This window comes from Paenibacillus sp. NPDC055715 (assembly GCF_053617595.1).
This window is the reverse complement of sequence record NZ_JBSHGA010000020.1, coordinates 1-56,034: the sequence shown is the minus strand read 5'-3', so window position 1 is coordinate 56,034 and position 56,034 is coordinate 1. Positions and strand designations below refer to the sequence as shown.

Annotated in this window: 69 protein-coding genes, 1 rRNA gene, 1 pseudogene and 1 other annotated feature (1 of these 72 only partly in view); of the genes and pseudogenes, 1 reads left to right on the top strand and 70 read right to left on the bottom strand. The window is 46.2% G+C overall.

Annotation, left to right across the window (positions count from 1 at the left end):
• Together sat and ACWGOO_RS21245 are read right to left on the bottom strand one after the other, a co-directional pair.
• Positions 1-274, bottom strand: partial view of a sulfate adenylyltransferase gene (sat, locus tag ACWGOO_RS21250; RefSeq protein WP_452486617.1) — the beginning only. Its footprint begins 896 nt before the window's first position; the window shows 274 of its 1,170 coding nt (coding positions 1-274); its start codon is at positions 272-274; the stop codon falls past the left edge of the window.
• Positions 275-325: 51 nt separating this feature from the next.
• Positions 326-1,018, bottom strand: a complete 693-nt coding sequence (locus ACWGOO_RS21245; RefSeq protein ID WP_452486616.1) for a phosphoadenylyl-sulfate reductase — start codon at positions 1,016-1,018, stop codon at positions 326-328.
• Positions 1,019-1,231: 213 nt separating this feature from the next.
• Here ACWGOO_RS21245 and ACWGOO_RS21240 point away from each other — a divergent pair.
• A pseudogene (locus ACWGOO_RS21240) lies at positions 1,232-1,620 on the top strand (malic enzyme-like NAD(P)-binding protein).
• Positions 1,621-2,045: 425 nt separating this feature from the next.
• Here the strand turns inward: ACWGOO_RS21240 and rpsI are convergent.
• The 68 genes from rpsI to rrf form a co-directional block, all read right to left on the bottom strand.
• Positions 2,046-2,438 carry a 30S ribosomal protein S9 gene (gene rpsI / locus ACWGOO_RS21235; RefSeq protein ID WP_013312140.1) on the bottom strand — a complete coding sequence of 131 codons (393 nt, stop codon included), beginning with the start codon at positions 2,436-2,438 and terminating at the stop codon, positions 2,046-2,048.
• A gap of 20 nt (positions 2,439-2,458) precedes the next feature.
• The gene (gene rplM / locus ACWGOO_RS21230; RefSeq protein WP_452486614.1) at positions 2,459-2,896 is read right to left on the bottom strand and encodes a 50S ribosomal protein L13; all 438 of its coding nucleotides are present in this window, start codon (positions 2,894-2,896) and stop codon (positions 2,459-2,461) included.
• Positions 2,897-3,079: 183 nt separating this feature from the next.
• Positions 3,080-3,865 carry a tRNA pseudouridine(38-40) synthase TruA gene (truA, locus tag ACWGOO_RS21225; RefSeq protein ID WP_452486612.1) on the bottom strand — a complete coding sequence of 262 codons (786 nt, stop codon included), beginning with the start codon at positions 3,863-3,865 and terminating at the stop codon, positions 3,080-3,082.
• A 150-nt stretch (positions 3,866-4,015) separates the two neighbouring features.
• Entirely contained in the window at positions 4,016-4,381 is a 366-nt protein-coding gene (rplQ, locus tag ACWGOO_RS21220) for a 50S ribosomal protein L17 (protein ID WP_013312143.1), read from the bottom strand.
• A gap of 34 nt (positions 4,382-4,415) precedes the next feature.
• Positions 4,416-5,360 carry a DNA-directed RNA polymerase subunit alpha gene (locus ACWGOO_RS21215; protein WP_014278300.1) on the bottom strand — a complete coding sequence of 315 codons (945 nt, stop codon included), beginning with the start codon at positions 5,358-5,360 and terminating at the stop codon, positions 4,416-4,418.
• A gap of 135 nt (positions 5,361-5,495) precedes the next feature.
• Positions 5,496-5,891, bottom strand: coding sequence for a 30S ribosomal protein S11 (gene rpsK, locus ACWGOO_RS21210; RefSeq protein ID WP_013312144.1), 396 nt, complete (start codon positions 5,889-5,891; stop codon positions 5,496-5,498).
• Positions 5,892-5,910: 19 nt separating this feature from the next.
• The gene (rpsM, locus tag ACWGOO_RS21205) at positions 5,911-6,279 is read right to left on the bottom strand and encodes a 30S ribosomal protein S13 (protein ID WP_007432560.1); all 369 of its coding nucleotides are present in this window, start codon (positions 6,277-6,279) and stop codon (positions 5,911-5,913) included.
• A 21-nt stretch (positions 6,280-6,300) separates the two neighbouring features.
• Positions 6,301-6,414 carry a 50S ribosomal protein L36 gene (gene rpmJ, locus ACWGOO_RS21200; protein ID WP_003333770.1) on the bottom strand — a complete coding sequence of 38 codons (114 nt, stop codon included), beginning with the start codon at positions 6,412-6,414 and terminating at the stop codon, positions 6,301-6,303.
• A 122-nt stretch (positions 6,415-6,536) separates the two neighbouring features.
• On the bottom strand, positions 6,537-6,752 hold the full coding sequence (gene infA, locus ACWGOO_RS21195; RefSeq protein WP_006212898.1) for a translation initiation factor IF-1: 216 nt from the start codon (positions 6,750-6,752) through the stop codon (positions 6,537-6,539).
• Positions 6,753-6,754: 2 nt separating this feature from the next.
• The gene (locus ACWGOO_RS21190; protein WP_452486609.1) at positions 6,755-7,063 is read right to left on the bottom strand and encodes a hypothetical protein; all 309 of its coding nucleotides are present in this window, start codon (positions 7,061-7,063) and stop codon (positions 6,755-6,757) included.
• Between the two features lie 9 nt (positions 7,064-7,072).
• Entirely contained in the window at positions 7,073-7,612 is a 540-nt protein-coding gene (locus tag ACWGOO_RS21185) for a M24 family metallopeptidase (RefSeq protein ID WP_452486607.1), read from the bottom strand.
• A gap of 5 nt (positions 7,613-7,617) precedes the next feature.
• The gene (locus tag ACWGOO_RS21180; protein ID WP_452486605.1) at positions 7,618-8,262 is read right to left on the bottom strand and encodes an adenylate kinase; all 645 of its coding nucleotides are present in this window, start codon (positions 8,260-8,262) and stop codon (positions 7,618-7,620) included.
• A 90-nt stretch (positions 8,263-8,352) separates the two neighbouring features.
• Complete coding sequence (gene secY / locus ACWGOO_RS21175; RefSeq protein ID WP_452486603.1) at positions 8,353-9,651, bottom strand: preprotein translocase subunit SecY; 1,299 nt, start codon at positions 9,649-9,651, stop codon at positions 8,353-8,355.
• Entirely contained in the window at positions 9,651-10,091 is a 441-nt protein-coding gene (rplO, locus tag ACWGOO_RS21170) for a 50S ribosomal protein L15 (protein WP_013312149.1), read from the bottom strand. The genes secY and rplO overlap by 1 nt, the downstream gene beginning before the upstream one ends.
• 43 nt (positions 10,092-10,134) lie before the next feature.
• A complete protein-coding gene (gene rpmD, locus ACWGOO_RS21165) occupies positions 10,135-10,320 on the bottom strand; it encodes a 50S ribosomal protein L30 (protein WP_014278305.1) in 186 nt (61 codons plus the stop codon).
• Positions 10,321-10,332: 12 nt separating this feature from the next.
• Positions 10,333-10,830, bottom strand: coding sequence for a 30S ribosomal protein S5 (gene rpsE / locus ACWGOO_RS21160; protein ID WP_013312151.1), 498 nt, complete (start codon positions 10,828-10,830; stop codon positions 10,333-10,335).
• Positions 10,831-10,857: 27 nt separating this feature from the next.
• Positions 10,858-11,226, bottom strand: coding sequence for a 50S ribosomal protein L18 (rplR, locus tag ACWGOO_RS21155; RefSeq protein WP_007432568.1), 369 nt, complete (start codon positions 11,224-11,226; stop codon positions 10,858-10,860).
• Between the two features lie 115 nt (positions 11,227-11,341).
• Entirely contained in the window at positions 11,342-11,884 is a 543-nt protein-coding gene (rplF, locus tag ACWGOO_RS21150; protein WP_014278307.1) for a 50S ribosomal protein L6, read from the bottom strand.
• 33 nt (positions 11,885-11,917) lie between these two features.
• A complete protein-coding gene (gene rpsH / locus ACWGOO_RS21145; RefSeq protein WP_014278308.1) occupies positions 11,918-12,316 on the bottom strand; it encodes a 30S ribosomal protein S8 in 399 nt (132 codons plus the stop codon).
• A gap of 32 nt (positions 12,317-12,348) precedes the next feature.
• Positions 12,349-12,534, bottom strand: a complete 186-nt coding sequence (locus tag ACWGOO_RS21140; RefSeq protein WP_013312154.1) for a type Z 30S ribosomal protein S14 — start codon at positions 12,532-12,534, stop codon at positions 12,349-12,351.
• 76 nt (positions 12,535-12,610) lie between these two features.
• Positions 12,611-13,156: a 50S ribosomal protein L5 gene (gene rplE / locus ACWGOO_RS21135; protein WP_452486599.1), complete on the bottom strand. Its 546-nt coding sequence runs from the start codon at positions 13,154-13,156 to the stop codon at positions 12,611-12,613.
• A gap of 31 nt (positions 13,157-13,187) precedes the next feature.
• On the bottom strand, positions 13,188-13,541 hold the full coding sequence (gene rplX / locus ACWGOO_RS21130; protein WP_013312155.1) for a 50S ribosomal protein L24: 354 nt from the start codon (positions 13,539-13,541) through the stop codon (positions 13,188-13,190).
• A 36-nt stretch (positions 13,542-13,577) separates the two neighbouring features.
• Entirely contained in the window at positions 13,578-13,946 is a 369-nt protein-coding gene (gene rplN, locus ACWGOO_RS21125; protein WP_007432573.1) for a 50S ribosomal protein L14, read from the bottom strand.
• A 34-nt stretch (positions 13,947-13,980) separates the two neighbouring features.
• A complete protein-coding gene (gene rpsQ, locus ACWGOO_RS21120; RefSeq protein ID WP_330721634.1) occupies positions 13,981-14,244 on the bottom strand; it encodes a 30S ribosomal protein S17 in 264 nt (87 codons plus the stop codon).
• A 50-nt stretch (positions 14,245-14,294) separates the two neighbouring features.
• On the bottom strand, positions 14,295-14,492 hold the full coding sequence (rpmC, locus tag ACWGOO_RS21115) for a 50S ribosomal protein L29 (protein ID WP_014278310.1): 198 nt from the start codon (positions 14,490-14,492) through the stop codon (positions 14,295-14,297).
• Complete coding sequence (rplP, locus tag ACWGOO_RS21110; RefSeq protein WP_007432576.1) at positions 14,482-14,916, bottom strand: 50S ribosomal protein L16; 435 nt, start codon at positions 14,914-14,916, stop codon at positions 14,482-14,484. Before rplP ends, rpmC begins: the two co-directional genes overlap by 11 nt.
• Positions 14,917-14,918: 2 nt before the next feature.
• The gene (rpsC, locus tag ACWGOO_RS21105) at positions 14,919-15,584 is read right to left on the bottom strand and encodes a 30S ribosomal protein S3 (RefSeq protein WP_044647211.1); all 666 of its coding nucleotides are present in this window, start codon (positions 15,582-15,584) and stop codon (positions 14,919-14,921) included.
• Between the two features lie 13 nt (positions 15,585-15,597).
• Positions 15,598-15,930 carry a 50S ribosomal protein L22 gene (gene rplV, locus ACWGOO_RS21100; RefSeq protein WP_354455247.1) on the bottom strand — a complete coding sequence of 111 codons (333 nt, stop codon included), beginning with the start codon at positions 15,928-15,930 and terminating at the stop codon, positions 15,598-15,600.
• Between the two features lie 36 nt (positions 15,931-15,966).
• On the bottom strand, positions 15,967-16,245 hold the full coding sequence (gene rpsS, locus ACWGOO_RS21095; RefSeq protein ID WP_025685935.1) for a 30S ribosomal protein S19: 279 nt from the start codon (positions 16,243-16,245) through the stop codon (positions 15,967-15,969).
• Positions 16,246-16,317: 72 nt separating this feature from the next.
• Entirely contained in the window at positions 16,318-17,148 is an 831-nt protein-coding gene (gene rplB, locus ACWGOO_RS21090; protein WP_025685936.1) for a 50S ribosomal protein L2, read from the bottom strand.
• A gap of 30 nt (positions 17,149-17,178) precedes the next feature.
• A complete protein-coding gene (gene rplW / locus ACWGOO_RS21085) occupies positions 17,179-17,469 on the bottom strand; it encodes a 50S ribosomal protein L23 (protein WP_013312159.1) in 291 nt (96 codons plus the stop codon).
• The gene (gene rplD / locus ACWGOO_RS21080) at positions 17,469-18,092 is read right to left on the bottom strand and encodes a 50S ribosomal protein L4 (protein ID WP_452486594.1); all 624 of its coding nucleotides are present in this window, start codon (positions 18,090-18,092) and stop codon (positions 17,469-17,471) included. The genes rplW and rplD overlap by 1 nt, the downstream gene beginning before the upstream one ends.
• Before the next feature lie 26 nt (positions 18,093-18,118).
• Positions 18,119-18,742, bottom strand: coding sequence for a 50S ribosomal protein L3 (gene rplC / locus ACWGOO_RS21075; protein ID WP_452486592.1), 624 nt, complete (start codon positions 18,740-18,742; stop codon positions 18,119-18,121).
• A gap of 32 nt (positions 18,743-18,774) precedes the next feature.
• Positions 18,775-19,083, bottom strand: coding sequence for a 30S ribosomal protein S10 (gene rpsJ / locus ACWGOO_RS21070; RefSeq protein WP_005544556.1), 309 nt, complete (start codon positions 19,081-19,083; stop codon positions 18,775-18,777).
• Between the two features lie 338 nt (positions 19,084-19,421).
• On the bottom strand, positions 19,422-20,612 hold the full coding sequence (gene tuf / locus ACWGOO_RS21065; RefSeq protein ID WP_354455244.1) for an elongation factor Tu: 1,191 nt from the start codon (positions 20,610-20,612) through the stop codon (positions 19,422-19,424).
• Positions 20,613-20,706: 94 nt separating this feature from the next.
• On the bottom strand, positions 20,707-22,785 hold the full coding sequence (gene fusA / locus ACWGOO_RS21060; protein WP_452486590.1) for an elongation factor G: 2,079 nt from the start codon (positions 22,783-22,785) through the stop codon (positions 20,707-20,709).
• 47 nt (positions 22,786-22,832) lie between these two features.
• Positions 22,833-23,303 (bottom strand): 30S ribosomal protein S7, encoded by a 471-nt coding sequence (gene rpsG / locus ACWGOO_RS21055; RefSeq protein ID WP_007432586.1) that lies wholly within the window; start codon positions 23,301-23,303, stop codon positions 22,833-22,835.
• A gap of 50 nt (positions 23,304-23,353) precedes the next feature.
• Positions 23,354-23,776 carry a 30S ribosomal protein S12 gene (gene rpsL / locus ACWGOO_RS21050; protein ID WP_007432587.1) on the bottom strand — a complete coding sequence of 141 codons (423 nt, stop codon included), beginning with the start codon at positions 23,774-23,776 and terminating at the stop codon, positions 23,354-23,356.
• Positions 23,777-23,919: 143 nt separating this feature from the next.
• Complete coding sequence (locus tag ACWGOO_RS21045) at positions 23,920-24,171, bottom strand: ribosomal L7Ae/L30e/S12e/Gadd45 family protein (RefSeq protein WP_014278316.1); 252 nt, start codon at positions 24,169-24,171, stop codon at positions 23,920-23,922.
• A 231-nt stretch (positions 24,172-24,402) separates the two neighbouring features.
• Positions 24,403-28,017: a DNA-directed RNA polymerase subunit beta' gene (gene rpoC, locus ACWGOO_RS21040; protein ID WP_452486588.1), complete on the bottom strand. Its 3,615-nt coding sequence runs from the start codon at positions 28,015-28,017 to the stop codon at positions 24,403-24,405.
• Between the two features lie 144 nt (positions 28,018-28,161).
• Positions 28,162-31,707, bottom strand: coding sequence for a DNA-directed RNA polymerase subunit beta (gene rpoB, locus ACWGOO_RS21035; RefSeq protein WP_452486586.1), 3,546 nt, complete (start codon positions 31,705-31,707; stop codon positions 28,162-28,164).
• A 342-nt stretch (positions 31,708-32,049) separates the two neighbouring features.
• Positions 32,050-32,664 carry a class I SAM-dependent methyltransferase gene (locus ACWGOO_RS21030; RefSeq protein ID WP_452486584.1) on the bottom strand — a complete coding sequence of 205 codons (615 nt, stop codon included), beginning with the start codon at positions 32,662-32,664 and terminating at the stop codon, positions 32,050-32,052.
• A gap of 149 nt (positions 32,665-32,813) precedes the next feature.
• The gene (gene rplL / locus ACWGOO_RS21025; RefSeq protein ID WP_025685943.1) at positions 32,814-33,179 is read right to left on the bottom strand and encodes a 50S ribosomal protein L7/L12; all 366 of its coding nucleotides are present in this window, start codon (positions 33,177-33,179) and stop codon (positions 32,814-32,816) included.
• Between the two features lie 68 nt (positions 33,180-33,247).
• Positions 33,248-33,751, bottom strand: a complete 504-nt coding sequence (gene rplJ / locus ACWGOO_RS21020) for a 50S ribosomal protein L10 (protein ID WP_452486582.1) — start codon at positions 33,749-33,751, stop codon at positions 33,248-33,250.
• 72 nt (positions 33,752-33,823) lie between these two features.
• Positions 33,824-33,975 (bottom strand) — a sequence feature (ribosomal protein L10 leader region).
• Between the two features lie 68 nt (positions 33,976-34,043).
• Entirely contained in the window at positions 34,044-34,736 is a 693-nt protein-coding gene (rplA, locus tag ACWGOO_RS21015; RefSeq protein ID WP_025685945.1) for a 50S ribosomal protein L1, read from the bottom strand.
• 88 nt (positions 34,737-34,824) lie between these two features.
• Positions 34,825-35,250, bottom strand: coding sequence for a 50S ribosomal protein L11 (gene rplK / locus ACWGOO_RS21010; RefSeq protein WP_007432595.1), 426 nt, complete (start codon positions 35,248-35,250; stop codon positions 34,825-34,827).
• A 73-nt stretch (positions 35,251-35,323) separates the two neighbouring features.
• Entirely contained in the window at positions 35,324-35,857 is a 534-nt protein-coding gene (gene nusG / locus ACWGOO_RS21005; RefSeq protein WP_014278324.1) for a transcription termination/antitermination protein NusG, read from the bottom strand.
• Positions 35,858-35,879: 22 nt separating this feature from the next.
• Positions 35,880-36,071: a preprotein translocase subunit SecE gene (gene secE, locus ACWGOO_RS21000; RefSeq protein WP_044647199.1), complete on the bottom strand. Its 192-nt coding sequence runs from the start codon at positions 36,069-36,071 to the stop codon at positions 35,880-35,882.
• Positions 36,072-36,092: 21 nt separating this feature from the next.
• Positions 36,093-36,242, bottom strand: a complete 150-nt coding sequence (rpmG, locus tag ACWGOO_RS20995) for a 50S ribosomal protein L33 (protein WP_452486579.1) — start codon at positions 36,240-36,242, stop codon at positions 36,093-36,095.
• 330 nt (positions 36,243-36,572) lie between these two features.
• Positions 36,573-37,217, bottom strand: coding sequence for an RNA polymerase sporulation sigma factor SigH (gene sigH / locus ACWGOO_RS20990; RefSeq protein WP_016324748.1), 645 nt, complete (start codon positions 37,215-37,217; stop codon positions 36,573-36,575).
• Between the two features lie 177 nt (positions 37,218-37,394).
• Positions 37,395-37,916, bottom strand: a complete 522-nt coding sequence (locus ACWGOO_RS20985) for an NYN domain-containing protein (protein ID WP_452486577.1) — start codon at positions 37,914-37,916, stop codon at positions 37,395-37,397.
• Between the two features lie 4 nt (positions 37,917-37,920).
• Positions 37,921-38,667: a 23S rRNA (guanosine(2251)-2'-O)-methyltransferase RlmB gene (rlmB, locus tag ACWGOO_RS20980; protein WP_452486576.1), complete on the bottom strand. Its 747-nt coding sequence runs from the start codon at positions 38,665-38,667 to the stop codon at positions 37,921-37,923.
• 59 nt (positions 38,668-38,726) lie between these two features.
• Positions 38,727-39,185: a Mini-ribonuclease 3 gene (locus tag ACWGOO_RS20975; protein WP_452486574.1), complete on the bottom strand. Its 459-nt coding sequence runs from the start codon at positions 39,183-39,185 to the stop codon at positions 38,727-38,729.
• Complete coding sequence (gene cysS, locus ACWGOO_RS20970; RefSeq protein WP_452486572.1) at positions 39,182-40,585, bottom strand: cysteine--tRNA ligase; 1,404 nt, start codon at positions 40,583-40,585, stop codon at positions 39,182-39,184. Before cysS ends, ACWGOO_RS20975 begins: the two co-directional genes overlap by 4 nt.
• A gap of 24 nt (positions 40,586-40,609) precedes the next feature.
• On the bottom strand, positions 40,610-41,290 hold the full coding sequence (cysE, locus tag ACWGOO_RS20965; protein ID WP_452486629.1) for a serine O-acetyltransferase: 681 nt from the start codon (positions 41,288-41,290) through the stop codon (positions 40,610-40,612).
• A gap of 486 nt (positions 41,291-41,776) precedes the next feature.
• Positions 41,777-43,237 (bottom strand): glutamate--tRNA ligase, encoded by a 1,461-nt coding sequence (gltX, locus tag ACWGOO_RS20960; RefSeq protein WP_452486571.1) that lies wholly within the window; start codon positions 43,235-43,237, stop codon positions 41,777-41,779.
• Positions 43,238-43,261: 24 nt separating this feature from the next.
• Positions 43,262-43,753, bottom strand: coding sequence for a 2-C-methyl-D-erythritol 2,4-cyclodiphosphate synthase (gene ispF, locus ACWGOO_RS20955; RefSeq protein ID WP_452486569.1), 492 nt, complete (start codon positions 43,751-43,753; stop codon positions 43,262-43,264).
• Positions 43,750-44,448, bottom strand: coding sequence for a 2-C-methyl-D-erythritol 4-phosphate cytidylyltransferase (gene ispD / locus ACWGOO_RS20950; RefSeq protein ID WP_452486627.1), 699 nt, complete (start codon positions 44,446-44,448; stop codon positions 43,750-43,752). Before ispD ends, ispF begins: the two co-directional genes overlap by 4 nt.
• A 70-nt stretch (positions 44,449-44,518) precedes the next feature.
• Entirely contained in the window at positions 44,519-45,604 is a 1,086-nt protein-coding gene (locus tag ACWGOO_RS20945) for a PIN domain-containing protein (protein WP_452486567.1), read from the bottom strand.
• A 189-nt stretch (positions 45,605-45,793) separates the two neighbouring features.
• Positions 45,794-46,534 carry a CDP-diacylglycerol--serine O-phosphatidyltransferase gene (gene pssA / locus ACWGOO_RS20940; protein ID WP_452486565.1) on the bottom strand — a complete coding sequence of 247 codons (741 nt, stop codon included), beginning with the start codon at positions 46,532-46,534 and terminating at the stop codon, positions 45,794-45,796.
• A 54-nt stretch (positions 46,535-46,588) separates the two neighbouring features.
• On the bottom strand, positions 46,589-47,665 hold the full coding sequence (gene disA / locus ACWGOO_RS20935) for a DNA integrity scanning diadenylate cyclase DisA (RefSeq protein ID WP_452486563.1): 1,077 nt from the start codon (positions 47,663-47,665) through the stop codon (positions 46,589-46,591).
• 12 nt (positions 47,666-47,677) lie between these two features.
• Positions 47,678-49,051, bottom strand: a complete 1,374-nt coding sequence (gene radA / locus ACWGOO_RS20930; RefSeq protein WP_452486561.1) for a DNA repair protein RadA — start codon at positions 49,049-49,051, stop codon at positions 47,678-47,680.
• A 314-nt stretch (positions 49,052-49,365) separates the two neighbouring features.
• Complete coding sequence (clpC, locus tag ACWGOO_RS20925) at positions 49,366-51,810, bottom strand: ATP-dependent protease ATP-binding subunit ClpC (RefSeq protein ID WP_452486559.1); 2,445 nt, start codon at positions 51,808-51,810, stop codon at positions 49,366-49,368.
• 44 nt (positions 51,811-51,854) lie between these two features.
• Positions 51,855-52,919, bottom strand: a complete 1,065-nt coding sequence (locus ACWGOO_RS20920; RefSeq protein WP_452486557.1) for a protein arginine kinase — start codon at positions 52,917-52,919, stop codon at positions 51,855-51,857.
• A 30-nt stretch (positions 52,920-52,949) separates the two neighbouring features.
• Entirely contained in the window at positions 52,950-53,474 is a 525-nt protein-coding gene (locus tag ACWGOO_RS20915) for a UvrB/UvrC motif-containing protein (RefSeq protein WP_452486555.1), read from the bottom strand.
• 70 nt (positions 53,475-53,544) lie between these two features.
• Positions 53,545-54,009, bottom strand: coding sequence for a CtsR family transcriptional regulator (locus ACWGOO_RS20910; RefSeq protein ID WP_137060441.1), 465 nt, complete (start codon positions 54,007-54,009; stop codon positions 53,545-53,547).
• 569 nt (positions 54,010-54,578) lie between these two features.
• Entirely contained in the window at positions 54,579-55,766 is a 1,188-nt protein-coding gene (locus tag ACWGOO_RS20905; protein ID WP_452486553.1) for a GNAT family N-acetyltransferase, read from the bottom strand.
• Between the two features lie 164 nt (positions 55,767-55,930).
• Positions 55,931-56,034 (bottom strand): 5S ribosomal RNA (gene rrf / locus ACWGOO_RS20900); the annotation flags it as partial.

Below are 56,034 nucleotides of genomic sequence, written 5' to 3'. Positions count from 1 at the left end.
CTATGCTCTCCGTAACCGCAAGCGTAATGGGGATACTCCAGACTGTGTCATCTGCAAGACGCATATCCGCTACCACCGACCGATAGTCAGCTTCGTTCATAAACCCTGTCAGCGGAGAAAACGCCCCCACTCCAATCAAGTCTAGATCGGAAATAGTCCATGAATTTACACGGATAGGAAACAATTCACGTGCGGCCTGCAAAAGTGTTTTTTGCTCTGAACCTGTAATGATTCTATCGACAAGCGTTCCACCATGCGGAAGAATTACAGTCATAATGCACTTCCTTTCTGTTCATTAATGCCCTTCACAGCTACTTGTGTATCGTTATTGATGGAGTCCACACTCCGTTTTCTCATTGCCTGACCAGCGTCCAGCACGAGGATCTTCGCCCGGAAGGACTTTACGCGTGCATTGCTCACAACCGATGCTGGGATAGTTACGATCATGTAGCGGATTATACAGCACTTCATGCGTATGAATATAGTTCCACACGTCCTCTGATGTCCAGTTTGCCAACGGGTTGAATTTAACGAGACCGAACTTTTCGTCATACTCAATCTTTTTTGCATTTGCACGGGTAGGAGCCTGATCTCGGCGAATGCCGGTAATCCATGCATCGTATTGCGATAAAATACGTGTCAGCGGCTCTACTTTACGTATACCACAGCATGTGTTGGGATCTGATTTCCAAAGCTCTTCTCCATGCTTAGCCGCTTGCTCTTCCGGAGTAATTAAGGGAGATACCCGCACAAAATCCATGTTGTATTTTTCCTTCATCTGATCACGCGTATCGTAAGTTTCTTGAAAATGAAAGTCAGTGTCCAAATAAAAAACATCACTGGAGGGACTAATTTTTTGCAGCATATCTACAAGCACTACATCCTCCGCCCCAAAGCTGCAAGCAAAAGTAAGATTCGGAAACGTATGAACAGCATACTGAATAATTTCCTCAGGCGTAGCCTCTTCCAGCTCAATTGCCTTGATCCTGATCAACTCTTCTTTCTCCAACAAGTTCATTATCAATACGCCTCCATATGAAGATTCATAAATAAATTCCAGCATTCCAATACCGACTAAACTAATAAGAATAAATATAGTATAAAACTTTTATATTTATTGTCAATCCAGAGGAATGTGTCTTTTTATATATAATCTTTTGCCCTAAAAATGCAGAATCATTGTCCTGCAAGCATTCTATAATCCACTCCTCCGTATCTGAATAGGTTCATTATGCCTATATCTAACCTTACAGCGTTCGCAGAGGCGATTTCTGAGGATCTGATTCGCTGGACACAAGGTAGGGCGCTTATCGCTACCGGGAGCCCCTTTGAGCCTGTCACCTATGAAGGTATAGTTTATGAGATCGGACAATCGAACAATGCATTTGTGTTCCCTGGATTCGGGCGGGCGCGATTGCAGTACAGGTCAAGAAGATCACCGGAGGTATGTTTATTGCCGCTGAAAATGCTGTGGCTGAGATGGTGGACAGCACTAAGCCGGGAAGAGCCCTTCTACCCAGTGTATACAAGCTGAAAGAGGTAACCTTTGCTGTAAGCCTTAGCCGTGGCCAAAGCAGCTATACAGGACGGCACAGCCAGTGTCAAACCAGATCATATTGAGCAGTCGCTTCGTGAACTCATGTGGAAACCGAACTATCGACGTGTAACTGCGCTAAGCTAAGGCGAATGTACGGAGATATGTTGAGTATTCACTTCGTATCATATTTAGTCACAGGTTATGAACACAACGGGATAAACTGAATTGAAATAAACAAATACGATTGTGCATAACATAACTGCCTTTGATTACAAAGTGGACAACTTCGAGTGTTCCTTGCACAATCAAGGCGGTTATTTTGTGTCCATACGGTTTTATAATTCACTCCTTCACTTTACTACTGTTTACTCTCTGGAGCGGGAAGGAGTCAATGTTCTTAGTTAGAATAACTGTAGCACTTATCCACATGTGGATATTTTCAAAAAAAGATTTATAGCATAAAAAAGAACCCTTTCCATAAGGAAAAGGTTCTTCTGTATTCGAAATATTAACGTTTCGAGAACTGTGGTGCGCGACGAGCGGCTTTGAGGCCGTATTTTTTACGTTCTTTCATACGTGGATCACGAGTCAGGAAGCCTGCTTTTTTCAAAGCTGGACGGAATTCCGGATCTGCTTTCAGCAAAGCACGGGAAATACCGTGTCGAATTGCGCCTGCTTGACCAGAGATACCACCACCATGAGCAATAACGAGTACGTCATAGCTACCTACTGTTTCAGTCAGGTTCAATGGTTGTTTTACGATCAGTTTGAGTGTTTCCAAACCGAAATATTCATTAATATCACGCTTGTTGATGACAATGCGTCCTTCACCCGGTACGAGACGAACACGAGCTACCGAATGTTTACGACGACCTGTCCCATAGTATTGTACTTGTGCCATGAAACTGTCCTCCCTTTTAATTATCCGCGAAGTTCGTAAACTTCAGGTTTTTGTGCTGCATGTGGATGCTCTACGCCTTTGTAAGCTTTAAGTCTCAGCTTCATTTTCTCGCCTTGACGAGTTTTAGGAAGCATACCGTGAACAGCCAATTCCAGCATACGCTCAGGCTTGTTCTTAACCATGTCTTGTGCAACCGTTACTTTCAGACCACCCGGGTGCAGGGAGTGACGATAGTATTTTTTGTTCTCCATTTTCTTACCAGTCAATACGATTTTCTCCGCATTGATTACAACAACAAAATCACCTGTGTCCACATGTGGTGTAAACTGTGGCTTGTGTTTGCCGCGAATCAACGCAGCCGCTTCGCTTGCCAGACGGCCGAGCGTTTTGCCTTCGGCATCAATGATGTGCCAGTTGCGCTCAACTTCATTTGGCTTCGCCATATACGTAGTACGCATGAAAAGTTTCCTCCTTAAGTTCGTTAACAGAAATCATCATTTATCTTCGTTCGTTAAGTTGCTGCATTATTGATGGATTAGATGTTACTTGAAAGTGATCGTCTTAATTGGGGCTGTGGGAAAGCCATTAAGAAAACACAACTTTTATATTACAGGATAACCACCAATTCTGCAAGGGTAAAATCAATGTTTTTTGATGTTATCGTCGTACTCCACATTCCAGAGGGTCAAAGCATGTCCAACAGCCGTAGGACCGGCCTTTGAGCGATTCTTGGCTTCTAAAATGGAAGGAATATCATCCGGCGATTTTTTGCCTTCTCCCACTTCCAGCAAAGTTCCCATAATGATCCGAACCATGTGCTGTAAAAATCCACTGCCTGTAATATACGTATGAATAATTCCCTGATCATCCGAACCCGGACGTGAAAAGGAATGGTCTACTGTCATAAAGGCTTCGTAAATTGTGCGGACATGATTCGTTTTCTGGGAACGTCGGGATGCGAACGATGTATAGTCAAAAGTGCCAATTAAATGGCTCAGCCCTTCCTCCATCGCTCGTATATCCAAACTCGTCGGGTGATGTGCCTGTGTACGACGGTGAAAGATGTCCGGAAACCGGTTCGCATTAATGCTGTACCGATACGTCTTCCGCTTCGCCATACGGCGTGCATGAAAGGACAACGGCACCTCTCTCGCATCTGTAACGATGATATCACGAGGCAGCCAGGCATTGAGAGCCAGACACCAGCGCTGTATCGGGATCGGCGATTCAGTATGAAAATTGAATACCTGCCCATATGCATGTACACCTGCGTCTGTACGGCCTGACCCTGTAATTTTAAGACGTTCGCCCGTCAATGAGTAAATAGCATTTTCAAGATAATCCTGAATGGTATTACCACTGGGCTGCGTCTGAAAGCCATCATAGCGGGTTCCGTCATAGTTCACCTTCATGCACAAGTTCCGCATGTTTCTCACACCTTTGCAGGGGTATTCACTGGCCTTATAAGGAATAACCGAACATAATAAAGGAGAAGCCCTTCAGGACTCCTCCAAGAGAAAAAAAGGGCTGTTCAGAATCAAGCTGATTCTGTCCACCCTTCCCTCATCTTCGCCTGTTTACGCGCGGTCAACCAGTTCCAGATATACCATTGGAGCGGCATCGCCACGACGAGGTCCTAATTTCAGGATACGAGTGTATCCACCTGGACGCTCAGTGTAACGTGTAGCCAATTCGCTAAACAGCTTTTGGATTGCATCCTGCTCACCATCCAAAGTTTCACGGCGAACGAACGCAGCCACTTGACGGCGTGCGTGCAGATCTCCTTTTTTCGCTTTAGTGATCAGTTTTTCAGCAATAGAACGAACTTCTTTCGCTTTAGCCTCAGTAGTTTGGATACGCTCGTACAAGAACAAATCGGTTACCAAATCACGAAACAAAGCTTTACGGGCACTGGAGTTACGGCCCAATTTTTGGTATGCCATGTAGTTTCCCCTCCTTCACAAAAACGTTGCTGTACTATTCTTCCGTACGAAGTCCTAAACCAAGTTCCTCAAGCTTCTCTTGTACTTCTTCCAAAGATTTGCGACCCAAGTTGCGGACCTTCATCATATCTTCTTCGGACTTAGTAGTGAGTTCTTGTACCGTATTGATACCAGCGCGCTTAAGGCAGTTATAGGAACGGACGGAGAGATCCAGCTCTTCGATCGTCATTTCAAGAACTTTTTCTTTCTTGTCTTCTTCTTTTTCGACCATAATTTCTGCATCTTTTGCTTCGTCGGTGAGACCCACGAACAACATCACATGCTCGGTCAAAATTTTTGCTCCAAGGCTTACTGCTTCCTCAGGGCGAATACTTCCGTCAGTCCAAACCTCGAGTGTCAGCTTGTCATAATTCGTAACCTGGCCGACACGCGTATTTTCTATGCCGTAGTTCACGCGTGAAATCGGAGTGTAGATGGAGTCGACGGGAATGACGCCGATCGGCTGGTCATCACGTTTATTCCGATCCTGCTTAACGTAACCGCGACCGCGATTGGCGAAAATACGCATGTGAAGTCTCGAACCCGGTCCGAGAGTAGCAATGTGAAGATCCGGATTAAGAATTTCCACATCACTGTCCGCACGGATATCTCCTGCCGTTACAACTCCTTCGCCTTCCGCATCGATTTCGAGTACCTTCTCTTCATCTGAGTGGATTTTAAGCGATAAAGCTTTCAGGTTCAGTATGATCTCCGTTACGTCTTCCTTCACACCGGGAACCGTTGCAAATTCGTGCAAAACTCCATCGATCTGAACCGATGTGACTGCTGCCCCCGGTAACGAGGATAACAGAATACGGCGAAGCGAGTTTCCCAGCGTTGTACCGTACCCGCGTTCCAGCGGTTCTACCACGAATTTTCCATAGGTGCCATCATCATTGACGTCTACCGTCTCAATTTTCGGCTTTTCGATTTCTATCACTGCAATATCCCTCCTTCAAAACGTCGCTCCTATATGAAACATTCACCTTATCCATAGTCTATCATGCAGTATGTCTAAACATCCATTCTTGGCAGATTGTGCCGGAATTATACTACACGCAGAGGAGAAATCTCATTAGACGCGACGACGTTTTGGAGGACGGCATCCGTTATGAGGTACCGGAGTTACGTCTTTAATCAGGTTAACTTCCAGTCCAGCTGCTTGCAAAGAGCGGATTGCTGCTTCGCGCCCTGCGCCTGGTCCTTTAACCATGACTTCGACAGTTTTCATGCCGTGTTCCATTGCAGCTTTAGCAGCAGTTTCTGCGGCCATTTGGGCTGCGAATGGAGTAGATTTACGGGAACCACGGAATCCCATGCCGCCTGAGCTGGCCCAAGAGATTGCGTTACCGTGTGGATCTGTGATCGTAACGATCGTGTTGTTGAACGTGGAACGGATGTGTGCCACGCCAGTCTCGATATTTTTACGGTCACGGCGTTTTGTACGTACAACTTTTTTCGGTTTAGCCATTGAATGTTATCCTCCCTTCTTATTTCTTTTTGTTCGCTACAGTCCGACGAGGACCTTTACGAGTACGAGCATTAGTTTTGGTACGTTGTCCGCGAACAGGCAAACCACGACGGTGACGAACACCACGGTAGCAGCCAATCTCAGTCAGACGTTTAATATTCAAGGAAATTTCACGACGCAGATCGCCTTCTACTTTAACTTCTTTGTCGATCGTTTCACGTAATTTGCTCACTTCATCTTCAGTCAAATCACGAACACGCGTGTTTGCACTGATGCCTGTTTCCTTCAAAATTTTCTGAGAAGTCGTTTTACCGATTCCGAAAATGTAAGTCAAGGCGATCTCAACGCGTTTGTCACGTGGCAAATCCACACCAGCTATACGAGCCATTTTACGCTACACCCCCTTCTATTAACCTTGTTTTTGTTTGTGTTTCGGATTTTCGCAAATAACCATTACATTCCCTTTACGGCGAATGACTTTGCATTTTTCGCAAATAGGTTTTACAGAAGGTCTTACCTTCATGTTGATTACCTCCTCCAAGCTTTACCCTGGTAAAACTCGCTTCGTGAACATTCACATCGTTTTGCCGAGCAAAACAAGTTTTTTCAAAAAAAATGACGTACGTTTAATTAAACCTGCATGAATTACTTGCGGTACGTAATACGGCCTTTAGTTAAATCGTAAGGCGATAACTGTACAACCACCTTATCGCCTGTCAAAATACGGATAAAGTGCATCCGCAGTTTTCCGGAAACATGAGCAAGAATTTGATGACCGTTCTCCAGCTCTACCTTGAACGTAGCGTTCGGCAGTGGCTCGATTACCGTACCTTCAACCTCAATGACATCTTCTTTGGCCAAAGTCAGTCTCCTTTCTCTTCAGCTTGGTATTCGGACGACTCCAGGAAAGATTTCACTGCATGACGCAGCTTTCCATTTGTCACTCGACCGCTTTCGTTTAAACTGTTTACAACCTCGCTACTAATCTTGGGCTGAGGCATCAGATGAAGAACGTTTTTCTTCTTCGCCTGATTAAACTTTCGTTTGTCCCCGTCCGCAATATATACAAACCTGCTTCCCGCTATAGAAACGACAACCGCAATCTGTCCGACATCTCTGCCTTTCAGAATCTTCACCAGCTGACCGATTTGCAGGTTTCCTTGCTGAATCATTCAAATCACCTACGCACTCAGTTTCGTGAAAATGTCCATGCCGTCCGTTGTGACCGTCACCGCTTGCTCGTTACGAGCATGAGAGGCCACGTTCATCGTTACGACCGTCCAGTTGTCTTCCAGCGCCCCCACATGGCGAGAACCTATATGAACCATGAGTTCAATAGCCAGCACCATGCTGGTTTTCAACCTCGGCCCCTGTTCGGGAATGCCACGGTTTGGATTCTCAATATATTGCCGAATGGCATGCGACATTGTAAACTGGCGAGTCTTCGCGATGATATCGCCTTTGTTTAACTTGCGTTTGCCGGGAAATCCGTGCACCAGTTGTTCGTTGACTGAAGCGCAAATGCTGGCAGGAAAACCGTTATAACCTTTAAAAGACGGCACAGCTCCTTGACTGCGAATATACCGATCAGCTAAATGATCAAGTTCACCGGTCGTAATACCGGGCTCGATGTGTTCCGCCAAGAAATGATTCGTTTCCGTATCCACTCTCTCGGCTTTCCTCATAAAGCTTAATTCCGTCCCCGACATGCAAATGATCATTACAGCTAACCCCGCAACAAGGACACGATATTTTTGGAAACCATATCAATATCCTGTTCTCCGTCAAAATGACGCAGAAGATTCTGGTTCTCATAAAACGTGAGGAGTGGTGCTGTTTTATTACTATATTCGTCAAACCGTGTTCTTACGCTATCCTCGTTATCGTCAGGGCGCTGATAGAGTTCCCCGCCGTCTTTATCGCAAATGCCTTCAACCTTCGGAGGATTAAAGACAACATGATAGCTAGTTCCACAGATTTTGCAAACTCGCCGTCCTGTGATTCGTACCAACAATTTGTCACGATCCACTTTCAGGTTGATGACGTCATCAAGCTTCGTATTCAAACGACCCAAAATTTGATCCAAGGCTTCAGCCTGAGCTAAAGTTCTAGGAAAACCGTCGAGCAAGAAGCCTTTCTTACAGTCCGGCTGTTGCAGTCGTTCTTCAACGATGCCAATCGTTACGTCATCCGGAACAAGCTCACCCTTGTCGATATAATCTTTGGCTTTAATGCCAATAGGTGTTCCCTGTTTCATCGCCAGGCGAAATGCATCACCTGTCGAGATATGAGGAATGCCGAATTCCTTCACAATGACATCTGCTTGTGTACCTTTACCAGCCCCCGGAGGGCCCATGATTAAAATATTCACAATCTGTCACTCCTCAAGACGACCCCTACACAAGAAACAGCACAAAAGGTGCCGGTAAGCATGCGAACATCCTAAGCCGGAACCTATTGCCTATTTGTTGATGAAGCCTTTGTAATGGCGTTTGATCAGTTGGCTTTCGATCTGCTTCATCGTATCCAATGCTACACCAATAATGATGAGCAATGAAGTACCGCCAATTTGCACGGAACGAGGCAAGCCCGAAAGAGAACCGAAGAATACCGGCAATACGGATATGACTGCAAGGAACAAAGCCCCTGTCATTGTCAAACGTGACATTACTCGTGTCAAGTATTTCTCCGTGGCTTTACCCGGACGAATTCCAGGAATATAACCGCCGTTTTTCTTCATGTTATCGGCCATTTGCTGCGGATTCATCTGTACAAAGGTATAGAAGAATGTGAAACCGATAATCATTACGACATACAAAACCATACCCAGCGGCTTGTCATAATACAAGTAAGTGGTAACCCACTTCGCCCAAGCTTGATCTGCCCAAAAACTCGCAATAATTGTCGGGAACTGCAGCAATGATACCGCAAAGATTACCGGAATAACGCCTGCCGCATTAATTTTCATCGGAATATGCGTATTCTGGCCACCGTACATTTTGTTGCCAACTACACGTTTCGCGTATTGTACCGGGATTTTCCGAATACCTTGCTGGATGTAGATAACACCCACAATAATCAGAATAATCACCAAGGCAATAATAATTGCCTTTAGAATATTCATAAACAGTTGATCTGCCTGAATAAACTGGGATTCCACAACCGTCCGAATATGTCTTGGAATACCTGCCGCGATCCCTGCAAAGATAACGATAGAGATACCGTTGCCGATTCCCTTTTCGGTAATTTGCTCACCTAGCCACATAAGGAACGTAGTTCCGGCTGTAAGCACAATAGCAATTACCAGATAATCTGCAAAAGTGGCCCCTGGAATCATAGCTGCACCATACAGTCGGTTAAAGCCAATCGACGTGCCGAATGCTTGAATCAAGCCCAGTATAACCGTACCATACCGTGTAAGTTGAGCCAACTTCTTTTTACCATGCTCTCCTTGTTTAGCCCATTCCGCAAGTTTCGGAATCACGTCCATTGACAGCAACTGTACAATGATGGACGCTGTAATATATGGCATAATCCCGAGGGCAAAGATCGAGAACTGAAACAAAGCGCCCCCTGAGAAGGTGTTAAGGAGTCCAAATAACTCGCTTCCTGCCTGATCCTGAGAAGTAAAGACTTGTTTGTTCACGCCGGGAACTGGCACGAAAGAGCCAATACGATATACAAACAGTATAAACAGGGTAAACAGGATTCGGGTTCTAAGATCCTCAACCCGCCATATATTTTTCAGGGTCTTGAACATTAGATCACCTCGGTTTTACCACCGGCAGCTTCAATTTTCTCTACCGCAGATTGAGAGAACTTGTTCGCTTTAACCGTCAATTTCACAGTGATTTCACCGTTACCCAGAATTTTAATTCCGGATTTCGCGTTTTTCACAATGCCATTGTTCAGTAAAAATTCAGGGCTTACTTCTGTACCCGCTGCAAAACTGTTCAAATCTTCGATATTCAAAACCGCATACTCTTTACGAGTAGGATTTACGAAACCGCGTTTAGGCAAGCGACGATACAGTGGGTTTTGACCACCCTCGAAGCCCGGACGTACACCACCGCCGGAACGAGCGTTTTGACCCTTATGACCACGACCAGAGGTTTTACCCGTACCGCTACTAGGACCACGACCCAAACGTTTACGTTCTTTGCGGGAGCCTGGAGCTGGGGAAAGCTCATGTAACTTCATCGTTCGTTGCACCTCCTTGATTATTGTTAAAATATTTTATTTCCTAAGCCTCGATTTCTTTAACAGAAACCAAATGGCTAACTTGATTGATCATCCCGCGAATCGCTGGATTGTCGGGTTGAATTACTTTATGGTTGATTTTACGCAAGCCGAGCGTTTTAACAGTCGTTCTTTGAGTACCAGGACGACCGATCAACGAACGAACGAGGGTAATTTCTAATTTCGCCATGACATTCCCTCCTTAGCCTAGCAGCTCTTCGATGGATTTGCCGCGCAATTTTGCAACTTCTTCAGCGCGTTTCAAACGGGACAAACCTTCCAGTGTCGCATTGACCATGTTCATGGAATTTGAAGAACCCAGAGATTTTGTCAAGATGTCACCTACACCAGCAAGTTCCAGTACAGCACGAACCGGACCGCCAGCGATAACTCCAGTACCTTCCGATGCCGGTTTCAACAGAACCCGGCCAGCACCGAACTTACCTGTAACAAGGTGAGGAATAGTTGTTCCTACGAGCGGAACGTGAACCAGGTTTTTCTTAGCATCTTCAATACCTTTGCGAATCGCATCAGGTACTTCGCCAGCTTTACCTATTCCGGCGCCTACCCAGCCGTTACCGTCGCCTACTACTACCAGAGCACTAAAGCTGAAACGGCGTCCGCCTTTGACAACTTTAGCTACACGATTAATATTTACTACTCTTTCAGTCAGTTCCAAAGTGTTCGGATCTACACGCAAGTCGTTAACCTCCTTTTGAGAAATGTCTTAGAATTCAAGGCCTGCTTCGCGAGCTGCATCAGCCAAAGCTTGAATCCGTCCATGATACAAGTATCCACCACGGTCAAATACGATGTTAGCATGACCTTTTTCTTTTGCACGTTTAGCAACGAGTTCGCCAACCTTACGAGCTGCTTCTACGCTACCGCCGTTTTTAATTTCACTGCTCAGTTCTTTATCCATAGTGGATGCAGATACCAATGTTACACCAGCTACATCATCAATCAGTTGTGCGTAGATATGTTTGGAAGAACGGAACACGTTCAGACGAGGACGTACAGCCGTACCTTCGATTTTCTTACGTACACGCAGATGTCTTCTGACACGTGCTTTATTTTTATCTTGTTTTGTAATCATCTTAAGTTTTCACTCCCTTCAGTTTGCCTTTTAAAGCTTTATACTAAGACGCACTGGGTAAAAAAGAAGTACGAAGTCTTTCCGATAGAAAGACCGCACAAAGTCGGTAAGAAACTTATTTCTTCTTACCGGCTTTACCTTCTTTACGAATGATGCGCTCGCCTTCGTATTTAATCCCTTTACCTTTGTACGGCTCAGGTTCACGAACGGAACGAATTTTAGCAGCATAGGCACCTACACGCTCTTTATCAATTCCGCGAACGATGATTTTAGTGTTCGAAGGAACTTCGAATTCGATGCCTGCTTCCGGTGTGATTTCAACCGGGTGAGAGTATCCAACGTTCAGAACGATTTTATCTCCGGATTTGCTTGCACGATATCCGACCCCAACCAACTCCAGAGATTTTGAAAATCCTTCAGTTACACCACTAACCATGTTGTTGACAACGCTGCGGGTTGTTCCATGCAAAGAGCGGTGAAGTTTGTTGTCCGAAGGACGAATTACGTTGATTTCATTGTTTTCCACAGTAACGGACATGTCTTTATGAAGCTCACGAGTCAATGTTCCTTTAGGACCTTTAACTGTGATCGCTGTGTTGTTCAAAGTTACGTCAACACCACTTGGTACTGTGATTGGCTTACGACCAATACGGGACATATCTGTTGCACCTCCTATCTTTTAAACGTTATCTTACCAAACGTAGCAAACCACTTCTCCGCCGGCTTTAGACTGACGTGCTTCTTTGTCGGTCATGATGCCTTTAGATGTCGAAATGATCGCGATCCCGAGTCCACCCAAAACGCGTGGAATCTCATTGCTCTTCGTGTAAACGCGAAGACCTGGTTTACTGATTCTTTTCAAACCTGTAATAACACGTTCGTTGTTTGCACCGTATTTCAAGAAAACACGGATGATCCCTTGTTTGCTATCTTCAACAAATTCCGCATCACGGATGAATCCTTCACGTTTCAGGATGTCGGCAATTTGTTTTTTCATTGTAGATGCAGGCATTTCTACTGTTTCGTGACGAACTGTGTTCGCGTTACGAATACGAGTAAGCATATCTGCAATTGGATCAGACATAGTCATTGTGTATAAACCTCCTTCCCAAACAGGACTTTTTACCAGCTTGCTTTTTTCACGCCAGGAATCTGGCCTTTATAAGCTAATTCACGGAAGCAAATTCTGCAGATCTTAAACTTTTGCAGCACCGAATGTGGACGACCACAACGCTCGCAACGAGTATAAGCACGAACTTTAAACTTTGGTGTGCGTTGTTGTTTGACTTTCATTGAAGTTTTTGCCACTTAGCCTGACACCTCCTAAATAGTTTCGGAGAACAGGGTGTCTTTTATATCAGACGCCCGAAACGATATGCCAACATTACTTTGCGAAAGGCATGCCCAGCTGAGTCAGAAGCTCACGGGACTCTTCGTCAGTTTTGGCAGTCGTTACGATAACGATATCCATACCACGAACTTTATCAACTTGATCGTACTCGATTTCCGGGAAGATCAATTGTTCTTTCAGACCAAGCGTGTAATTACCACGTCCGTCGAAAGCTTTTGTTGAAACACCATGAAAGTCACGTACGCGAGGAAGCGTGATGTTGAACAATTTGTCCAAGAAATAATACATACGCTCACCACGAAGTGTTACCTTTACACCGATCGGCATGTTTTCACGCAATTTAAAACCTGCAATAGATTTCTTTGCGCGAGTGATTACTGGTTTTTGACCAGCGATCATCTGCATGTCGTTCACAGCTGAATCAAGCACTTTGGAGTTTTGGACTGCGTCGCCAACACCCATGTTGATTACAACTTTCTCGATTTTAGGCACTTGCATTACTGATGTATAGCTGAACTTCTGCATCAAGGCAGGAGTAATTTCTTTCAAGAAACGCTCTTTCATTCTTGTTGTTGCCATGAATCATAGACCTCCTTTCTTTGAAAAATAATTAGTCGATCACTTCGCCAGAACGTTTTGCAATGCGCACTTTTTTCCCGTTGTCCAATACTTTGTAACCAACACGAGTTACTTTTCCGCTCTTCGGATCAATGTGCATAACGTTGGAAACGTGAATCGGAGCTTCTTTCTCGATGATGCCGCCTTGTGGATTCAGCTGATTAGGCTTTTGGTGTTTTTTAATCATGTTAACACCTTCCACAAGCACACGGTTTTGACGAGGGTAAGCAGCGATAACGCGACCTTTTTTACCTTTATCTTTACCTGTAATCACCAGAACAGTATCGTCTTTTTTGACGTGCAGCTTGTTGTTATGGGATTCCAGAACTTTTTTCACTTTTGGCATTTCGTACACCTCCTACGGGCACATTTTAAGGTGAATTTAGATCACTTCCGGAGCCAAGGAAACAATTTTCATGAAGTCCTTGTCACGAAGTTCGCGAGCAACTGGTCCGAAAATACGAGTACCACGTGGACTCTTGTCTTCTTTAACGACCACCGCTGCGTTCTCGTCAAATCCGATGTAGGAACCGTCTTTACGGCGGATAGAACGTTTAGTACGAACGACAACCGCTCTTACTACATCACCCTTTTTGACAACGCCGCCTGGTGTTGCTTGTTTTACGGAACAAACGATCAGGTCACCAATTTGAGCTGTACGACGTCCCGTACCACCGAGCACACGGATACACATCAGTTCCTTCGCGCCGGAATTGTCAGCTACAGTCAAACGTGTAAATGGTTGAATCATTTATTTATCCTCCTTTCGGAAAAACTACACTACATTAGATTATAACAGCTTTTTCAACGATTTCGACCAGTCTCCAGTTTTTGTCTTTGGACAAAGGGCGAGTCTCCATGATTTTAACAGTATCACCGATTTGTGCGGTGTTGTTTTCATCATGCGCTTTGAATTTCTTAGTTACTTTAATGCGTTTATGGTAGAGATCATGCTTTTTGTAGGTTTCTACAGCAATCACAATCGTTTTATCCATTTTGTCGCTGACTACTTTACCGACTAAAATTTTACGGGCATTACGTTCGCTCATTGTTGGCCTCCTTCCTAATTACAGGCGGAATCTCCACCCGGTCTGATATCTTAGCTAATCCCAAGTTCTCTTTCACGGATCACGGTTTTAGCACGAGCAATTTCCTTACGTACATCGCCGATCCGAGTCGGGTTATCAAGCTGACCGGTAGCGAGTTGAAAACGAAGGTTAAAGAGTTCTTCTTTGAACCCAGAGATCTTTTGTTCAATTTCAGCAGTGGTTAGGTTGCGAAATTCACTAGCCTTCATTTGCTTCACCACCCAATTCTTCACGTTTCACAAACTTAGTTTTGATTGGCAGTTTGTGAGCGGCAAGACGCATTGCTTCACGAGCAATCTCTTCCGGAACACCAGCAAGTTCGAACATGATCTTACCTGGTTTCACTACTGCAACCCATTTTTCTACGTTACCTTTACCACTACCCATACGAACCTCAAGAGGCTTCTGAGTAATTGGTTTGTCAGGGAAAATTTTAATCCAAACCTTACCACCACGTTTGATGTAACGAGTCATCGCAATACGAGCAGCTTCGATCTGACGGTTAGTAATCCATGCAGGTTCAGTAGCTTGCAAACCATACTCACCAAAGTTCAGTGTAGTGCCGCCTTTTGCACGGCCCTTCATATGACCACGTTGTTGCTTACGATGCTTTACGCGTTTTGGTACCAACATGTTTAGTTGCCTCCTTCCTGAGGAGCTTGTTTCTTAGCTGGAGGAAGAACCTCTCCACGATAAATCCATACTTTTACGCCAATACGGCCGTAAGTAGTATGAGCTTCCGCTGTACCGTAGTCAATGTCGGCACGAAGCGTATGCAGTGGAACTGTTCCTTCGCTGTACCCTTCGGAACGAGCGATTTCGGCACCGCCAAGACGTCCGCCTACTTGAGTTTTAATTCCTTTTGCTCCAGAACGCATAGTTCTTTGGATTGCTTGTTTCAAAGCACGACGGAAAGAAACACGACGTTCCAATTGTTGTGCAATGCTCTCAGCAACCAAGATTGCATCCAGCTCAGGATTTTTAATTTCAGAAATATTGATGTGTACCTTTTTACCGCCTGCGATTTTAGTGATTTCATTACGCAAGTTTTCAACTTCGGAACCACCCTTACCGATAACCATACCAGGTTTCGCAGTGTGAATCGTTACGTTGACGCGGTTAGCTGCTCTCTCGATTTCAACACGGGATACAGCGGAATCTTTCAATCTTTTTTTCAGATGTTCACGAATTCTAACGTCTTCCAGCAAAAGATCACCGAAATCTTTGCCTGCATACCATTTGGATTCCCAATCACGGATAATACCGATTCGGAGTCCGATTGGATTTACCTTTTGGCCCACACGTTTTCCCTCCTTATTTTTCAGATACCACCAGAGTAATATGACTGGTGCGTTTATTGATGCGGCTTGCACGACCCATTGCGCGCGGGCGGAACCGTTTCATTGTAGGACCTTGGTTTACAAAAACTTGCGATACTACCAAGTTGTTCACGTCCAAAGAGTAGTTGTGGTCTGCATTTGCAATCGCAGAATTCAACAATTTCTCAACGACTGGAGAAGCGGATTTTGGAGTATGACGAAGAATTGCAATCGCCTCACCAACTTGCTTACCGCGAATCAAATCGATAACGAGTTTCACTTTACGAGCGGAAATCCGTACGGATTTAGCATGTGCTTTTGCTTCCATTGAGTTTACCTCCTCTCAAACACTACGCTGTGTTGATTATCTTCTTGTTTTCTTATCGTCATCTGTATGGCCTTTGTACGTACGTGTTGGAGCGAATTCGCCCAATTTGTGTCCAACCATATCTTCCGTTACGTATACTGGCACGTGTTTACGACCATCGTATACACCAAACGTATGTCCAATAAATTGCGGGAAAATCGTAGAGCGACGGGACCAAGTTTTGATCACGACTTTTTTGTCCGATTCGTTCAAAACCTCTACTTTTTTCAGCAGGTAACCATCAACGAATGGTCCTTTTTTGAGACTGCGACCCATGTATGAATCCTCCCTTCGTTAAAACGTTATCGTTCCTTAATATGTTAACGTGCGACTTAAGCGCACGTCTTATTACTTAGTACGACGACGAACGATGTATTTATCAGATGCTTTACCTTTTTTACGTGTTTTGTAACCAAGGGTTGGTTTACCCCATGGAGACATTGGAGATTTACGTCCGATTGGGGCGCGACCTTCACCACCACCGTGTGGGTGATCGTTAGGGTTCATAACAACACCGCGAACTTCAGGACGTTGTCCCAACCAACGGCTACGTCCGGCTTTACCGATCTTCACCAATTCATGGTCTTCGTTACCAACAGAACCGATTGTAGCGCGGCAAACTTTCAGAACGCGACGAACTTCACCAGAAGTCAAACGAATTGTTACATACTTCTCTTCTTTACCAAGAAGTTGGGCTTCCGTACCGGCAGCACGAACGAGTTGACCACCTTTGCCCGGCTTCAATTCAATGTTGTGGATAACCGTACCTACTGGAATGTTTTCCAAAGGCAAAGAGTTACCAATTTTGATATCGGAACCTACGCCGGATACCACTTCGTCTCCTACTTTCAAGCCTTTAGGAGCGATGATGTAACGTTTTTCACCATCCACATAGTGGATAAGTGCGATGTTGGACGTACGGTTTGGATCATATTCGATCGTAGCAACGCGGCCCGGTATTCCATCTTTGTTACGTTTGAAGTCAATAATACGGTATTTACGTTTGTGTCCGCCGCCTTGATGACGAACCGTAATTTTACCTTGGTTATTACGTCCAGCTTGCTTGCTCAGAGGTGCCAGCAACGATTTCTCGGGCTGATTAGTTGTGATCTCCTCGAAAGTAGATACAGACATAGCACGTCTGGCCGGGGACGTCGGTTTATACTTTTTAATTGGCACTGAGTTTCCCTCCTTACTTTACAGTTTCAACTATACCGTTTCAAAAAACTCAAGCGGCTTACTGTCTTTGCTCAGCGTTACGAACGCTTTTTTCCACTCGCTCGTATAGCCGGAATGACGTCCGTAGCGTTTTGGTTTTGCAGGAACACGAAGCGTGTTTACGTTACTTACTTTCACGTTAAAGATCGCTTCGATTGCTTTTTTAACTTCGACTTTATTGGAACGAATGTCTACCTCGAAAACGTATTTCAAGTCATTCATCATACCAGCCGTACGTTCGGTGATAACCGGACGTTTAATAATATCACGAGGATCCTTCATTACGCGAGCACCTCCTCTACCTTCTGAACTGCTTCCTTCGTAATGATCAGTTTGTCGTGTCCAAGCACGTCAAGAACATTAATGCCGTCTGCGGATACAAACTTCACACCAGGAATATTACGAGCGGACAGAGCCACATTATCATCATAGCTAGGTGCTACAATCAATGCTTTACGGTCAGCTTTAAGATTGTTCAAAATGGCTGCGAATTCTTTCGTTTTAGGTCCGTTCAGCGTAAGAGCGTCCAATACGATGATTTCATTCTCAATCACTTTAGAAGACAAAGCTGATTTGATCGCCAAGCGACGAACCTTTTTAGGCAATTTGTAAGCATAGCTGCGTGGAGTCGGACCAAATACAATACCGCCGCCAACCCATTGCGGTGCACGGATCGAACCTTGACGAGCGCGGCCGGTACCTTTTTGTTTCCAAGGTTTACGTCCGCCGCCACGTACTTCAGAACGTCCTTTTACTTTGTGAGTACCTTGACGCAGGGAAGCCAATTGCATAACAACAGCGTCATGAAGAACGTGTTTATTCGGTTCGATACCGAATACTGCGTCGTTCAATTCAATTTCGCCAACTTGGCTGCCGCTAATATTAAAAAGTGCTACTTTTGGCATTTCGTGTTCCTCCTTTCTTCAGTTGTTTATTTCTTCACCGTATCTATTACTTTAACGAAGCTGTTTTTAGGTCCTGGAATGGAGCCTTTCACGAGCAATACATTACGTTCTGTATCGATCTTAACAACTTCAAGGCGTTGGATCGTTACCGTTTCATGCCCCATGTGTCCTGGCAGGTGTTTACCTTTAGGAACGCGGTTAGCTTGAATGGAGCCCATCGAACCTGGACCTCTGTGGTAACGCGAGCCGTGTGCCATTGGTCCGCGGCTTTGTCCCCAACGTTTGATAACGCCGGCAAAACCTTTACCTTTAGAAATACCTGTTACGTCAACGAATTCGCCTTCTGTGAAGACATCAGCCTTCAGTTCTTGGCCAACCTCGTACGCAGCAAGGTCGATGCCACGAAGTTCACGAACGTAGCGCTTAGGTGCAGTATTTGCCTTTTTCGCATGTCCTGCTTCAGGTTTATTGGATCTTTTTTCTTTTTTATCAGAGAAACCGAGTTGAATAGCTTCGTATCCATCGTTTTCCAGATCTTTCTTTTGCAGAACAACACAAGGACCCGCTTCGATAACCGTAACAGCAAGTACGTTACCTTCAGGGGTAAACACTTGAGTCATTCCGAGTTTTTTTCCTAAGATACCTTTCATGTTGACACCTCTTTTCTTTTCCTAATCACAAATTACAATTTAATTTCGATATCTACACCGGACGGCAGGTCCAAGCGCATCAAGGCATCCACAGTTTGTGGAGTCGGGTTAACAATGTCGATCAGACGCTTATGTGTACGCATTTCGAACTGTTCCCGGGAATCCTTGTACTTGTGTACCGCACGGAGAATAGTAATGATTTGTTTTTCAGTTGGCAGCGGAATTGGTCCGGATACACCTGCGCCCGAACGTTTAGCTGTTTCAACAATTTTCTCAGCGGATTGATCAAGAATTCTGTGATCGTAAGCTTTCAAACGAATACGAATCTTTTGCTTTGCCATTTTAGTCCCTCCTTTTATCGCCCAATTTGGTATCGGACATACTCCGTGAAAATTTTCCGACATCCCTCCCATGGCAAAGGGGCCGGGTGTGTCAGTAACCTCTCACATCATCGCACAGTCACAAACAACATTAGTTATTATATCTAATAATTCTGCCTATTGCAAGCAAAAACGAAAAAACAATGTATCTTATTTTCAAAAGATACAATTGCAATCGCAGCTCGCGATTTATTCAAGAAGAAAGCCCCCGCACCAGGGCGGGGGCTTCTTTTAGCTCCGTTCCAATACAATGTTACTCGTTCCAGTACAATGTTGCTTTATTTAAAGGACAAAACCTCTTATTTGGTGATTGTCGCTACCGCACCAGCGCCAACTGTACGTCCACCTTCACGAATAGAGAACTTAGTTCCTTCTTCGATAGCGATTGGGTTGATCAGTTGAACAGTAACTGTGATGTTGTCACCAGGCATTACCATTTCGGTACCTTCTGGCAAAGTGATGATACCAGTTACGTCAGTTGTACGGAAGTAGAACTGTGGACGGTAACCAGTGAAGAAAGGTTTATGACGTCCACCCTCTTCTTTAGTCAAAACGTAGATTTGAGCAGAAAATTCTGTATGAGGTTTAACAGAACCTGGTTTAGCCAATACTTGGCCACGCTCGATTTGTGCACGATCTACACCACGAAGCAATGCGCCGATGTTATCGCCAGCTTGAGCGGAGTCAAGCAATTTGCGGAACATTTCTACGCCTGTTACTACGGACTTACGGGATTCTTCTTGAATACCGATAATTTCGATTTCTTCGCCCACTTTAACAGTACCACGCTCTACACGACCTGTAGCAACTGTACCACGACCTGTGATGGAGAATACATCCTCGACAGGCATAAGGAAAGGCTTGTCAGTGTCGCGTTCTGGATTTGGAACGTAAGTGTCGATTATTTCGAACATTTCAACAATTTTCTTAGCATAGTCGCCCTCTGGGTTTTGCAGAGCTTCACGAGCGGAACCGCGAATGATTGGAGTGTCGTCGCCTGGGAAGTCATATTCGCTCAGCAAGTCACGAACTTCCATTTCAACCAGTTCCAACAACTCTTCGTCTTCAACCATGTCACATTTGTTCAGGAATACAACAATATAAGGAACGCCTACTTGACGGGACAGCAGGATGTGTTCACGAGTTTGCGGCATTGGGCCGTCAGCTGCGGATACAACCAAAATCGCTCCGTCCATTTGTGCAGCGCCAGTGATCATGTTTTTAACATAGTCGGCGTGACCTGGGCAGTCAACGTGTGCATAGTGACGGTTAGGTGTTTCGTATTCCACGTGTGCTGTGGAGATTGTGATACCGCGTTCGCGCTCTTCTGGAGCTTTATCGATTTGATCGAATGCTACAGCAGCACCACCGTAAGTTTTGGACAATACAGTTGTGATTGCAGCAGTCAAAGTAGTTTTACCATGATCGACGTGACCAATAGTACCGATGTTAACGTGCGGTTTGTTACGTTCAAACTTAGCCTTTGCCATTTGAACAATTCCTCCTCAATAACTTGTTTTATTTTTAGGCTGCCGGTTTCCTCTTGGAAAAACCTTGATTATACCGGTCAGCTGATACATTGTATTACTCGCCGCCTTTGGTTTTGGCAACGATCTCTTCAGCAATGCTCTTCGGAACTTCTTCATAATGAGAAAGCTCCATAGAGAACACGCCGCGTCCTTGTGTACCGGAACGAAGTGTAGTCGAGTATCCAAACATTTCGGACAAAGGCACCTTCGCACGAATGATTTGGGCTCCACTACGGGAATCCATACCTTCAATCCGACCACGACGGGAGTTCAACATACCCATTACGTCACCCATATATTCCTCAGGAACCGTTACTTCAACTTTCATAATCGGCTCAAGCAATACTGGTTTACATTTGTCTTTCGCTGCTTTCAGCGCCATTGAACCGGCAATTTTAAACGCCATTTCATTGGAATCGACATCATGGTATGATCCGTCCACGATTGTAGCTTTAACGTCCACAAGCGGGAAGCCTGCGATAACGCCGTTTTTCATTTGTTCCTCAATACCAGCAAGTGCAGGAGCGATGTACTCTCTAGGAACAGAGCCGCCAACTACCTTACTTTCGAATTGACTACCAGTACCTGGCTCGAGCGGTTCGAACTCAACCCATACGTGACCGTATTGACCACGACCACCGGACTGACGAACGAATTTACCTTCGACACGTGCTGGAGCACGGAACGTTTCACGGTAAGCAACCTGTGGTTTACCTACATTGGTTTCCACCTTAAACTCACGACGCATACGGTCAATGATGATATCAAGGTGAAGCTCACCCATACCTGCCAAGATGGTTTGGCCTGTTTCTTCGTTAGTATGAGCGCGAAGAGTTGGATCTTCTTCGGTCAATTTACCGAGAGCAACAGACATTTTATCTTGGTCAGCTTTGGTTTTAGGCTCAACCGCGATTTCGATAACCGGATCAGGGAAATTCATGGACTCAAGAATAACTGGACTCTTCTCATCACACAGTGTATCACCTGTACCTGTATCTTTCAAACCTACGGCTGCCGCAATATCACCGGAGTAAACTACCGTGATTTCTTGACGGCTGTTCGCATGCATTTGAAGAATACGTCCGATACGTTCACGTTTGCCTTTTGTTGCATTCAATACGTATGAACCGGATTGAAGAACACCGGAGTATACGCGGAAGAATGTCAACTTACCAACGTAAGGGTCCGTCATTATTTTGAATGCCAATGCGGAGAATGGCTCTTCATCGGAAGAGTGACGTTCAACTTCCGTACCGTCTTCCAAATGTCCTTGAATACTTGGCACGTCAGTAGGAGCCGGCAAGTAGTCGAGAACAGCATCCAGCATCAACTGAACACCTTTGTTACGGTAAGAAGATCCGCAGATAACTGGGAAGATTTTAACTTCTACAACACCTTTACGGAGAGCGGCTTTAATTTCGGCAACCGAAATTTCTTCGCCTTCCAGGTATTTCATTGTCAATTCTTCGTCCAGTTCAGCAACCTTCTCAATCAATTCATTACGGAGTTCTTCAACTTGATCTTTGAATTCCGCAGGAATTTCGACTTCTTCGATATCTTGACCAAGATCATCTTTGTACATATGAGCTTTTTGTTCAACGATATCGATAATACCAATAAAATCATTTTCTGCACCGATTGGCAATTGAATCGCAACTGCGTTCGCTTGAAGGCGATCACGCATGTCGGAGACAACATTCAGGAAGTCGGCACCAATGATATCCATTTTGTTTACATATGCGATCCGTGGAACGCCGTAGCGATCAGCCTGTCTCCATACGGTTTCGGACTGAGGCTCAACGCCTTCTTTCGCACTGAAAACACCAACTGCTCCGTCCAATACACGAAGGGAACGTTCAACTTCAACAGTGAAGTCAACGTGCCCCGGGGTGTCGATAATATTGACGCGGTGACCTTTCCAGGCAGCGGTCGTCGCAGCGGAAGTAATCGTGATTCCGCGCTCTTGTTCTTGCTCCATCCAGTCCATTGTCGCAGCACCTTCGTGAACTTCACCGATTTTGTGCGTACGTCCTGTGTAGAACAAGATCCGCTCTGTTGTTGTGGTTTTACCCGCGTCAATATGAGCCATGATCCCGATATTACGTGTATTCGTCAAGGAGAACTCTCTTGCCATGAAATGGGTCTCCCTTCAAAATTGAAGTTATTTTTTTGAACTGAATCCTACCAACGGTAGTGAGCAAACGCTTTGTTCGCTTCAGCCATTTTGTGCGTGTCTTCGCGTTTTTTCACGGAAGCGCCTGTGTTGTTGGAAGCATCGATAATCTCAGCTGCCAAACGCTCTTCCATCGTTTTCTCGCCGCGGTTGCGGGAGTAGTTTACAAGCCAACGTAAACCCAGGGAAGTACGTCTTTCTGGTTTTACCTCGATTGGTACTTGGTAGTTGGCACCGCCGACACGGCGTGCTTTAACTTCCAGGACTGGCATGATATTCTTGATAGCTGCTTCAAAAACTTCCATCGGGTCATTCCCCGTACGTTCTTGGATAAGCTTGAACGCATTGTACAGAATGCTTTGAGCAACGCCTCGTTTTCCGTCGAGCATGATGCGGTTGATCAGACGGGTAACCAACTTGCTGTTGTATACCGGATCTGGCAACACATCTCTTTTGGTAACTGGACCTTTGCGTGGCATGGATATCCCCCTTTCTTACATGTTAAACCGATTTATTCGGTTTATATTCATTAGGATTTTTTAGCTTTAGGGCGTTTTGCGCCGTATTTGGAACGAGCTTGCATGCGGTTGTTTACGCCTGCAGTATCCAAAGCACCGCGAACGATATGGTAACGTACACCCGGAAGGTCTTTTACACGACCGCCGCGAATCAGCACTACACTGTGTTCTTGCAGGTTATGTCCGATACCCGGAATGTAAGCAGTCACCTCTACACGGTTCGTCAAACGAACACGAGCATATTTACGAAGTGCGGAGTTTGGTTTTTTTGGAGTCATAGTACCTACACGAGTGCATACTCCGCGTTTTTGCGGGGCACTGATGTCGGTAGCTTCACGTTTCAAGGCGTTAAAACCTTTTTGCAAAGCCGGTGATTTCGATTTCTCGATTTTAGCTTGACGTCCTTTACGAACCAGTTGGTTAATAGTTGGCATTGTGGTTGCCACCCCCTTCCTCAATTTTTCCTGTTGCTTCACAAACCATTTCTAAGCCCACAGACCCAGGCGGTTCATAAAAGAACAAATGAAAAGTCTTTGCCGCCAAGAATTCATTCTCTTAGACAAAAACGTTCCTTACCCTATTGTTTTACGATAGCAGCCATAGCGGCTCCCACTTCAATCCCACATGCAGCTCCGAGATTTTTCATTGTATCTACAAGAGTCACCTTGACTCCTTGCTTGTTGCACAAAGCAATGATGTTGGAAGTGAGACGTGGATCTGCGTCTTCTGCCACATATACTTCAGAGGCGAAGCCCAATTCGACCATGCGAATGGTTTGTTTGGTACCGATTTTGACATGAGCATCTTGCAGTCCCTGTTCTTTAGACATATCTCATTCCTCCGAAAAGGCACAATAGCATATAGACTGCTCACGCACCTTTGCTATATTAGCATTGACTATAGGCAATGTCAAGACAATTATCGACTATAGTTTGCTTAACAAAGAAATACTTTTCATTTTAAGAAAAAGCACCGGAACACCGTCTAACAAAGCCGTAATCTAAAAGCTTCATCAGAGACGCAATGTTCCGGGCCCATCATACCATTTGTTAACGTTATATTACTCGGCCGAAATCGGTTCGAGTTCTTCGGACGAGGATTGCTCACCTTCCGGTTGGGCAAATTTCACACTGCGGTAACGATTCATACCAGTACCCGCAGGGATCAACTTACCAATAATAACGTTCTCTTTCAGACCAAGCAACTGATCTACTTTGCCTTTTATAGCCGCATCGGTCAGCACCCGAGTGGTCTCTTGGAAGGAAGCTGCTGACAAGAAGGAGTCAGTTTCCAGAGATGCCTTGGTGATACCAAGCAGAACCGGTTTGGCTACCGCTGGCTCTTGACCACTGATAATTGCTGTCTTGTTCGCATTTTCATACTCGTGTACTTCAACAAAAGAGCCTGGAAGCAGCGTTGTATTCCCCGCATCAAGGATACGGATTTTACGCAGCATTTGACGAATCATAACTTCCACGTGCTTATCATTGATTTCTACACCCTGATTCCGATATACGCGTTGAACTTCCTGAAGGATATAGTTCTGCACCCCGCGAATACCTTTAATACGCAGCATTTCTTTGGGGTCGATCGAACCGTCCGTCAGTTCATCCCCGGCTTCAACAGTCATACCTTCGCTTACGCGCAGACGAGAGCCATACGTAACCGAATAAGTTTTCGTTTCAGCTTCACCCTGAATGTCGATCTCACGGCGATCTTTACCTTCACGAACTTCTTTAACTGTACCGTCAATTTCACTGATGGTTGCCTGACCTTTAGGATTACGTGCTTCGAAAAGCTCCTGAATACGCGGCAAACCTTGTGTAATATCGTCGCCCGCTACGCCGCCTGTGTGGAATGTACGCATTGTAAGCTGGGTTCCTGGTTCACCGATGGATTGTGCCGCGATAATACCAACCGCTTCACCAATCTCAACGTGTTTACCAGTAGCCAGATTGCGACCGTAGCACTTCTTGCAGACGCCATGTTTGGCACGGCAGCTCAGTACAGAACGAATTTGAACCTTTTGTACACCAGCTTTGACAATTGCTTCAGCTTTATCGGAATCGATCAATTCGTTACGGCTAGCCAAAATTTCGCCAGTCTCCGGATGACGTACCGTTTCAAAGCAATAGCGACCTTCCAGACGGTCATACAGGTCCTCAATAACTTCTTTACCGTCCTGGATACGACTTACTGTAAAGCCTTTGTCAGTTCCGCAATCTTCTTCACGCACAATAACATCTTGCGCCACATCGACGAGACGACGAGTCAGGTAACCGGAGTCAGCCGTACGAAGCGCTGTATCCGCCAAACCTTTACGCGCTCCGTGAGTGGAGATGAAGTACTCGAGTACTGTCAGACCTTCACGGAAGTTCGATTTAATTGGGAGCTCGATAATACGACCGGATGGATTCGCCATCAGACCACGCATACCGCCGAGCTGGGTAATCTGTGATTTGTTACCCCGCGCTTTGGAGTCAACCATCATCATGATGGAGTTATAGCGGTCCATGGACTTCATCAGCACTTCGGTAATATCATCTTTTGCTTTGGACCAAATATCAATAATCCGGTCATAGCGTTCCTCATTCGTAATCAAACCACGACGGTATTGATTCGTTACGACTTGCGCTTTATCCTCAGAACCTTTAAGAATTCCTTGTTTTTCCACTGGCACGATAACGTCCGACACGGCAACAGTTACACCTGAACGAGTAGAATACGTAAAGCCAAGTTGCTTGATTTTATCCAAAATCACAGCTGTTTCTGTTGTATGGTAAGTTTCAAAGCAACGGGCAATAATGTTACCAAGATAATCCTTACCTATCCCGTTAGCTTGTGGAGCATTTTGAATCGCATTTGTAAGATTTACACCCTTCTCGTAAACAAAGAATTCCTCCGCAGTACCATAAAGCAGGTTAGCACGGGTAGCATCATTGATGTACGGGAAGCTGGCCGGGAAAATTTCATTAAAGATAATTTTACCAACCGTGGTGATCAGCATCGCATCCTGTTGTTTTTCCGTAAAGCTCGTTTTATTCAAAGCTTTAACCGGAATAGCTACACGAGCATGAAGACCCGCTGTACCGCGCTGGTAAGCCGATATAGCCTCGTTCATATTGCGAAGGATCATGTTACTGCCTTCTTCTTCTTTGTTATCCATAGTCAGATAGAAAGAACCAAGGACCATATCCTGGGAAGGAGTAACGACAGGCTTGCCGTCTTTCGGATTCAAAATGTTGCCGGATGCCAGCATGAGCAAACGAGCTTCTGCTTGGGCTTCCGCAGACAATGGAACGTGAACCGCCATTTGGTCACCGTCAAAGTCGGCATTGTATGCCGTACATACGAGCGGATGCAAACGGATTGCACGACCTTCAACCAAAATCGGTTCAAACGCCTGAATACCCAGTCTATGCAGCGTAGGGGCACGGTTCAGAAGAACCGGATGCTCCTTGATCACTTCTTCGAGCACATCCCATACTTCTGCGCTCACGCGCTCTACTTTACGTTTCGCGCTCTTGATGTTGTGAGCAAGACCTTTGTTCACCAATTCTTTCATGACAAAAGGTTTGAACAATTCCAACGCCATTTCTTTCGGCAAACCGCATTGGTACATTTTCAAGTACGGACCTACAACGATAACGGAACGACCGGAGTAGTCAACACGTTTTCCGAGCAAGTTTTGACGGAAACGTCCTTGTTTACCTTTCAGCATGTGGCTGAGGGATTTCAAAGGACGGTTACCCGGACCTGTAACAGGGCGGCCACGACGACCGTTATCAATCAGGGCATCAACAGCTTCCTGCAGCATCCGTTTTTCATTTTGCACGATAATATCCGGAGCACCCAGATCTAGCAGACGTTTCAGACGGTTGTTACGGTTAATTACACGGCGGTACAAGTCATTCAGATCAGAGGTAGCAAAACGTCCACCATCAAGCTGTACCATCGGACGAAGCTCAGGAGGAATAACAGGCAGCACGTCCATGATCATCCAGTCCGGCTGGTTGCCGGAGTTACGGAACGCCTCAATTACTTCAAGACGCTTGATCGCACGGTTGCGGCGTTGTCCTTGAGCTGTACGCAGCTCTTCTTTCAGGAATTCCAGTTCTTTGTCTATATCCAAATCTTGAAGGAGCTTCTTAACTGCTTCAGCACCCATACCTGCCTGAAATCCGTAGCCGTATTTTTCACGGTAGCTGCGGTATTCTTTCTCGGACAGGAGTTGCTTTTTCTCCAATGGCGTATCTCCTGGATCAGTTACAACATAAGATGCGAAGTAAATGATCTCTTCCAGAGATCTTGGAGACATATCAAGAGCAAGACCCATACGGCTCGGAATGCCTTTAAAGTACCATATATGCGATACAGGGGCAGCCAGCTCGATGTGTCCCATACGTTCACGACGAACCTTAGCGCGGGTAACCTCTACTCCACAACGGTCACAGACAACACCTTTATAGCGCACGCGTTTGTACTTACCGCAATGGCATTCCCAGTCTTTCGTAGGTCCGAAAATTTTCTCGCAAAATAGTCCTTCTTTTTCCGGTTTAAGCGTACGATAGTTAATCGTCTCCGGTTTTTTGACTTCTCCGCGGGACCAAGAACGAATCTTTTCGGGGGAAGCAAGCCCGATTTTCATATATTCGAAATTGTTAACGTCCAACAAGGAGCAACCCTCCTTAACCAAATCCTGAGTTTTTAGGTTTGATACCGCCCAGCAGTACCGGGCGGTATCAAGAAGCCCGATCCATCCTGTAGAGAATGGATCGAGGCATATAACAAAGCTGATATGATTCAGTCAGCAGACAGACTACTCTACGCTAACCTCAGAGCCTTCCAGATTTAAACTCAGCTTGTCGCTGGTTGTATCATCTTCATCATCAAGCTCTCTCATTTCGATCTCTTGTTCGTCTTCGGACAGAATCTTCACATCCATACCCAAGCTTTGCAGCTCTTTGATCAAGACCTTGAATGATTCAGGCACACCCGGTTCAGGTACATTTTCACCTTTGACGATGGATTCGTATGTTTTAACACGTCCAACCACATCATCGGATTTGACAGTCAAAATTTCCTGAAGCGTGTAAGCCGCGCCGTAGGCTTCTAGTGCCCATACTTCCATCTCACCGAAGCGCTGACCACCGAATTGAGCTTTACCACCCAACGGCTGTTGCGTAACGAGAGAGTAAGGACCCGTTGAACGAGCATGGATTTTATCGTCAACCATATGCGCCAGTTTGATCATGTGCATGACACCGACAGTAACTTCACGTTCAAAACGATCACCTGTACGTCCGTCATACAGCACCGTCTTACCATTGCGCTGCATGCCTGCCTCTTCCATCGTATCAAACACGTCATACTCCTTGGCACCATCGAATACCGGCGTTGCCACATGAATACCAAGACGCATTGCAGCCATACCCAGATGAATTTCAAGCACCTGTCCGATGTTCATCCGTGAAGGTACGCCCAGTGGATTCAGAACGACCTGTACTGGTGTACCGTCCGGCAGGAACGGCATATCTTCTTCAGGCAAAATACGAGCAACGACACCCTTGTTGCCGTGACGTCCGGCCATTTTATCGCCTTCGGAAATCTTACGTTTTTGAGCAATATATACACGAACCAGTTGGTTCACGCCTGGTGGCAGTTCGTCGCCATTCTCACGTGTAAATACTTTGACGTCCACAACAATCCCGTCTGTTCCGTGAGGTACTCTCAAAGAAGTGTCCCGAACCTCGCGTGCCTTTTCACCAAAGATCGCATGCAAGAGTCGCTCTTCGGCTGTCAGTTCCGTTACACCCTTAGGTGTTACTTTACCAACGAGAATGTCACCTGCGCCGATTTCGGCACCAATGCGGATAATTCCACGCTCATCCAGATTACGAAGCGCTTCTTCACCGACATTCGGAATATCGCGGGTGATTTCTTCCGGTCCAAGCTTTGTGTCGCGGGCTTCGGATTCGTATTCCTCAATATGAATGGAGGTGTATACGTCTTCCTTAACCAGCTTCTCACTCAGCAGGATCGCATCCTCGTAGTTGTAACCTTCCCAAGTCATAAAGGCAACGACAACGTTACGTCCTAATGCCAACTCACCCATCTCTGTAGAAGGACCATCTGCGAGAATATCGCCAGCTTTCACCACATCGCCTCTGTTGACGATTGGACGTTGGTTAATGCATGTTCCTTGGTTCGAACGCATAAATTTGTGTAGTTTATACTTAACTATGTCGCCCTTCACTTCGGAACCATCTACTGTTTCGATACGGCGCAGCCAAATTTCGTTAGCTGAAGAACGTTCGATCACACCGTCGTATTTGGATACAATACATACCCCAGAATCTTTCGCAGCCTTGTGCTCCATTCCTGTTCCGACTAAAGGAGACTTCGGAATCAACAAAGGAACGGCCTGCCGTTGCATATTGGAACCCATCAGCGCACGGTTGGAGTCATCGTTCTCCAGGAACGGAATCAGTGCAGTTGCCACCGACACGACCTGTTTAGGCGATACGTCCATATAGTCAACACGGCTACTTGCCATTGGAATGATGTTATCAGACTGCTTGTTGTAACGAACAATGACGACTTCTTCCTTAAAGGTGCTGTCCTCTGTCAGTTCCTCATTTGCCTGGGCTACGATGTAGTTATCTTCTTCATCAGCCGTCAGGTAATCAATTTGGTCTGTAACTTTTCCAGTTTTCGGATCTACCCAACGATAAGGAGCTTCGATAAATCCGTACTCGTTGATACGTGCGAAGGTAGACAAGGAGTTGATCAAACCAATGTTTGGTCCTTCTGGTGTCTCGATAGGACACATCCGGCCGTAGTGACTCGGATGGACGTCACGCACTTCCATGCCCGCGCGTTCGCGTGTCAAACCGCCGGGTCCGAGTGCGGACAAACGGCGTTTGTGTGTCAATTCGGCAAGCGGATTCGTCTGATCCATAAACTGGGACAACTGGGAGCTACCAAAGAACTCCTTAATCGAAGCAATTACCGGACGTATGTTAATCAGCGCCTGTGGCGTAATCACATTAGCATCCTGAATCGACATTCTTTCGCGCACCACGCGTTCCATACGGGATAAACCGATACGGAACTGGTTCTGGAGCAATTCACCTACAGAGCGCAAACGACGGTTGCCCAAATGGTCAATATCGTCCGTGCTTCCGATTCCGTGAAGTAAGTTAATAAAATAACTGATGGAGGAAATAATATCGGCAGGCGTAATATTTTTAACCGATTTATCAATATTCCCGTTGGCAATCAGTTTTACAACTTTACCATCTTCAATCGGCGAGAATATGTCGATCGTTTGAAGAGGAATATCATTGCTTTCCAGCACGCCAGCAGCAACATGATACGTTCGGTGTCCTACCGATTCCTCAAGCTGGGCTAAAATCTCGTCCAACAAGCGGCGATCCACCATTTGTCCTGCTTCAGCGATGATTTCACCAGTTGTCGTATCAATCAAGGTCTCAGCAAGCCGTTGATTGAACAGACGGTTTTTGATGTGAAGCTTTTTATTGATTTTGTAACGGCCTACGTTGGCCAGATCATAACGTTTTGGATCAAAGAAACGTGCAACGAGCAAGCTCTTTGCATTATCCAGTGTAGGTGGCTCACCCGGACGAAGACGCTCATAAATCTCAATTAGCGCTTTTTCCGTAGAATCTGTGTTGTCTTTATCAAGAGTGTTACGGATATATTCGTCATTGCCGAGCAAATCCAGAATCTCAGCATCAGTGCCAAAGCCAAGCGCACGCAGCAACACCGTAACCGGAATTTTACGGGTACGGTCAATCCGGACATAGATAATGTCCTTCGCATCCATCTCCAGTTCGAGCCAAGCCCCCCGGTTAGGAATTACCGTTGCGGTGTATGTTGTTTTCGCATTCTTGTCGACTTTTGTGCTGAAATAGACGCTGGGAGAGCGAACCAACTGGCTGACAATAACCCGTTCCGCACCGTTAATAATAAACGTACCCGTATCAGTCATCAGCGGGAAGTCTCCCATGAATACTTCCTGCTCTTTCACTTCCCCGGTCTCTTTATTAATAAGCCGGACTTTTACCCGAAGCGGTGCTGCATACGTTACGTCGCGTTCCTTTGCGTCGTCAACGGTATATTTGGGTTCTCCGAGAGAATAATCGATAAACTCCAAAATCAGGTTTCCTGTGAAATCCTGAATTGGTGAAATATCCCGAAACATCTCCCGTAATCCTTCCTCCAAAAACCAATCATAAGATTTTTGCTGGATCTCAATCAGGTTCGGAACCTCGAGTACCTCGTTAATACGTGCATAACTGCGCCGAGTGCGTCGACCATATTGAACAAGATGTCCTGCCAACTTAAACTCACCCCTCATGTCTACTCACTTTAAAAATTCATTGCGAACCTTTGTTTGTGACCTTATAATAAGACACAGACAGAAGATTCAATCCACAAATACAGAAAAGCCCTTACTCGAATGCATTCGAAAAAAGAGCGACGTATCTGCAGAATCCTCTTACCGGAAGATCTTCATCACTTGTAGATTTGCCCAAAATGATTGTATTATACGTAATAGGTATAAATACTATACCCTTCTACGCATAAACCTATTGACATTTCAACAAACTAAAGCCATGAATGGCATCCTAATACTGACATTTTATAATAATAACACAGACCAGGATTCAAGTCAATGGTCCTATTGCATTTTCCTAAAACTTTTTTCTGCCTTCAAAATACGGTAACCTTTATCCTTCGTAACTTCCTCCACACGTCCGAAAAGACTCTCGATTCTAGCGCTTGCCGAAGGGGCACCCTGCTTTTTCTGAATAACCACCCACAAAGTTCCACCTTCATTTAGATGTTCATACGCAAGCTCGAAAATAGTATGCACCGTTTCCTTACCCGCACGTATAGGTGGATTCGTTAGAATCACGTCAAAACGTTCAGCTTTCACTTTCTCAAACAGATCGCTCTGCCTTATGGTCACATTGGTAATCCCATTCCGCTCCGCATTCTCTATTGCCAGTTGGACGGCCCGCTCGTTAATATCTACCATTGTAACGTGACCATTCGGTACAAGCGTCGCTGCCGTCAAACCAATCGGTCCATAGCCGCACCCTACATCCAGCACCGAAGCCTGCGCAGGAAGCTGCATCGCCTCAATTAACACACGGCTACCGTAATCAATTCCCTGCTTGGAGAAAACGCCTGAATCGCTGGCAAAACGGTATGTTCGCCCCCTCAGCACTGTTTCCAGGTTCCGCCGTTCGTGCGCCGTTTCTGGCCGTTTGGAGTAATAATGATCAGACATTCATGACCACCTCCTTCGGTTGGTAATACCATCATAGCCTTCACAATAACGTTTCAGACATGCTTGTACTGCCGTTTTACAGCAACAAACCCCTTGAAGATCACCTCAAGGGGTTTGTTTTAGTGCATTGTCTGCTAGATAGCAGTCAATTATTTCACTTCTACGGAAGCGCCTGCTTCTTCCAATTTTGCTTTCAAGGAATCAGCTTCTTCTTTCGCGATTTTTTCTTTCAGTGGTTTTGGAGCGTTGTCAACCAGTTCTTTTGCTTCTTTCAGGCCAAGACCTGTGATTTCGCGAACTGCTTTGATAACGTTGATTTTGGAAGCGCCAGCGCTTGTCAAAATTACGTCGAACTCGGATTGCTCAGCTTCTGCTGCGCCACCTGCTGCGCCGCCTGCTACAGCTACTGGAGCTGCTGCAGTTACGCCGAATTCTTCTTCGATTGCTTTTACGAGATCGTTCAGTTCCAATACGGACATACCTTTAATTGCTTCCAAGATTTGCTCTTTACTCATGGTTGAACCTCCATTTAAATTCTTATTTTTTGTTTTCAATCTGCTATACAGCAGCTTTAATCCCTAACTTATGCGCTTTGCTCTTCTTTTTCTGCAACAGCTTTAACTGCAAGCGCGAAGTTGCGCACAGGAGCTTGAAGCACGCTGAGGAGCATGGAAAGGAGACCTTCGCGGGATGGCAGTTCTGCCAGCGCTTTGATTTCCTCAACACCGATAACACGGCCTTCTACAACTGCACCTTTCAATTCCAGCGCAGTGTTTTTCTTAGCGAAATCATTCAAGATTTTAGCTGCAGACACTGCATCATCTTTGCCGAACGCGATTGCAGTAGGACCTGTCAATACTGCGTCCAGTTCAGTTAATTCTGCTGCCGCAGTTGCACGACGGAGCAGCGTGTTTTTCAGCACTTGAAATTCGATTCCGGCTTCGCGAAGCTGCTTACGCAGCTCAGTTACTTGGGCAACATTCAGACCGCGATAGTCAGCAACCACAGTTGTTACGCTCTCGCGCAATTTTGCAGCTACAACTTCAACAGTTTCTTGTTTTGCTTGAATCACTTTTGCATTTGCCAAACTGTACACCTCCTGATCAATTTATCCACTTTGCTCGACCAACCTATCCGGTGATCGTCCAAAGCTACCTTCATGAGCATGAAAAAAGCCTCCGTAGAGTACGAAGGCTTGATAAATCTGCATGGACGGGACGAGCCCGTCACATGAAATGTTCTATCATAACACCTCGGTAGGAGATTAAGCCCGAAGGCACCTACTGTCTACGGTAAGCATATTCAACTTTAATGGTCAGTCACACGGACTCACAACTTTTACAGAATAACAAAATCAATTGAACGTGTCAATCAAAATATTATTTGTAGACAGATGCGTTCACACGAGCACTTGGTCCCATAGTCGAAGAAATAGCGATGTTTTTCAGGTAAATACCTTTAGCAGCCGCTGGCTTCGCACGGTTCAAGGCTTCGATCAAAGCTTTAAGATTCTCGTTCAGTTGTTCAGCACTGAAGGAAGCTTTGCCGATTGGCGCATGAATTTGACCCGCTTTATCGAGACGGTATTCGATTTTACCGGCTTTAATTTCTTGAACAGCCTTGGCAACGTCGAAAGTAACTGTGCCTGCTTTAGGGTTTGGCATTAAGCCTTTACCACCGAGCAAACGACCCAGTTTACCAACCTCACTCATCATATCAGGTGTCGCAACGCAAACGTCGAATTCGAACCAGCCTTGTTGAATTTTGTTGATCATATCTTGATCGCCAACAAAATCAGCGCCAGCCGCTTCGGCTTCTTTCACTTTGTCACCTTTCGCAAATACCAGAACGCGTTGTGTTTTACCCGTACCATGTGGCAGGACAACAACACCACGAACAGCCTGGTCTTGTTTACGGGAATCTACGCCCAAACGGACTGCTGCTTCAACAGTTTCGTCAAATTTAGCAGTTGCGCCTTTTTTCACCAATTCAACGGCTTCCAAAGGCTCATAAGTCGCTTCGCTGTCGATCAGCTTAGCGGCTTCCAAGTACTTCTTACCATGTTTAGCCATAATCTTTTCCTCCTTATGTGGTATTAGCGGATATTCCTCCCACACTTGCCGGACAGGCAAACTGCCGGCACACGAAGACTAATAAAAATTAGTCTACGATGGTGATACCCATGCTACGAGCAGTACCTTCAACCATACGCATTGCCGATTCTACAGAAGCAGCGTTAAGGTCAGGCATTTTTTGCTCAGCAATTTGACGAACGGCAGCGCGATTTACAGTTGCAACTTTCGTTTTGTTCGGTTCACCGGAACCTTTTTCGATTTTAGCAGCAACTTTCAACAGCACAGCAGCCGGTGGAGTTTTGGTGATGAACGTAAAAGAACGATCTTCAAACACCGAAATTTCAACCGGGATGATCAGGCCTGCTTGATCAGCAGTACGAGCATTGAACTCTTTACAGAATGCCATGATGTTGACACCTGCTTGACCCAAAGCTGGACCTACTGGAGGCGCTGGATTAGCTTTACCTGCAGGGATCTGCAGTTTTACCATTTTGATTACCTTTTTTGCCACGGATGACACCTCCTTGACTCAATAGTGGTAGACGGACCTAATGATCCTCCCACAAGAAACCTGTAAGAAAAATCTATATTTTCTCCACTTGAGTATAATCCAACTCAAGCGGGGTTTCCCGTCCAAACATGTTGACGTGAACCTTAAGCTTGCTCTTCTCAACCAAAATTTCTTCCACGGAGCCCACAAAATTCGCAAAAGGACCAACTTTAATTCGCACGGATTCCTTAACATCGAATTCAATCTTCGGTTTCGGCTCTACCATGCCCATATGCTTCAGAATCTGTTCAACTTCTTCTGGAAGCAAAGCTGTCGGTTTGGAACCCGAGCCTGTTGATCCTACAAATCCCGTAACACCTGGTGTGTTGCGCACAACATACCAAGAGTCGTCGGTTTGAACCATTTCGACCAAGACATAACCAGGGTAAACTTTACGCATAACGGTCTTTTTCTTACCGTCCTTGGTTACCAGTTCTTCTTCCATTGGAACAAGAACGCGGAAAATCTTGTCCTCCATGCCCATGGACTCAACGCGTTTCTCCAAATTGGCTTTGACTTTGTTCTCATACCCTGAATAGGTATGAACGACGTACCATCTTTTTTCCATATCAAGCCACCTGGAACCCTTCCTAGATAATCGCTTCGATCGCAGCGGAAATGCCGATATCGAGAACCCAAAAATAAATCGTGACAAACGCAATCGTCCCAATGACAATCAGCGTATAGTTGGTCAGTTCTTTACGATTGGGCCAGCGAACCTTCTTGAGTTCAGCCCAGCTTTCAGAGAAAAAGGAAAACAGAGACTTGAAACTGCGTTTCACGCCGACTACACCTCCAAAAAACTATCTGCTTTCCCGATGAGAAGTCTGTACGTTACAAAACTTACAGAATTTCTTCATCTCCATGCGGTCGGGGTGATTACGCTTGTTTTTCGTCGTTGTGTAATTTCTTTGTTTGCATGTTGTACAAGCCAAAGTAATAATTACCCGCATGATGTGCACCTCCCGAAGACATCCAACACCGGAAGTCTCATAATTGATCCTAAAAAAACCGCGAATTTAGGCCTACCTAAAACACTTTATCACACGCGGTTTTCCATGTCAACGAATGTTTGCATACATTTCGCAGTCGGCTGTGGTGCATTTTAACATCTGTTCATCCTTTTAAAATCATCTCTGAAAAACCTCTCCAAGATCCATGCGATATCTATTATTCATCTTTTTCAGTATAAATCATTCTTGACACATATAAACCTGCATATCCTGCCCTTAAGGAATAAAAAAAGGCTCGGACTCGAGCCATTTCCCTACCAACCTCTACTTTCAGCTATCCCTTACTTCCAAATACTTTTCAAGTTTGCGCTTGACCCGTTGCAACGCATTATCAATAGATTTCACGTGGCGGTCAAGGTCCTCGGCAATTTCCTGATATGAACGTCCGTCCAGATACAGCATAAGTACCTTCCGTTCCAGCTCGCTCAGAATCTCAGACATCTTGTCCTCAAGGCCTACAAACTCTTCCTGATTGATAATCAGCTCTTCAGGATCACTTACCTGTGTTCCGCAAATCACGTCCAGTAACGTCCGATCCGACTCTTCATCATAAATGGGCTTGTCCAGAGATACGTAGGAATTCAGAGGAATGTGCTTTTGTCGTGTGGCCGTCTTGATTGCCGTAATAATCTGTCTTGTAATGCACAGCTCGGCGAAAGCCTTGAACGAAGCAAGCTTGTCTCCCTTAAAATCACGAATAGATTTGTAGAGACCAATCATGCCCTCCTGAATAATATCCTCGCGATCAGCGCCGATCAGGAAGTAGGATCTGGCCTTGGCCCGCACGAAGTTCCGATATTTATTAATCAGAAACTCCAGTGCCTCCCCATCACCTTCATGGACTGCTCCGACAATGTCTTCATCATTTTTGTAATCAAACTTTGACAACATGATATCCTTGAGGTCCACACTCACTAACAATCCCTCCGGCTGCAACGCAAGATACCCGTTACTCTCTCAAATATACGACAAGTATACGCGATGTAACCTGATACCGTCAACCACAACAACCTAAAAAAGAAGAGCGCTAACAAAATTGTCAATGGTTTCAAAATGGAGGGGTTTCCAATTAATGGATTACATTTCTCAGGACTATTCTCTTCTCCAGCGCTCAAACAGCTTTCGAAGTTCCGGGCTCAGCTTGGCATCCAGCGAATTGCGGGACAACTTAGCGCTATCCTGCTCTATCCGCTTTTTCACTTCCTTTTCAGATTCCTCAATCTCGATCAGAAGTTCACGCGCCGACACCCTGAGCGCTCCTTGTCCAAAAGCAACATGTTGTTCCACCTGATCACTTGTTGCTACATAAATGCTTCTTCTCCGGCTGCTTAGCTCCCGAACCAATCGCTCGATACACTCGTCAGCGGTCTCTTTTTCTTTTGTAAAATAAATCTGGACTTTACTCTGGGCATACGTTTTACCCAATCCTGGCACCCGGTAAGCATCAAATACGACGATGACTTTTCTGCCGGAATACGCCTGATGATCCGCGAGTCGTTCAAGCAGTCTGTCCCTCGCTTCCTGCATACCAGATTGTACCAGTGCGGAAAGTTCGGGCCAGGCTCCAATCATGTTGTAACCGTCCACAAGCAGAACATCCCGCGTGTCAGCCATATCATCAGCCCCGTGCCTGTCGTCCGCGCAACACTTCGTACATCACGACACCTGCGGCTACAGATGCATTCAGGGAATTGATTTGCCCAGCCATCGGCAGCTTAACGAGTACGTCACATTTCTCACGGATCAAACGGCCTATCCCTTTATTTTCGTTACCAATGACGATAGCTACTGGCCCTGTGAATACACCATTTCCAAAAACCGGGTCCGTAGCTGTCACATCTGTGCCGACTACCCATACGCCTTCCTCTTTGAGACGGTCGATGGTTTGCCCCAAATTGTTCACACGCGCCACCGGAACGTACTCAACCGCCCCCGCCGATGTTTTGGACACCGTTACAGTTACTGCCGCTGAACGTCTTTTCGGCACGATTACGCCATGTGCCCCTGTGCAGTCCGCTGTCCGAAGGATCGACCCCAGATTATGTGGATCTTCAATCTCATCCAATAGGATCAAAAACGGCTCTTCTCCCCTACTACGGGCAGTTGCGAGCAATTCTTCCACTTCAACGTAGGCAAAAGGTGCAGCCTGCGCAACCACTCCCTGATGCTGTATTCCCGGAACCATTTGATCAAGCTTACGCTTGTCTACCTGTAAAACAATGATCCCCGCTTTTTTAGCCTCAGCCGTAATAGGCAATGTCAGGTGCTTTTGTGCATTATCCGCAATCCATATTTTATTTATCGTTCTGCCTGAGCGAAGCGCCTCCGTTACCGAATGCTTACCGGCAATCCATTCTTCTTCCATATCTAGCTTCCTCCCGAGAAACGGCGGATGCTTGACGCAATTGATCCGCTCGTTCCCAATTAAGATTTTTCTGTATTTTCCATTTGTGCAATGCCGTACGTAATCAATTCTCTCATTCTGTCCAAACGTCCGTCACAATAAAAAAAGCCGAACAGTCCCTCCAGCGCAGTAGCATGACGATACTCAAGCACATCAGCATTTTTGGGCAGGCTTCCTGACTTGGCATTTCTGCCTTGTCTGACAATATCACGTTCTTCCTCCGTCAGCACCGTCTCCAGCAGCGCGAGCATACGGCTCTGCGCCTTGGCGGAGACTAGCCCTGTGGCTCGTCGATGTAAATGGTTCGGGCGCAGATTGGGCTGCGCCAGCAAATATTGTCGCACCGCGACCTCATACACGGCATCGCCAATGTAAGCCAGCGCAATCGGCGGCATCAGGCGGGCCGGCTTGGACGCAGGATACGGGAACCAGTTTCCCGCAACTTCCGAAGCTCCCGTGTTCAATGGCTTATCACTCATTTTCGCCGCCACCGCATACCCTGTGCTGTATCCTCAAGCACGATTCCTTTAGCAGCCAGCAGATCGCGAATTTCATCGGCTCTGCCCCAGTTCTTGGTTTTGCGGGCCTCGACACGTTCCGCAATCAACTGTTCAATTTCATCGGCCAACAACTCTTCTCTCGGTTCCTCGTATATACGAAGTACGTTGTTCATCGCATGAAAAGTATGCAGTACAGCCTGCAATTCCGTCTGATGTACGACATCGCGCTGCAACAAATGGTTTGCTTCGCTAACCCAATCGAATAGAGCAGTGATCGCATCAGGTGTATTGAAATCGTCATCCATTTTTTCTCCAAACTGCTGCAAAATTCCGTCGAGCTTCGTTTTCAGCTCCGTCGATACTTCCCCATTACCTTTCAACGCATTAGCTAAACGATGCTTCACATTGGCAACTGCATTGGCAATCCGCTCGACACTGTTCTCCGCCTGACTCATCGTCTCTTGGTTGTAGTTCAACGGATTCCGGTAATGCGTCGACAGCATAAAATAACGTAAAGCCTCAGGCTTGTGACGAGCGCGCAAATCTTTAACCAAAATACCATTACCGAGTGATTTCGACATTTTTTCATTATCAATGCGAATATATCCGTTATGCATCCAGTAGCGGGCCAATGGCTTACCCGTAATCACCTCGGATTGTGCGCATTCGCATTCATGATGCGGGAATTGCAAATCCTGTCCGCCCCCGTGAATATCCAGCGTATCCCCCAGATAGTGGCGAGCCATAGCAGAGCATTCGATATGCCAGCCCGGGCGGCCGTTGCCCCAAGGACTCGACCAATAAATTTCTCCCGGCTTGGCAGCCTTCCAGAGTACAAAATCCTCAGCGTTTTCCTTACGTTCATCCACATTAATGCGAATCCCGAACTGAAGCGCCTCCAGATTCTGACCCGACAGCTGACCGTAGCATTGGAATTTCTTGGTCCGATAGAACACATCGCCATCATTTTCATAGGCATAGCCTTTGTCTACCAGTTGATTGATAAAATCGATAATCAGGTCCATACTCTCGGTTACACGGGGATTCATACTCGCTGCTGGGACATTCAATCCTGCCAAATCCTCATGATACGCCGCAATAAATTTGTCGGCAACGGCCGAAACATCCATATCAAGTTCCCGAGCCTTGCGGATTAGTTTATCATCGACATCCGTAAAATTCACCACATAATTCACGTCATAGCCCAAATACTCCAGGTAGCTGCGCACCACGTCAAACACAATTACAGGTCGTGCATTCCCGATATGAATGTAATCATACACGGTAGGTCCACATACATACATTTTAACCTTTCCAGGCTCCAGTGGCACAAAAGGCTCCCTACTCCTCGTCATTGTATTATAAATTTGAAGCGGCATTGTTATGTTCCTCCCTCATGAAAATCATTTTTCTAATTTATTCTCTTGAGTCACCTGATGTTGCTGATTGGATTGCCCATCCTTCAAATCAGACATTTCTGCACGCAATCGTTCTAATTCCAGTTGAAGCTCCCGCATAGAATCCACGACCGGATCGGGTAGCTGGTGACTAAGTCGATCTGGACGTCTACCGTCCTGTCTGACAACCCGTCCCGGGATACCCACCACCGTACTGTTTGGCGGTACCTCTTTTAGCACAACTGAGTTGGAGCCAATGTTGGACTGCGCCCCAATCGTAAAAGAGCCTAATATCTTGGCCCCGGAGCCTATAACCACATTATTCCCAATCGTAGGGTGGCGCTTCCCTTTCTCTTTACCCGTCCCTCCAAGAGTGACCCCCTGGTATAATACGACATCATCACCAATCTCGCAGGTTTCCCCAATGACAACTCCCATGCCATGGTCAATGAACAGCCGATCTCCGATACGAGCGCCGGGATGGATTTCAATCCCTGTCATAAACCGCGATACCTGAGATATAAAACGGGCTAGAGTACACCAATTTCGCAAATAAAACCAATGTGCGATTCGGTGTGCCCAAAGGGCATGAACGCCGGAATACGTAAAAACAACCTCCAGCTTACTCCGGGCGGCCGGATCATTATCCAAAACAGTCTGAATGTCGGATTTGATATGTCTGAACATGTCGCCCCTCCTATTTCCCCCATTTCCTTGCCGCATCTTCACACAACTCCATGTTTCGCCAATCTTCGCATTCGCCAGTACACTTCGACATTCTTCATCTTTAACGAGCTTGAATTTGATAAAAATGAAAAAAGCGTCTCCGCAGCCTAAGCTGCAGAGACGCATGAACGTGGTCCCACTCTGCTTCGGGCATACCTGCTGCATATAAGCAGAGAAGCCCGTCTTTGGCGTCCGGTAACGAGAACGATTCGGCACACCCTTGCCATATCAGCAGTCGATGCTAATTAGGGTTCAGGCGAACGGCTCCCAGGCGCATTTCCTCCGCAGGTCATCTGGACGACTTCCAGCCCGGGGTTCCCCTCGGCCGTCCTCTCTGGTAAATGCCCTTATGCAGTGTACTTCTCCTGTTCTCAGCCTTTACACGTAAATATCAATCCGTATGAATGGAGTCATTATAGCGAAAAGACAACAAATTGACAAGGAGTATCAGCCTTTAATTTGTTCCCTGAGACGGTCCAGCACCTTGTCACGTCCGAGCAAAAAAATCGTTTCATTCAAATCTCGTCCATGAGTTTGACCTGTAAGGGCCACGCGAATCGGCATAAACAACTGTTTCCCTTTGAAGCCGGTTTCCTTTTGAACTTCCTTGATCAGCTTGGCCATTTGTGGAGCCGTAAATTCCTCACTCGCTTCCACCTTGCCAGCAAAGGCATTAAGCACCTCAGGAACCTGTTCTTCAGCCAGCACAGCCGCAGCTTCCGTATCAAGCTCCAGATGCGAACGGAAAAACAGCTCAGACAAAACCACAATGTCGGACGCAGAGTTCATTTGTTCCTGATACAAGCGAACAAGAGCCTTGGCCCAGTCCTGCTGCTCCGCAGATAATTCAGCCGGCAAAAGTCCCGCTGTCTGCAAATGAGGAATCGCCATGCTGGCAATTCGCTCAGGATCAGCCTTTTTAATATAGTGATTGTTCAGGTAAGCAAGCTTGTTCGTATCAAATACGGCCGGACTTTTGGACAAACGATTGGGATCAAAAACCGAAATCAATTGCTCCCGGTCATAAATTTCTTCTTCGCCTTCCGGAGACCAGCCCAGCAGCGCAATAAAATTGAATACAGCTTCTGGCAAGTAGCCCAACTTGTCGTACTGCTCCATAAACTGAATAATGGACTCGTTGCGTTTGCTAAGCTTTTTGTGATCATCGCCCACGATCAGTGTCATATGACCAAAGATTGGAGGCTCCCAGCCAAGCGCTTCAAAAATCATCAATTGTCGCGGTGTATTGGAGACATGATCCTCGCCCCGCAGCACATGCGATATTTCCATCAAATGATCGTCCACTGCCACTGCAAAGTTATATGTCGGAATACCGTCTTTTTTGACGATAACAAAATCGCCGCTTTCCTTCGAATTAAATGTGATTTGGCCTTTGACCATATCATTAAATGTATATTCGCGATCTTCTGGTACGCGGAAGCGGATACTTGGTACACGACCCTCCGCTTCGAATGCCTGACACTGTTCCTCCGTCAGATCACGGTGTTTCCCGGAGTAGCGTGGTGTCTCCCCACGTTCCGTCTGTTCTTCACGTTCGCGTTCTAGTTCTTCTTCGGTGCAGTAGCAACGGTAAGCCAAGCCACGATCCAGCAGATCCTGCCAATACGTTTTGTATATATCCAGGCGCTCGGTCTGACGGTAAGGTCCATACTTGCCCCCGACATCCACGCTTTCATCCCAATCCATACCCAACCATTTCAGATATTTAAGCTGGCTTTCTTCCCCGCCTGCAATATTACGTTTCACATCTGTATCTTCAATACGGATAATAAATTTGCCACCTTGGTTCCGAGCATACAAATAATTAAATAATGCCGTTCTGGCATTTCCAATATGCAGATGCCCTGTTGGGCTTGGGGCATAGCGTACACGAACTTCCGTGCTCATAAAATCTCCTCCAAATCTAAGTTCTCAAGATGATAGCATACCCTTAACAAGACAGACAACCGATTGAGCCGCGATCCCTTCACCCCGCCCGGCAAAGCCGAGCTGCTCTGTCGTAGTAGCTTTGACGTTCACCTGGGAAGGGGCCTCCGCTTCCAGCGCACGAGCGATGACTTCATTCATCTGCGGGATGTAAGATGCCATTTTGGGCTTTTGCGCAATAATCGTAGAATCAATATTCCCCAAGCGATATCCCCGCTCTTTGGCCAAACTCCATATATGCTCCAGCAGCTTGAGACTGTCGGCATCCTTGAATTCCGGATCGTTATCCGGAAAGTGTTTCCCGATGTCCCCCAGACCGAGCGCGCCCAGAATGGCATCACTAATCGCATGCAACAGCACATCAGCATCAGAATGACCCAGCAATCCCTTTTCATAAGGAATATTCACGCCCCCGATAATGCACGGCCTTCCTTCCACCAGCTGGTGGACGTCAAACCCTTGTCCCACTCTGATCATCTGATATCCTCTCCCTCTGTCTTTACCCATAACTCCGCCATATCCAAGTCCTCAGGCGTGGTAATTTTGATATTTTTGTAGCTGCCCTGAACGACAGTGACCGGAATCCCTAATCGCTCCACCAGCATCGAATCGTCTGTCCCCAAAAATCCTGCCTGCTCCGCTTTCTCGTAGGCCCGCAGCAGATCGGAAAGACGAAAAGTCTGTGGCGTTTGAATGCTCCACAGACTTCGGCGATCCGGCGTTGCCGTAATGATACCATCCCCGTTCACTTGCTTGACTGTATCCTTTACAGGTACTGCCGCTACAGAAGCACCAGTACGCTGAGCTGTTTCCAGGCATGAACGTACAAGCTCAGGCTGAATGAGCGGGCGCACACCATCATGCACCATCACCCAATCTGCTTGCAGGTGGCTCAGACCACGATATACCGAATGCTGCCGTTCACTGCCACCAGCCACCACCTGTACGTCCTTGCCAATCCGGTATTGACGAATCCACTCTTGGCAGCGCTCGACATCTTCTGCCCCCGTCACCATCACCATTTCATCCACTTCGGGCATGGCTGCGAATATTTCAAGTGTATGTATGAAGATGGGCTTGTCCCGCAAAAGCAAAAATTGCTTGCTTTCCGGCGTTCCCATACGGGAGCCGCGCCCGGCTGCCACAATGACGACTCCTACCCGATTGTTCATTGAAATGACTCCTGCCTTGATCGCATCTGGTCGATCCGTATGATTACACATCTACTTCATCATACCGCGTTTATTGAGCTTTTTCCAATAATTTCGGTTTGGCAAAAATCATACGGCCCGCAGAGGTCTGAAGTACGCTCGTTACCAACACCTCCATCAGAGAACCGATGTAGTCACGACCGCCTTCCACAACGATCATTGTACCATCATCCAGATAGGCCACACCTTGCCCATGCTCCTTGCCGTCTTTGATAATCTGCACCATAATTTCCTCACCGGGCAGCACTACTGGCTTCACTGCATTTGCCAAGTCATTAATATTCAATACCGATACACCTTGAAGCTCACACACCTTATTTAGGTTAAAATCGTTCGTTACCACCTTACCCTGTAGCACCTTTGCCAGCTTGACCAGTTTGCTGTCGACCTCTGAAATCTCCTCAAAATCGCCTTCGTAAATCAATACATTTACATCCAACTCTTTTTGGATCTTGTTCAAAATATCCAGACCTCGCCGCCCGCGGTTACGCTTGAGCAAATCCGACGAATCTGCAATATGCTGAAGCTCCTCCAGCACAAATTCGGGAATAACAATCGTTCCTTCGATAAAACCCGTCTTGCAAATATCCGCAATACGTCCGTCTATAATCACGCTGGTGTCCAAAATTTTATGTTCCTCCAGCTTGCGTTCTTCCACACCCGTACCTCGACCAAAAAATCCCGAACTCCAAAATGAAGACAGCTCGTCTCGCTTTTCCAGTCCAACCATCACACCCACATATCCGCATACGATGGTAACGGCCGTTTGAATCAGTTGACCTGGTGCCTCCAGCCATGACAAGAGCGGGTAAACCGCTAAGGAAAGGATCAAGCCCGCCGCTAATCCAATCGCACCTGCCATCATCTCGTTCATTGGAATCCGTACCAAACCTTCGATTCCCTGCTGTAAACGATTCGCCACAGCTGTTCCGGCGAGCGAACATCCAGCCATAAATAGCACAGCTCCCGCAATCATCCAAACAGCCATTCCCGGTAAAGAACCATCACTCAACCACTGAGGGAGCCATGATACGATACCTCCTACCCGATGGTATAACGTATAGCCGAACCATGCTCCGCACAATCCTGTAAAAGTTAAAATAGCCTTTCTCCACATTGAGTCTCTATACCTCCTTTGTTTTCTTTTTACATCCTGATATTTATTGGATATACATCACTCTCCTTACCAGTATGATCCAATTCCTGCGCAACTAACCCTATATTTTTGATTTTTTATGCATAAAAAAAGCATTTATCTCCCTGAAATGATTCAAGGAAATAAATGCTTATTTGTTTTTCGCTAATACTAATGCTGTGAATGACGATATTGATCATCCTGTTCTTCCTGAGTGGAACGTCCCCGTCCGCGTCTACGTGACAGCTTACGGATATTAAGTTTCATGCCATACAATGCATATAGCACCAGCGGTACGAAAATCAGCTTCGATAATTGATCCGGAAATTTAACCGCCAGCACAACCGCAGCAACCACAACCCATGGAGCGATCCAGATCGCTTTCTTCGGAAGGCCAACCTTTTTTAAATTTGGATATTTCATCGAGCTGACCATCAAATAAGAGACAAGCAGCATCGCAACCGACATGTATAACAGGGAGACATCATTATGAAACAAGGATAAAGTCGCTAACACTCCACCTGCTGCCGGGATCGGCAAGCCTGTAAAATAACCCGGTACACCGGGACGTACATTAAAACGAGCCAAACGTAACGCTCCACACATCGGAAAAATGGCCGTAACCGTCCAGGCCAAAGCCGAATTAGCATCATGAAAAGCAACCATGTACATAATAACTGCGGGGGCTACACCAAAAGATATCATATCTGATAAAGAGTCCAGTTCTTTACCGAATTCGCTCTGGGCATTCAACGCCCGCGCTATTCGTCCATCCAGTCCGTCCAACAACATGGCGACAATAACCATAATAGCGGCAAGACTGTATTTTCCGTCTACGGCCAATAAAATGGCGATCATTCCGAGAAACAAGTTACCTAAGGTACACATGTTCGGAATTGATTTGGTAATCATCTCTTCACCTCAATGTATGAATTGTTCCATTATAATCCTTTCACTGTATTACATTTACATTTGCCTGTCAATGAAAACTTGTTCCTGCAATCGTTTGAGTCCCTCTTTAATAGTACGCGCACGGACTTCACCAATGCCATCCACTTCATCCAGTTCTTCAATCGTCGCTGTCATAACATGCGGAAAACGTCCAAACCGCTCGACCAGATTGTGAATGATCACATTCGGTAGACGTGGTATCTTGTTCAGCACCCGATAACCGCGCGCCACGATATATTCTTCTGATGTCGCAGCCGAAGACGGGTAACCCAGCAAACGCACAATATGATTCACATCCAGCAACTCGTCGTCCGTGGAACGCTTGAGACCCAATATAATTCCGCGAATTTTCTCATCGCTATCGTCTTTGGCATAGTCCCTATACAGCAGCCGAGCCTCTTCCTCGATATTACTGACAAGCTCATCCATCTGCATGCTAATTAAACGGCCCTCATTCCCAAGCTCGTTAATAAATCGTTTGATTTCCATTTTGATGCGCAGCACCATTTCGATCCGTTGGATAACATTTACGACTTCAGGCATGGTAACCAATTCTTCAAATTCCGATGCCGTCAAATTCGTCGAGGCTTGCCCCAATACGGATCTATACTTTTCCAGTGTCTGAATGGCCTGATTGGCTTTCGTTAAAATAACCCCGATTTCCTTGAGCGCATATCGCAACGTTCCCTGGTACAACGTAATAATATTACGCCGTTGGGAAATGGATACGACTAACTTGCCAGTTTGCTTTGCAACCCGCTCCGCTGTCCGGTGCCGAATTCCCGTTTCAATCGATGAGATGGAAGAGTCAGGAATCAGTTGTGTATTCGCGTATAAAATCCGTTTCAAATCCTCACTCAGTATGATGGCGCCGTCCATCTTAGCCAGTTCATACAAATAGTTCGGCGAAAAATCACAGTTAATGGAGAAGCCGCCGTCCACGACCTCCATTACCTCCGGGCTATAGCCAACGACCAGAAGAGCGCCCGTTTTGGCACGCAACACGTTTTCCAATCCGTCGCGAAAGGGAGTTCCCGGTGCCACAAGCCGCAGCAAATCATTCATTTTATCCAGTTGGCTCGCTTCTTTCATTCTCATTGCCCCCTAATCTAATGCGGCTGCCAATGCATCTGCCACCGTTCCTACTCCTACAATTTGTATCCCTTTCGGATGCGTCCAGCCCTTCAGGCTCTTCTCCGGCATAATCACCCGTTTAAAACCCAGCTTCTCTGCTTCCCGCACACGCTGCTCCGCTCTGGATACAGCACGCACCTCACCCGTCAGCCCCACCTCGCCAAAAATCACATCGTACGGCTTGGTAGGCGCATCCCGGAAGCTGGAAGCAATACTCACTGCTATAGCCAGGTCCACCGCTGGTTCATCCAGTTTTACGCCCCCGGCTACATTTAGATAGGCATCCTGATTTTGCAAAAACATGCCCATCCGCTTTTCCAACACGGCTATAATCAAACCCATTCGATGATGGTCAACCCCTGTGCCCATTCGGCGTGGAGAAGGAAAATGTGTGGTCGCAATCAGCGCTTGCAGCTCAACCAATACTGGTCGTGTTCCTTCCATACTGGCGACGACAGTAGAACCAGCCACCCCCAGCGGTCGTTCAGACAGAAACAACTCGGAAGGATTCGACACTTCACGCAAGCCGCTTTCAGCCATTTCAAAAATACCAATTTCATTCGTAGAGCCAAAGCGATTCTTAACCGCACGCAACAGCCGATACGTATGATGGCGCTCTCCTTCAAAATAAAGCACACAATCGACCATATGCTCCAATAGACGCGGGCCTGCAATGGCCCCTTCCTTGGTCACATGTCCTACCAGCACCGTTGCAATACCTAATCCCTTGGCAATCCGCATAAAACGTGAAGTACATTCCCGTACCTGTGCTACACTCCCCGGCGCACTCGTCACCTCAGGCAAATATACGGTCTGGATAGAGTCAATCACCAGAAACTCCGGTTTTAGGCTGTCCACCGCTTCTTCAATCGTCACCAAATTCGTTTCACATAATACGTATAGGTTGGGGGACAAGGCACCGAGACGGTCTGCACGTAGCTTCGTCTGACGGACCGATTCCTCACCCGACACGTACAGCACCTTTAAACCGGTTAAAGCCAGCTCATTCGATGTCTGTAGCATAAGCGTAGATTTCCCAATCCCCGGATCACCGCCCACCAGAACCAGTGAACCCGGTACCACGCCTCCCCCGAGTACGCGATTCAATTCGCCAATTCCCGTCAAAATTCGTGCTTCTTTGCCACTCTCCACCTCGATAATAGGGAGCGGCTTATCTTTTGTGCTATGAGTAAGAAGGGACGAACCCATTCCTTGAGTTTTTACAACGCTTTCCGTTTCTTCCACCATGGAATTCCATGCCTGGCATCCGGGACATTTTCCATACCATTTAGGCGATTCATAACCGCACTCCGTACAGGAAAATTTAGTTTTCACTTTAGCCATACTTTGTTCCTTGGCTCCTTATTTGACAACGATCAATGTCGGATTTATCATCACACAGCCCGGAAAGAGCTGTAACAATAAAAGTTTACCATTGAAGCTTGGCGGACGTAAAGCGATATCACAAACTTTTCCAAAGCACTTATCCAACCACTCCACAGTGCTTTATACATAAAAAGGGTGCCCTCGCCATAGCTTTTCAGCCTGCGAGGCACCCTTTCGGACCACTTTTATTATGCTAACCTATCGTACCTCTGTCCTTTTTAGGCAAAAGCCGATGATTATCGTTAACTTTTATTGCCTGCTCAGTATAATGCTCAGGACTTCGCGGACACGTTATCCTTTTTCGTAACGGTCAATGCACCGTTCTCTTCATCAATAAATAGAGAATCGCCTTTGGTGATATTACCCGTCAGCAGTTCCTCGGACAGACGATCTTCGATATGCTTCTGGATTGCACGACGCAATGGACGCGCACCATACGCCGGATCAAAGCCTTCCTTCACAAGGAATGCCTTAGCCCTGTCTGTCAACTCAAAATCAACCTCGTACTCATTCAGGCGCTTACGCAGCTCTTCGGACATGAGCGACACGATTTCGGCGATGTGTTTTTCTTCGAGAGAATGGAAAACGATAATTTCATCAATCCGGTTCAAGAACTCGGGACGGAAGCTTTTCTTCAGTTCATCCATCACTTTGCCCTTCATGTTATCGTAATCCGCTCCAGCGTCCACAACAGCTGTAAAGCCCAGAGTTGAGTTACGTTTGATCGCCTGTGCACCTACATTGGATGTCAGGATGATGAGTGTGTTGCGGAAATCGACGACACGACCTTTGGAATCCGTCAGACGTCCATCTTCCAGCACTTGCAAGAGAATGTTGAACACTTCTGGATGTGCTTTTTCAATCTCATCCAGCAGTACGACAGAGTAAGGTTTACGACGTACCTTCTCAGTCAATTGACCGCCTTCTTCATATCCAACATATCCTGGAGGCGATCCTACCAGACGGGACGTGGAATGTTTCTCCATGTATTCGGACATATCGATTCGGATAACCGCATTTTCATCTCCGAACATGGATTCAGCCAACGCACGTGCCAGCTCGGTTTTACCAACCCCGGTTGGACCAAGGAAAATAAAGGAGCCGATTGGACGCTTCGGATCTTTCAGTCCGGCACGTGCCCGGCGAATAGCCCGGCTAACTGCCTTAACTGCTTCATCCTGCCCAATTACCCGTTCATGCAACAACTCTTCCATGTTCAGCAAGCGATGAGTTTCTTCCTCTTTCAGCTTACTGACTGGAACGCCTGTCCAGATCGCAACGACCTGAGCAATATCCTCCGGTGTTACTTCGGAATCTGTACGTCCCTGTTGCTCTTTCCATTGGTTTTTCGTAACATCCAGCTCTTCACGAATTTTCTGCTCTGTATCACGCAGTGCAGCCGCCTTTTCGAACTCCTGGCTTTGTACAGCCGAATCCTTTTCCTTACGGATATCTTCCAGACGGTTTTCCAGCTGTTTCAGGTCTGGCGGTACTGTGTAGGAATTCAGCCTTACCTTGGAACCTGCTTCATCAATAAGGTCAATTGCTTTATCCGGCAGGAAGCGGTCGGTGATATAACGGTCTGACAATTTTACTGCCGCTTCAATGGCTTCATCCGTAATTTTTACACGGTGATGCGCTTCATAACGGTCACGCAGGCCATACAAGATTTGAATAGCTTCTTCTGGAGAAGGCTGATCTACCGTAATTGGCTGGAAGCGACGTTCCAAAGCAGCGTCCTTCTCAATATATTTGCGATATTCGTCCAGCGTTGTCGCACCGATGCATTGCAGCTCGCCACGTGCCAGAGCAGGCTTTAAAATGTTGGAGGCATCAATTGCACCTTCCGCTCCACCTGCACCGATCAGCGTATGCAACTCGTCAATGAACAATACGATATTTCCAGCCTGACGAATCTCGTCCATAATCTTTTTCAAGCGATCCTCGAACTCACCACGATATTTGGTGCCTGCTACCACAGAACCCATATCCAGTGTCATAACACGTTTGTCACGCAGCGTTTCGGGAATCTCATTAGCAATGATTTTTTGCGCCAGTCCTTCGGCAATTGCCGTTTTACCTACCCCTGGTTCACCGATCAGAACCGGATTGTTCTTTGTACGGCGGCTGAGAACCTGAATTACACGCTCAATTTCCTTACTGCGTCCAATCACAGGGTCCAAGTTATTTTCCTTCGCAGATGCCGTCAAATCACGTGCCAAGCTGTCCAGCGTTGGTGTGCTGACATTAGCTGGAGCACCATGATGGCTGGAAACAGCCTCGCTACTGCCGAGCAATTGAAGCACTTGCTGACGTGCTTTGTTCAGGCTGATGCCCAAGTTGTTCAGTACACGGGCTGCTACGCCTTCACCTTCACGGATAAGACCGAGCAAAATATGCTCTGTACCTACATAGGTGTGACCCAGCTTACGAGCTTCATCCATAGACAGCTCAATGACCTTTTTGGCGCGTGGAGTATAGGCAATGTTCGTCGGTTGTTCTTGACCGCGTCCAATCAGCGTTTCCACTTCATCCTGAATTTTTTCAAGTCCTAGCCCTAAACCAATCAAGGCTTTCGCTGCAATTCCTTCACCTTCACGAATGAGGCCGAGCAAAATGTGCTCCGTGCCAATGTTGTTGTGTCCCAATCGAACAGCTTCTTCCTGAGCCAAGGCAAGCACTTTTTGTGCGCGTTCCGTAAATCTTCCAAACATCATATATCCTGCACCTCCACAGTTTGTATTTAAGATCATTCTATATATTAAAGGGTTGTGCCTAATTTTTGCCGGATCAGCTTCGCCCGGTACATATCGCGCTCATCGGTATTCATTTTATCACCAAAGCTTTTTTGCAGAAATCCGGGTTGCGTCATCACGTTCAGCTCATTCATCGCTGCGGTGGATGGACGCTCCAAAATCCCCAAGTCCACGCCAAGACGTACATCGGACAACCGCTGTGCGGCCTCCTTAGAATTCAGTACCGCTGCATATGACAAAATACCGAATGAACGCATCACCCGATCTGTAATCCGCAGCATGGACTCATTCATCAGTCGTTCCCTGGCGGAACGTTCGTGCTCTATAATTTGCAGCACGACGCCATGCAGATTTTCGATAATTTCCGCTTCGGTCTGTCCTAGTGTAATCTGATTGGATACCTGAAACAGATTGCCGACCGCTTCGCTGCCCTCACCATAAATACCGCGAACGGTAAGACCTACCTGTGAAACAGCGGACAAAATGCGGTTAATCTGATGAGTCATGACCAATGCGGGCAGATGCATCATCACCGAAGCTCTCATCCCTGTGCCGACATTCGTCGGACAACTGGTCAGAAAGCCTCTAAGATCATCAAAAGCATAATCGACATGTGCCTCAAATGCATCATCAATAACCATAGCACGTTCCCAAGCTTCTCTAACCTGACATCCCGGATATAAGCATTGTATCCGTAGATGATCCTCTTCGTTTATCATAACACTAACCGATTCATCGTCGCTAATCAAAACAGCACCGTTACGAGATTCGTTCGCCAAATTAGGGCTAATCAAATGCTTCTCAACCAGCACCTGCTTGTCGATCTCATCCAACTCGGATATTTTCAGGGTATGAAAGGTAGCAAAGCTTCCTAAATCATCATATTGAAGGATATCCGTCAAGCGTTGAAGTGCTTCTTCCGACTGCTGGTTGGTAGCAAGCATGGGAAAAGGCAGATGTTGCAAGTTACGCGCAATTCTCACCCGGCTGCTAATGACAATCTCCGAATCCGCAGCTTCACCACACATCCAATCACTTAGCGGCTTTTCCGTAAACCGGATATTGGGCATTACGCATCCCCTCCTACTCTTCACAAAACTTTACTCTTCAGTCATTTCTTTTTCAAGCTTTCTGATTTGATCCCTAAGCTCAGCGGCTAATTCGAATTCTTCCTGTACAATATGCTGTTGCATCTCTTTTTTCAAATCGTCAATTTGCCGTTTGACCTTCAATCGGCCTCCCGTGCGAACCGGAACCTTGCCAACATGGCTCGTACCGCCGTGCACACGCTTGAACAAAGGGTCCAGACGGCTGTCAAAATATTGATAGCACAACGGGCACCCAAAACGTCCCAGCTTACTAAACTGTGCATAGGTCATGCCACACTCCTTGCATTGCAGGTTTTGCGGACCACTGTGGCCTGGAGACTGGCTCTTTGTGCTGGAGTCAAAATCCAACATCCCCGACAACAAGCTATGAATCGAAAATCCGTTAGGTGTTCCAGGGAGCATCTCCCCTTTTTCCTTCGCACACGTCTCACAAATATGAAACTCTGTCTTTTCGCCATTCACAATTTTGGTGAAATGCAAAGTTGCCGGCCGTTTATTACATTCTTGGCACAGCATAAAAGCACCTCCTTCAGCGTCAGGATTTTTACAAATCCCTACATCCAAACCGTTAATCTTGAGTCACACGCTATCTGGCCACCAGCAACGAAATCAGCATAGCCTTAAGCAGCCTTGCCCGTAGCTGGTCACGATAGGGAAGTTTCAGCAATAATGTGTCCCTTGATAAAGCGGCCTTCATTAAACTAGCTTCCCTTTTGCTTAAAAAGTGTGCTTCTTCCAGCTGATAAATTAATCCTTCCGCTGCCGATTGGCTAATTTCCTCTCCAATGCTTTGATGGAGATGCGTATGGATCGCATGCTGTGCAGGCAGTTGAATTCGCTGAATGCGAATGTAACCCCCACCACCGCGTTTACTTTCCACCACATAGCCTTTTTCCAGCGTAAAACGGGTACTGATTACATAATTAATTTGCGACGGCACGCAGGAAAAGCGATCAGCCAAATCATTGCGCTGAATTTCCACTAAACCTTTGGGACTTTCCAGCAATATGCTCTTCAAATATTGTTCAATAATATCGGAAACATTGCGCATTTCATCATCCTCCACTAACGGAAACGCAAATATTCAGTACATTTCACGCTCCACAGAGTCCGCCGTATATTGAACTTAACCGAACGGTAAAGTCACGAATCTAAGCCTGTATCGGGGCAATTCGCCCTCTTACCTCACTTAAAAACATCCCGTTTAGTTTCTAATGTGACCTTTATTCGTAATAAATCATACACCTTCCCTCATGCTCATGAGATTACAGTGAACGTTTATCTACAGATCAGGTCTGTCTTTTCATGCTGTGTTGGTGTCAATGTATCATAACGACCAAAAGCTCAGCGTATTCACACCAATCTAAAGAAGCGCAATAGGCTTCATTGACTTTGACTTTCTTTGACTATATCCACATTATAGCACAAAATATATTTTTGCCAAGAGGTCAATATCATTTTTCGCAATCTAATTATGTTTTATACAAGTATAAGAAAAACTCTTCCCTTTACGGAAAGAGTTCTGAAAAAATGCCGTTAAAATCAGCCACACCTTATGCAAGTTATTTAGGCCAGACTCCCTAAAGAATGAAGACTCAAGAACATTTAAGAGCATTACAATTAGAAAAAATCCAGCAAAAATGTTTGTTTTACCGGTATTACACGTTCTAATGCAGACACAGACTCACCTTGCCCTGTAATACGACTCCACTTATACAGATCATTAGGCCGCTGATAGCCAAGCATCAGGGTGGTCAGCGACTGGATTCCCACACTCAAGTCAGCTTCTACACCGTCCTCGGAAGAACTGCTTGAATCCACTCTGTCCAAATGTCCTTGCCCTTCCGCGTTGACCGTCAATGTCCATATTCCTTCATTCCATGGAGCATAATGATCTGTCAGATGTAAGGTCAAACGTGTTTCCTCTCCAAGTGCCTCAAAAGGATATTTCTCCACAAAAGCAGCTGCATCTACAATACGGCCCATAAAATAAGGCACTGTTTCCTGCTGAATTCGCGGATTATCTAGCAGAAATGGCAGATTGTCATCGGCCGGAATGTAAATGAATTTACCCTGGGTTATCATCGAATCATGATTTGCAAAATACGTCCACAACGCCCGCCGTGCCGTCTCATTAATATATACCAGTTCGTCGCAATTCAGCTGCTTATCTTCAATTTTGTAGAGTGCATATCCCTGAGGATCGCCTGCTTCAGAGTAATACACTGCGGTCCGGTAGTTCTTATTTAATGTCCGCTCTTGCCACCATTCCTTATCTCGTACCAGCGTACCATTATAACGCGAAGCATATGCTTGATATACTTGGTTCAGCTCAGAAATATCTTTTACATCCCGTTTGACTGTACCTTCGGTTTTAAGCTTAGCAGGGAATTTATCGATCGAAATAATATACTTTTTGTATTCAATATACGTTTCCCATCCAAATTTACGATAGAAGGAAAAGGAGAAAGGATGTAGAAAAGAAAGGCTCTGTCCCGCGGTCTTCATCTCTGCAAGTATATGTGTCAAAAGGCGTGAAACCAGACCGCCGCGCCGCTTTTCCGGCCACGTTGCCACACCAGCAATGCCCCCCATGTCAAAAATCCGACCCTGTATGTATACCTGTAACGGTAGCAAAGTCAGCTTCGCATTCAAGTCATTTCCGTCGAATATCCCCCAAGTTTGTTCTGGTTTGAATTTCTTTTTGGATTTCTCCAGATCCTCTGGGGACATTGTAAACTGAAAAGCATATTGAGACAACTCAATAGCAGCTTCAAATTCCTCACGTTGTAATTGTCTGATTTCCATAACTTCGTCACCTCGCTCGTATTACTTGGACTTCCACAAAAAGATCACGCCCTTAGAGTGTCGCAAAGCCTTGGTTCCCTGTCAACCTTAGGAACAGACGGTTATAGTAAAAATGCACAAAAAAAGAACCATAATCTCAAGAGATCATGATTCTTCTTACTTTTGCTTGGCAACGTCCTACTCTCCCAGGACCCTGCGGTCCAAGTACCATCGGCGCTGGAGGGCTTAACGGTCGTGTTCGGGATGGGTACGTGTGGAACCCCTCCGC

What these genes read in the sequence shown, in the direction of transcription:
- gltX (WP_452486571.1), bottom strand. Translation starts at nt 43,237, where the DNA reads ATGAGCACGGAAGTTCGTGTACGCTATGCCCCAAGCCCAACAGGGCAT.
- rpsS (WP_025685935.1), bottom strand. Translation starts at nt 16,245, where the DNA reads ATGGGTCGCAGTCTCAAAAAAGGACCATTCGTTGATGGTTACCTGCTG.
- rplC (WP_452486592.1), bottom strand. Translation starts at nt 18,742, where the DNA reads ATGAAAGGTATCTTAGGAAAAAAACTCGGAATGACTCAAGTGTTTACC.
- ACWGOO_RS20915 (WP_452486555.1), bottom strand. Translation starts at nt 53,474, where the DNA reads ATGCTGTGCCAAGAATGTAATAAACGGCCGGCAACTTTGCATTTCACC.
- ACWGOO_RS21045 (WP_014278316.1), bottom strand. Translation starts at nt 24,171, where the DNA reads ATGTCTAAAGAACAGGGACTGCAAGATGCTCATGTCAAAATCGGTACC.
- rpmC (WP_014278310.1), bottom strand. Translation starts at nt 14,492, where the DNA reads ATGAAGGCTAGTGAATTTCGCAACCTAACCACTGCTGAAATTGAACAA.
- secY (WP_452486603.1), bottom strand. Translation starts at nt 9,651, where the DNA reads ATGTTCAAGACCCTGAAAAATATATGGCGGGTTGAGGATCTTAGAACC.
- ACWGOO_RS20905 (WP_452486553.1), bottom strand. Translation starts at nt 55,766, where the DNA reads ATGGAAATCAGACAATTACAACGTGAGGAATTTGAAGCTGCTATTGAG.
- truA (WP_452486612.1), bottom strand. Translation starts at nt 3,865, where the DNA reads ATGCGGAACTTGTGCATGAAGGTGAACTATGACGGAACCCGCTATGAT.
- ACWGOO_RS20975 (WP_452486574.1), bottom strand. Translation starts at nt 39,185, where the DNA reads ATGAGTGATAAGCCATTGAACACGGGAGCTTCGGAAGTTGCGGGAAAC.
- rplV (WP_354455247.1), bottom strand. Translation starts at nt 15,930, where the DNA reads ATGGAAGCAAAAGCACATGCTAAATCCGTACGGATTTCCGCTCGTAAA.
- rplQ (WP_013312143.1), bottom strand. Translation starts at nt 4,381, where the DNA reads ATGGCATACCAAAAATTGGGCCGTAACTCCAGTGCCCGTAAAGCTTTG.
- rpmD (WP_014278305.1), bottom strand. Translation starts at nt 10,320, where the DNA reads ATGGCGAAATTAGAAATTACCCTCGTTCGTTCGTTGATCGGTCGTCCT.
- rpsH (WP_014278308.1), bottom strand. Translation starts at nt 12,316, where the DNA reads ATGACTATGTCTGATCCAATTGCAGATATGCTTACTCGTATTCGTAAC.
- ACWGOO_RS20910 (WP_137060441.1), bottom strand. Translation starts at nt 54,009, where the DNA reads ATGCGCAATGTTTCCGATATTATTGAACAATATTTGAAGAGCATATTG.
- rplR (WP_007432568.1), bottom strand. Translation starts at nt 11,226, where the DNA reads ATGATTACAAAACAAGATAAAAATAAAGCACGTGTCAGAAGACATCTG.
- rplA (WP_025685945.1), bottom strand. Translation starts at nt 34,736, where the DNA reads ATGGCTAAACATGGTAAGAAGTACTTGGAAGCCGCTAAGCTGATCGAC.
- rplL (WP_025685943.1), bottom strand. Translation starts at nt 33,179, where the DNA reads ATGAGTAAAGAGCAAATCTTGGAAGCAATTAAAGGTATGTCCGTATTG.
- ispD (WP_452486627.1), bottom strand. Translation starts at nt 44,448, where the DNA reads ATGAACAATCGGGTAGGAGTCGTCATTGTGGCAGCCGGGCGCGGCTCC.
- rplN (WP_007432573.1), bottom strand. Translation starts at nt 13,946, where the DNA reads ATGATTCAACCATTTACACGTTTGACTGTAGCTGACAATTCCGGCGCG.
- fusA (WP_452486590.1), bottom strand. Translation starts at nt 22,785, where the DNA reads ATGGCAAGAGAGTTCTCCTTGACGAATACACGTAATATCGGGATCATG.
- ACWGOO_RS21030 (WP_452486584.1), bottom strand. Translation starts at nt 32,664, where the DNA reads ATGTCTGATCATTATTACTCCAAACGGCCAGAAACGGCGCACGAACGG.
- ACWGOO_RS20920 (WP_452486557.1), bottom strand. Translation starts at nt 52,919, where the DNA reads ATGCCCAATATCCGGTTTACGGAAAAGCCGCTAAGTGATTGGATGTGT.
- rplD (WP_452486594.1), bottom strand. Translation starts at nt 18,092, where the DNA reads ATGCCAAAAGTAGCACTTTTTAATATTAGCGGCAGCCAAGTTGGCGAA.
- rpmG (WP_452486579.1), bottom strand. Translation starts at nt 36,242, where the DNA reads ATGCGGGTAATTATTACTTTGGCTTGTACAACATGCAAACAAAGAAAT.
- ACWGOO_RS21245 (WP_452486616.1), bottom strand. Translation starts at nt 1,018, where the DNA reads ATGAACTTGTTGGAGAAAGAAGAGTTGATCAGGATCAAGGCAATTGAG.
- rpsJ (WP_005544556.1), bottom strand. Translation starts at nt 19,083, where the DNA reads ATGGCAAAGCAAAAGATTCGTATTCGTTTGAAAGCTTACGATCACAGA.
- pssA (WP_452486565.1), bottom strand. Translation starts at nt 46,534, where the DNA reads ATGATTACCAAATCAATTCCGAACATGTGTACCTTAGGTAACTTGTTT.
- rpsL (WP_007432587.1), bottom strand. Translation starts at nt 23,776, where the DNA reads ATGCCAACTATTAACCAACTGGTTCGTAAAGGACGTCAAGCTAAAATC.
- rpsK (WP_013312144.1), bottom strand. Translation starts at nt 5,891, where the DNA reads ATGGCTAAACCGAAAAAAGTTGTACGTACAAAACGCCGTGACCGTAAA.
- rplW (WP_013312159.1), bottom strand. Translation starts at nt 17,469, where the DNA reads ATGAAGGATCCTCGTGATATTATTAAACGTCCGGTTATCACCGAACGT.
- ACWGOO_RS20945 (WP_452486567.1), bottom strand. Translation starts at nt 45,604, where the DNA reads ATGTGGAGAAAGGCTATTTTAACTTTTACAGGATTGTGCGGAGCATGG.
- rlmB (WP_452486576.1), bottom strand. Translation starts at nt 38,667, where the DNA reads ATGGAAGAAGAATGGATTGCCGGTAAGCATTCGGTAACGGAGGCGCTT.
- ispF (WP_452486569.1), bottom strand. Translation starts at nt 43,753, where the DNA reads ATGATCAGAGTGGGACAAGGGTTTGACGTCCACCAGCTGGTGGAAGGA.
- rpsI (WP_013312140.1), bottom strand. Translation starts at nt 2,438, where the DNA reads ATGGCACAAGTACAATACTATGGGACAGGTCGTCGTAAACATTCGGTA.
- rplE (WP_452486599.1), bottom strand. Translation starts at nt 13,156, where the DNA reads ATGGCAACAACAAGAATGAAAGAGCGTTTCTTGAAAGAAATTACTCCT.
- ACWGOO_RS21190 (WP_452486609.1), bottom strand. Translation starts at nt 7,063, where the DNA reads ATGATTCAGCAAGGAAACCTGCAAATCGGTCAGCTGGTGAAGATTCTG.
- rplX (WP_013312155.1), bottom strand. Translation starts at nt 13,541, where the DNA reads ATGCCAAAAGTGAAAAAAGTTCTGGAATCCCATAACAACAAGCTGCAC.
- rpsQ (WP_330721634.1), bottom strand. Translation starts at nt 14,244, where the DNA reads ATGAGCGAACGTAATGCCCGTAAAATTTTAGTCGGTAAAGTAGTCAGC.
- cysS (WP_452486572.1), bottom strand. Translation starts at nt 40,585, where the DNA reads ATGCCGCTTCAAATTTATAATACAATGACGAGGAGTAGGGAGCCTTTT.
- clpC (WP_452486559.1), bottom strand. Translation starts at nt 51,810, where the DNA reads ATGATGTTTGGAAGATTTACGGAACGCGCACAAAAAGTGCTTGCCTTG.
- tuf (WP_354455244.1), bottom strand. Translation starts at nt 20,612, where the DNA reads ATGGCAAAGGCTAAGTTTGAACGTAACAAACCGCACGTTAACATCGGT.
- nusG (WP_014278324.1), bottom strand. Translation starts at nt 35,857, where the DNA reads ATGGAAAAAAGATGGTACGTCGTTCATACCTATTCAGGGTATGAGAAC.
- rplM (WP_452486614.1), bottom strand. Translation starts at nt 2,896, where the DNA reads ATGCGTACTACGTATATGGCGAAGCCAAATGAAGTTGAGCGCAACTGG.
- rpsG (WP_007432586.1), bottom strand. Translation starts at nt 23,303, where the DNA reads ATGCCACGCAAAGGTCCAGTTACCAAAAGAGATGTGTTGCCAGATCCG.
- rpmJ (WP_003333770.1), bottom strand. Translation starts at nt 6,414, where the DNA reads ATGAAGGTAAGACCTTCTGTAAAACCTATTTGCGAAAAATGCAAAGTC.
- ACWGOO_RS21185 (WP_452486607.1), bottom strand. Translation starts at nt 7,612, where the DNA reads ATGATCATTTGCATGTCGGGGACGGAATTAAGCTTTATGAGGAAAGCC.
- ACWGOO_RS20985 (WP_452486577.1), bottom strand. Translation starts at nt 37,916, where the DNA reads ATGGCTGACACGCGGGATGTTCTGCTTGTGGACGGTTACAACATGATT.
- rplP (WP_007432576.1), bottom strand. Translation starts at nt 14,916, where the DNA reads ATGTTGGTACCAAAACGCGTAAAGCATCGTAAGCAACAACGTGGTCAT.
- radA (WP_452486561.1), bottom strand. Translation starts at nt 49,051, where the DNA reads ATGGCTAAAGTGAAAACTAAATTTTCCTGTACGGAGTGCGGTTATGAA.
- rpsM (WP_007432560.1), bottom strand. Translation starts at nt 6,279, where the DNA reads ATGGCTCGTATAGCTGGTGTGGATTTGCCACGTGACAAACGCGTTGAG.
- rplF (WP_014278307.1), bottom strand. Translation starts at nt 11,884, where the DNA reads ATGTCCCGTATTGGTCGTAAGCCAATCACAGTACCAAGTGGTGTTGAC.
- disA (WP_452486563.1), bottom strand. Translation starts at nt 47,665, where the DNA reads ATGAAAGAAGCGAGCCAACTGGATAAAATGAATGATTTGCTGCGGCTT.
- rplO (WP_013312149.1), bottom strand. Translation starts at nt 10,091, where the DNA reads ATGAAGTTACATGAGCTTTCCCCAGCTCCAGGCTCCCGCAAAGAACGT.
- cysE (WP_452486629.1), bottom strand. Translation starts at nt 41,290, where the DNA reads ATGTTCAGACATATCAAATCCGACATTCAGACTGTTTTGGATAATGAT.